Annotated in this window: 47 protein-coding genes (2 of these 47 only partly in view); 29 read left to right on the top strand and 18 right to left on the bottom strand. The window is 69.1% G+C overall.

All coding sequences use genetic code 11. The features are described 5' to 3' along the window. The 6 genes from AB4091_RS17495 to AB4091_RS17470 all read left to right on the top strand — a co-directional run. A protein-coding gene (locus tag AB4091_RS17495; protein WP_442293326.1) for an ABC transporter ATP-binding protein crosses the window boundary here: on the top strand, nt 1-1,454 show its 3' portion. It extends 442 nt beyond the left edge of the window; 1,454 of the gene's 1,896 nt are visible here — the last part of the coding sequence; its start codon lies beyond the left edge, outside the window; the stop codon is at nt 1,452-1,454. Then, nucleotides 1,451-3,493, top strand: a complete 2,043-nt coding sequence (locus AB4091_RS17490; RefSeq protein ID WP_442293324.1) for an ABC transporter ATP-binding protein — start codon at nt 1,451-1,453, stop codon at nt 3,491-3,493. The genes AB4091_RS17495 and AB4091_RS17490 overlap by 4 nt, the downstream gene beginning before the upstream one ends. 161 nt (nt 3,494-3,654) lie before the next feature. Continuing rightward, nucleotides 3,655-4,914, top strand: a complete 1,260-nt coding sequence (locus AB4091_RS17485; protein WP_442293322.1) for an NAD(P)/FAD-dependent oxidoreductase — start codon at nt 3,655-3,657, stop codon at nt 4,912-4,914. Nucleotides 4,915-5,153: 239 nt separating this feature from the next. Continuing rightward, nucleotides 5,154-6,329 (top strand): glycosyltransferase family 4 protein, encoded by a 1,176-nt coding sequence (locus tag AB4091_RS17480; protein ID WP_442293320.1) that lies wholly within the window; start codon nt 5,154-5,156, stop codon nt 6,327-6,329. 68 nt (nt 6,330-6,397) lie between these two features. Then, nucleotides 6,398-7,252, top strand: coding sequence for a bifunctional methylenetetrahydrofolate dehydrogenase/methenyltetrahydrofolate cyclohydrolase (locus tag AB4091_RS17475; protein WP_442293318.1), 855 nt, complete (start codon nt 6,398-6,400; stop codon nt 7,250-7,252). A 14-nt stretch (nt 7,253-7,266) separates the two neighbouring features. Continuing rightward, entirely contained in the window at nt 7,267-7,587 is a 321-nt protein-coding gene (locus AB4091_RS17470; protein WP_442293316.1) for a DUF3017 domain-containing protein, read from the top strand. A 171-nt stretch (nt 7,588-7,758) separates the two neighbouring features. On the opposite strand, the gene AB4091_RS17465 is transcribed toward AB4091_RS17470, so the two are convergent. From AB4091_RS17465 to AB4091_RS17450, 4 genes are all read right to left on the bottom strand, one after another. Next, entirely contained in the window at nt 7,759-8,748 is a 990-nt protein-coding gene (locus tag AB4091_RS17465; protein ID WP_442293314.1) for a malate dehydrogenase, read from the bottom strand. Between the two features lie 232 nt (nt 8,749-8,980). Further along, nucleotides 8,981-13,537 carry a beta strand repeat-containing protein gene (locus tag AB4091_RS17460; RefSeq protein WP_442293312.1) on the bottom strand — a complete coding sequence of 1,519 codons (4,557 nt, stop codon included), beginning with the start codon at nt 13,535-13,537 and terminating at the stop codon, nt 8,981-8,983. A 213-nt stretch (nt 13,538-13,750) separates the two neighbouring features. Then, entirely contained in the window at nt 13,751-14,599 is an 849-nt protein-coding gene (locus AB4091_RS17455; RefSeq protein WP_442293310.1) for a hypothetical protein, read from the bottom strand. Then, complete coding sequence (locus AB4091_RS17450; RefSeq protein WP_442293308.1) at nt 14,596-15,246, bottom strand: SatD family protein; 651 nt, start codon at nt 15,244-15,246, stop codon at nt 14,596-14,598. Before AB4091_RS17450 ends, AB4091_RS17455 begins: the two co-directional genes overlap by 4 nt. Before the next feature lie 116 nt (nt 15,247-15,362). Between AB4091_RS17450 and AB4091_RS17445 the strand changes: the two genes are divergently transcribed. After that, nucleotides 15,363-16,943 carry a DUF1800 domain-containing protein gene (locus AB4091_RS17445; RefSeq protein WP_442293306.1) on the top strand — a complete coding sequence of 527 codons (1,581 nt, stop codon included), beginning with the start codon at nt 15,363-15,365 and terminating at the stop codon, nt 16,941-16,943. 143 nt (nt 16,944-17,086) lie between these two features. Then, nucleotides 17,087-18,268 carry a DUF1501 domain-containing protein gene (locus tag AB4091_RS17440; RefSeq protein WP_442293304.1) on the top strand — a complete coding sequence of 394 codons (1,182 nt, stop codon included), beginning with the start codon at nt 17,087-17,089 and terminating at the stop codon, nt 18,266-18,268. An 8-nt stretch (nt 18,269-18,276) separates the two neighbouring features. Here AB4091_RS17440 and aqpZ read toward each other — a convergent pair whose 3' ends face one another. Then, nucleotides 18,277-19,089: an aquaporin Z gene (gene aqpZ / locus AB4091_RS17435; protein ID WP_442293302.1), complete on the bottom strand. Its 813-nt coding sequence runs from the start codon at nt 19,087-19,089 to the stop codon at nt 18,277-18,279. Nucleotides 19,090-19,356: 267 nt separating this feature from the next. Between aqpZ and AB4091_RS17430 the strand changes: the two genes are divergently transcribed. The 4 genes from AB4091_RS17430 (at nt 19,357) to AB4091_RS17415 (ending at nt 24,921) form a co-directional block, all read left to right on the top strand. Then, entirely contained in the window at nt 19,357-21,150 is a 1,794-nt protein-coding gene (locus AB4091_RS17430) for a polysaccharide biosynthesis protein (RefSeq protein WP_442293300.1), read from the top strand. A 308-nt stretch (nt 21,151-21,458) separates the two neighbouring features. Then, nucleotides 21,459-22,571, top strand: coding sequence for a glycosyltransferase (locus AB4091_RS17425; protein ID WP_442293298.1), 1,113 nt, complete (start codon nt 21,459-21,461; stop codon nt 22,569-22,571). A 71-nt stretch (nt 22,572-22,642) separates the two neighbouring features. Beyond that, nucleotides 22,643-23,758, top strand: coding sequence for an O-antigen ligase family protein (locus AB4091_RS17420; RefSeq protein ID WP_442293296.1), 1,116 nt, complete (start codon nt 22,643-22,645; stop codon nt 23,756-23,758). After that, nucleotides 23,755-24,921, top strand: coding sequence for a glycosyltransferase family 4 protein (locus AB4091_RS17415; protein ID WP_442293294.1), 1,167 nt, complete (start codon nt 23,755-23,757; stop codon nt 24,919-24,921). The genes AB4091_RS17420 and AB4091_RS17415 overlap by 4 nt, the downstream gene beginning before the upstream one ends. Here the strand turns inward: AB4091_RS17415 and AB4091_RS17410 are convergent. After that, nucleotides 24,888-25,580, bottom strand: coding sequence for a GNAT family N-acetyltransferase (locus AB4091_RS17410; RefSeq protein ID WP_442293292.1), 693 nt, complete (start codon nt 25,578-25,580; stop codon nt 24,888-24,890). The genes AB4091_RS17415 and AB4091_RS17410 overlap by 34 nt on opposite strands. Before the next feature lie 50 nt (nt 25,581-25,630). On the opposite strand from AB4091_RS17410, the gene AB4091_RS17405 reads away from it, so the two are divergent. From AB4091_RS17405 to AB4091_RS17390, 4 genes are all read left to right on the top strand, one after another. Next, nucleotides 25,631-26,800 (top strand): DegT/DnrJ/EryC1/StrS family aminotransferase, encoded by a 1,170-nt coding sequence (locus AB4091_RS17405; protein ID WP_442293290.1) that lies wholly within the window; start codon nt 25,631-25,633, stop codon nt 26,798-26,800. After that, nucleotides 26,797-27,399 carry a sugar transferase gene (locus tag AB4091_RS17400; RefSeq protein WP_442293288.1) on the top strand — a complete coding sequence of 201 codons (603 nt, stop codon included), beginning with the start codon at nt 26,797-26,799 and terminating at the stop codon, nt 27,397-27,399. Before AB4091_RS17405 ends, AB4091_RS17400 begins: the two co-directional genes overlap by 4 nt. Continuing rightward, nucleotides 27,392-28,471 (top strand): glycosyltransferase family 4 protein, encoded by a 1,080-nt coding sequence (locus tag AB4091_RS17395; RefSeq protein ID WP_442293286.1) that lies wholly within the window; start codon nt 27,392-27,394, stop codon nt 28,469-28,471. The genes AB4091_RS17400 and AB4091_RS17395 overlap by 8 nt, the downstream gene beginning before the upstream one ends. A 128-nt stretch (nt 28,472-28,599) precedes the next feature. Next, the gene (locus tag AB4091_RS17390) at nt 28,600-29,721 is read left to right on the top strand and encodes an acyltransferase family protein (RefSeq protein WP_442293284.1); all 1,122 of its coding nucleotides are present in this window, start codon (nt 28,600-28,602) and stop codon (nt 29,719-29,721) included. A 572-nt stretch (nt 29,722-30,293) separates the two neighbouring features. Here AB4091_RS17390 and AB4091_RS17385 read toward each other — a convergent pair. The 3 genes from AB4091_RS17385 to wecC all read right to left on the bottom strand — a co-directional run bounded on the left by AB4091_RS17385 (nt 30,294) and on the right by wecC (nt 33,334). Continuing rightward, nucleotides 30,294-30,470: a hypothetical protein gene (locus tag AB4091_RS17385; protein ID WP_442293282.1), complete on the bottom strand. Its 177-nt coding sequence runs from the start codon at nt 30,468-30,470 to the stop codon at nt 30,294-30,296. A gap of 178 nt (nt 30,471-30,648) precedes the next feature. Continuing rightward, complete coding sequence (locus AB4091_RS17380) at nt 30,649-32,082, bottom strand: lipopolysaccharide biosynthesis protein (RefSeq protein ID WP_442293280.1); 1,434 nt, start codon at nt 32,080-32,082, stop codon at nt 30,649-30,651. Between the two features lies 1 nt (nt 32,083). Next, complete coding sequence (wecC, locus tag AB4091_RS17375) at nt 32,084-33,334, bottom strand: UDP-N-acetyl-D-mannosamine dehydrogenase (protein WP_442293278.1); 1,251 nt, start codon at nt 33,332-33,334, stop codon at nt 32,084-32,086. A gap of 87 nt (nt 33,335-33,421) precedes the next feature. Here wecC and wecB point away from each other — a divergent pair, with 87 nt between their 5' ends. Then, complete coding sequence (gene wecB / locus AB4091_RS17370; RefSeq protein WP_442293276.1) at nt 33,422-34,561, top strand: non-hydrolyzing UDP-N-acetylglucosamine 2-epimerase; 1,140 nt, start codon at nt 33,422-33,424, stop codon at nt 34,559-34,561. Nucleotides 34,562-34,826: 265 nt separating this feature from the next. Here wecB and rfbD read toward each other — a convergent pair whose 3' ends face one another. Beyond that, complete coding sequence (gene rfbD, locus AB4091_RS17365) at nt 34,827-35,702, bottom strand: dTDP-4-dehydrorhamnose reductase (RefSeq protein ID WP_442293274.1); 876 nt, start codon at nt 35,700-35,702, stop codon at nt 34,827-34,829. After that, entirely contained in the window at nt 35,699-36,712 is a 1,014-nt protein-coding gene (gene rfbB / locus AB4091_RS17360) for a dTDP-glucose 4,6-dehydratase (protein ID WP_442293272.1), read from the bottom strand. The genes rfbD and rfbB overlap by 4 nt, the downstream gene beginning before the upstream one ends. A 75-nt stretch (nt 36,713-36,787) precedes the next feature. Here rfbB and AB4091_RS17355 point away from each other — a divergent pair, with 75 nt between their 5' ends. Both AB4091_RS17355 and AB4091_RS17350 read left to right on the top strand, forming a co-directional pair. Beyond that, a complete protein-coding gene (locus tag AB4091_RS17355; RefSeq protein WP_442293270.1) occupies nt 36,788-38,131 on the top strand; it encodes a UDP-glucose dehydrogenase family protein in 1,344 nt (447 codons plus the stop codon). A 167-nt stretch (nt 38,132-38,298) separates the two neighbouring features. Next, nucleotides 38,299-38,904 carry an arsenate reductase/protein-tyrosine-phosphatase family protein gene (locus AB4091_RS17350; protein WP_442293268.1) on the top strand — a complete coding sequence of 202 codons (606 nt, stop codon included), beginning with the start codon at nt 38,299-38,301 and terminating at the stop codon, nt 38,902-38,904. 98 nt (nt 38,905-39,002) lie between these two features. Here AB4091_RS17350 and AB4091_RS17345 read toward each other — a convergent pair whose 3' ends face one another. Continuing rightward, complete coding sequence (locus tag AB4091_RS17345) at nt 39,003-40,673, bottom strand: polysaccharide biosynthesis tyrosine autokinase (protein ID WP_442293266.1); 1,671 nt, start codon at nt 40,671-40,673, stop codon at nt 39,003-39,005. 82 nt (nt 40,674-40,755) lie between these two features. On the opposite strand from AB4091_RS17345, the gene AB4091_RS17340 reads away from it, so the two are divergent. From AB4091_RS17340 to AB4091_RS17325, 4 genes are read left to right on the top strand one after another with little or no spacing between them, the layout of a single operon-like run. Next, nucleotides 40,756-41,694 (top strand): hypothetical protein, encoded by a 939-nt coding sequence (locus AB4091_RS17340; RefSeq protein WP_442293264.1) that lies wholly within the window; start codon nt 40,756-40,758, stop codon nt 41,692-41,694. Between the two features lie 57 nt (nt 41,695-41,751). Beyond that, nucleotides 41,752-42,630: a glucose-1-phosphate thymidylyltransferase RfbA gene (gene rfbA, locus AB4091_RS17335; RefSeq protein WP_442293262.1), complete on the top strand. Its 879-nt coding sequence runs from the start codon at nt 41,752-41,754 to the stop codon at nt 42,628-42,630. After that, nucleotides 42,630-43,232, top strand: coding sequence for a dTDP-4-dehydrorhamnose 3,5-epimerase family protein (locus AB4091_RS17330; RefSeq protein WP_442293260.1), 603 nt, complete (start codon nt 42,630-42,632; stop codon nt 43,230-43,232). Before rfbA ends, AB4091_RS17330 begins: the two co-directional genes overlap by 1 nt. Then, on the top strand, nt 43,229-43,807 hold the full coding sequence (locus AB4091_RS17325) for an arsenate reductase/protein-tyrosine-phosphatase family protein (RefSeq protein WP_442293258.1): 579 nt from the start codon (nt 43,229-43,231) through the stop codon (nt 43,805-43,807). The genes AB4091_RS17330 and AB4091_RS17325 overlap by 4 nt, the downstream gene beginning before the upstream one ends. 45 nt (nt 43,808-43,852) lie before the next feature. On the opposite strand, the gene AB4091_RS17320 is transcribed toward AB4091_RS17325, so the two are convergent. After that, the gene (locus AB4091_RS17320; protein ID WP_442293256.1) at nt 43,853-44,959 is read right to left on the bottom strand and encodes an LCP family protein; all 1,107 of its coding nucleotides are present in this window, start codon (nt 44,957-44,959) and stop codon (nt 43,853-43,855) included. A 54-nt stretch (nt 44,960-45,013) separates the two neighbouring features. Here AB4091_RS17320 and AB4091_RS17315 point away from each other — a divergent pair, with 54 nt between their 5' ends. Further along, nucleotides 45,014-45,601, top strand: coding sequence for a hypothetical protein (locus AB4091_RS17315; RefSeq protein ID WP_442293254.1), 588 nt, complete (start codon nt 45,014-45,016; stop codon nt 45,599-45,601). A gap of 10 nt (nt 45,602-45,611) precedes the next feature. Here the strand turns inward: AB4091_RS17315 and AB4091_RS17310 are convergent, their stop codons facing one another. The 4 genes from AB4091_RS17310 to AB4091_RS17295 are packed head-to-tail and all read right to left on the bottom strand — an operon-like array spanning nt 45,612 to nt 50,773. Beyond that, nucleotides 45,612-46,577 (bottom strand): glycosyltransferase family 2 protein, encoded by a 966-nt coding sequence (locus AB4091_RS17310; protein WP_442293252.1) that lies wholly within the window; start codon nt 46,575-46,577, stop codon nt 45,612-45,614. Then, entirely contained in the window at nt 46,574-48,418 is a 1,845-nt protein-coding gene (locus AB4091_RS17305) for an ABC transporter ATP-binding protein (RefSeq protein WP_442293250.1), read from the bottom strand. Before AB4091_RS17305 ends, AB4091_RS17310 begins: the two co-directional genes overlap by 4 nt. A gap of 12 nt (nt 48,419-48,430) precedes the next feature. Then, on the bottom strand, nt 48,431-49,609 hold the full coding sequence (locus tag AB4091_RS17300) for an acyltransferase family protein (protein ID WP_442293248.1): 1,179 nt from the start codon (nt 49,607-49,609) through the stop codon (nt 48,431-48,433). Between the two features lie 54 nt (nt 49,610-49,663). Further along, nucleotides 49,664-50,773 carry a glycosyltransferase gene (locus AB4091_RS17295; RefSeq protein WP_442293246.1) on the bottom strand — a complete coding sequence of 370 codons (1,110 nt, stop codon included), beginning with the start codon at nt 50,771-50,773 and terminating at the stop codon, nt 49,664-49,666. A 40-nt stretch (nt 50,774-50,813) separates the two neighbouring features. Between AB4091_RS17295 and AB4091_RS17290 the strand changes: the two genes are divergently transcribed. From AB4091_RS17290 to AB4091_RS17275, 4 genes are all read left to right on the top strand, one after another. Then, nucleotides 50,814-51,914: a glycosyltransferase family 4 protein gene (locus tag AB4091_RS17290; protein ID WP_442293244.1), complete on the top strand. Its 1,101-nt coding sequence runs from the start codon at nt 50,814-50,816 to the stop codon at nt 51,912-51,914. An 86-nt stretch (nt 51,915-52,000) separates the two neighbouring features. Continuing rightward, nucleotides 52,001-52,975 (top strand): glycosyltransferase family 2 protein, encoded by a 975-nt coding sequence (locus tag AB4091_RS17285; RefSeq protein ID WP_442293242.1) that lies wholly within the window; start codon nt 52,001-52,003, stop codon nt 52,973-52,975. Between the two features lie 3 nt (nt 52,976-52,978). After that, nucleotides 52,979-53,929, top strand: a complete 951-nt coding sequence (locus tag AB4091_RS17280) for a hypothetical protein (RefSeq protein WP_442293240.1) — start codon at nt 52,979-52,981, stop codon at nt 53,927-53,929. Then, entirely contained in the window at nt 53,916-55,487 is a 1,572-nt protein-coding gene (locus tag AB4091_RS17275; RefSeq protein WP_442293238.1) for a lipopolysaccharide biosynthesis protein, read from the top strand. The genes AB4091_RS17280 and AB4091_RS17275 overlap by 14 nt, the downstream gene beginning before the upstream one ends. Here AB4091_RS17275 and AB4091_RS17270 read toward each other — a convergent pair. Further along, entirely contained in the window at nt 55,453-56,646 is a 1,194-nt protein-coding gene (locus tag AB4091_RS17270; protein WP_442293236.1) for a glycosyltransferase family 4 protein, read from the bottom strand. The two genes, AB4091_RS17275 and AB4091_RS17270, sit on opposite strands and share 35 nt — an antisense overlap. Nucleotides 56,647-56,751: 105 nt before the next feature. On the opposite strand from AB4091_RS17270, the gene AB4091_RS17265 reads away from it, so the two are divergent. Then, nucleotides 56,752-57,671: the 5' portion of a glycosyltransferase family 4 protein gene (locus tag AB4091_RS17265; protein ID WP_442293234.1), read on the top strand. It continues 142 nt past the right edge of the window; the window shows 920 of its 1,062 coding nt (coding positions 1-920); the start codon lies at nt 56,752-56,754; its stop codon lies off the right edge, out of view.

The following is a 57,671-nucleotide window of genomic DNA, read 5'->3' as shown; positions in this document are numbered from 1 at the left end:
GCGCGCTCATGGAGATCACGACGCGCGCGATCTCGCAGCTCGTCGCCTACCTCGTCGTGGCCGGCATCGTGCTCACCACGTCCGTACGCATGGGCGTCCTCGTGCTCGTGTCCGCGCCGTTGCTCGTCGTGCTCGGTATGCCGCTGCTGCGTCCCATGCAGCGCTGGCAGGGCGTCGAGCGCTCGCGCAACTCCGAGCTCACCTCGATGTCGACCGACATCGTCGGTGGCCTGCGCATCCTGCGCGGCATCGGCGGCGAGGACACCTTCGGCGGCAACTATGCCGGCCAGTCCCAGCGCGTCCGCCAGTCGGGTGTCTCGGCCGGTCGTTGGCTGGCCGCCGTCGAGTCCGTCGGCGTGCTCCTCTCGGGCGGCTTCGTCGTCGCCCTGATGTGGCTCGGCACCCGCGAGGTCGCCCAGGGCCGCCTCACCGTCGGCGAGCTCGTCAGCTTCCTCGGCTACGGCCTCTTCCTCATCCAGCCGATGCGCACCTTCGTCGAGTTCGCCCAGAAGTGGACCCGCTCGGTGGTGTCGGCGCGCAAGGCCGTCGCCGTGCTCGGGCAGCGTCCGCCGTGGGTGCACCCCGACGACCCGGCCCCGCTGCGCGCCGACGGCGACATCGTCGACGAGGCGTCCGGCCTGACGATCCGTCCGGGCGTCCTCACGATGGTGGTGTCGGCCGTGCCCGACGACTCGGCGGCGCTCGCCGACCGCCTCGGCCGCTACCTGCCCAGCGACGAGGGAGCCCTCGTCAGCGACGAGATCCCCGAGGAGCTCAAGGGCCGGGCAGCCCGGCGCGAGCGCTCGGCCCGCGCCGTGGCGCGCGAGGAGCAGGCGCGCCGCGACGAGGAGCGCGCGCGGCTGCCGTGGGGCGTCACCGTCGGCGGGGTCGACCTGTCGCAGGTCGCGCTCGACGACGTACGCCGCCACATCCTCGTGAGCGACACCTCGCCCCAGGTCTTCGCCGGCACGCTGCGATCCGCGGTCGACCCGCTCGACCGGCTCACCCTCGAGCAGGCCGAGCGAGCCTTGTACACCGCGGCCGCCGACGACGTCTACGACGCACTCCCGGGCGGCTGGCAGGGCGAGCTCGAGGAGCGCGGGCGCGGTCTGTCCGGCGGGCAGCGCCAGCGGCTCGTCCTCATGCGCGCCCTCGCCGCCGACCCCGACGTGCTCGTGCTCGTCGAGCCCACGTCTGCCGTCGACGCCCACACCGAGGCCCGCATCGCCGAGCGTCTCGGCGCCCACCGCGAGGGCCGCACCACCGTCGTCATGACCGCCTCGCCGCTGCTGCTCCACCACGCCGACGAGATCGTCCTGCTCGAGCAGGGCGTCGCCACCGCGCGCGGACGGCACGCCGACCTGCTCGCCGACTCACCGGCATACCGCTCCGTCGTCGTGCGCGGCGAGGGCGACGTGTCGGTGCTCGCCCACCACTCCGAGGAGTCCCGATGAGCCGCCCCGACGGCACGGCCACGAGCACGTATGCCGTGTCGACCGACCCGTCGCCCACGCACGTCTCGCTCCTGCCGCCCGAGCTCGCCGCCGAGTCGGCTCGCACGTGGCAGGGTGCCTCGCACGTGCCGGCGGTCCCCGACGAGCTGCGCCTGCCCGGCTCGGGGGAGCCAGGTGCGTCGGCCGCATCGGTTGGCGTCAGCGAGCGACTCGCTGCGCTCCGCCGCCGGCACCTGCTGCGAGAGCGGCGCGCCCAGGAGTTCGTCGCCGACACGATGAACGCCCGCAAGGGGCTGCCCATCGCCGACAACCGCAGCGTCGTGCGCTTCATCGGCCGGCTCCTCGGGCAGGAGAGGGTGCTCGTCATCGCCGTCGTCGTCGCCAACGCCCTGGCCGCCACGGCCGGGCTGCTCGTGCCACGCCTGCTCGGCGAGCTCGTCGACTCCACGGTCAACGACGTGCGCGCCGGACGGGTCGACTCCGCACTCGCCGGCGCGAACACCGCGGCGCTCGTCGTCGCGGGACTCGTCCTGGTGCAGGGGCTGTTCACCCTCGCGGCCAAGACGTCCTCGGCCGTGCTCGGCCAGAGCGTGCTCGCCGCCGCGCGCGAGTACGTCGTCCGCGCGATCCTGCGGCTGCCGCTCTCGCGGGTCGAGAGCGCGAGCTCGGGCGACCTCGTGACGCGCGTGACCCGCGACGTCGGCACCATGAGCGAGAGCGTGCGCTGGGCGCTGCCCGAGTCGATCGTCGCCACCATCACGGTCGTGCTGACGCTCGTCGCGATGGTGAGCAACTCGGTGGTGCTGTCGCTGCCGTCGATCATCCTCATGTCGCTGGCACTGATCCAGGTGCGCCGCTACCTGAGGCGCGCCTCGAAGGGCTACCTCACCGAGAGCGGCACCTACTCCCGCATCAACACGACGCTCACCGAGACCGTCGAGGGTGCCCGCACCGTCGAGGCCCTGGGCCTGGCCGGCCACCGGCTGCGCCGCGGCGACGACGACATCGAGGTGTCGGGCCAGGCCGAGCGCTACACGATGACGCTGCGCAACCTGCTCTTCGCGGTCATGGACGTCGCGTTCAGCCTGCCGCGCGTGCTCGTGCTCCTCTTCGGCGCCGTCGGCTACGCGCAGGGCTGGGCCACGCTCGGCCAGATCACGACGGCGATCCTCTACACCGAGGCCCTCTGGGGACCGTTCGACATGCTCGTGCACACGGTCGACCGCGTGCAGGTCGGTGTGGCCTCGACGACGCGTCTGCTCGGCATCGCCACGGTGCCGCCCGACCGCGAGGCCGGCGACGAGCAGCCTTCTGGGCCAGAGCTGGTCGGGTCCGACCTGCGCTACGCCTACCGCGCCGGCCACGACGTGCTGCACGGCATCGACCTGTCGCTCGCGACCGGCGAGCGTCTCGCGATCGTCGGGCCCAGCGGCTCGGGCAAGTCGACGTTGGGCCGCCTGCTCTCGGGCATCCACGGACCGCGCACGGGCTCGGTCAGGGTGGGCGGCGTCGAGCTGACGTCACTGCCGCTCGACCAGCTGCGCACCGAGGTCGCTCTCGTCACGCAGGAGCACCACGTCTTCATCGGGTCGGTCCGCGACAACGTCGTCCTGGCCCGCGAGGGCTCCTCCGACGACCAGGTGCGCGAGGCGCTGCGGGCCGTTGACGCCCTCGGCTGGGTCGAGCGTCTGCCCGAGGGACTCGACACCAAGCTCGGTTCAGGCCACCACGCACTGACGCCGGGCCGAGCCCAGCAGATCGCGCTGGCGCGCCTCATCCTCGCCGACCCGCACACGATCGTGCTCGACGAGGCGACCTCGCTCATCGACCCGCGCACGGCCCGTCATCTCGAGGGGTCGATGAACGCGCTGCTGACGGGTCGCACCGTCGTGGCGATCGCGCACCGGCTGCACACCGCTCACGACGCCGACCGCATCGCGGTCGTCATCGACGGGCGGGTGGCGGAGCTGGGCAGCCACGACGAGCTGGTCGCTCGCGACGGGGAGTACGCCGCCCTCTGGCGAGCCTGGACCTCCTGACCGACCCGCAAGACCTGAACGACACATCGAGTGCTCACTTTCCGACACGGTTGAGCGAAGGAAGTTGGGCACTCGACTTGGGGGGTCCGTCGGGAGGTGGGCACTCGAGTTGGTGGGGGCGTTTGCTTCCGGCGGGACGGTCGGCATGTGAAGGTGTGGACATGACGACTGACACGTCCGGAGAGCAGGAGCGCACCGCCTACGTCCTCGTCGGCGGCGGGCTGGCCGCGGCCAAGGCGATCGAGGGAATCCGCGAGAGCGACACGAAGGGCAGCATCGCCCTCGTCGCCGAGGAGGACCGGCTGCCCTACGAGCGGCCACCACTGTCGAAGGGGGTGCTCAAAGGCGACGACGAGCCCGACAGCGCCTTCACCCACGACAAGGACTGGTACGACGAGAACGGCGTCGAGCTGCGGCTCGGCAGTGCCGCGACGTCGCTCGACGCCGCGAACCACACGCTCACCCTCGGCGACGGCGGCACGCTGACCTACGACAAGCTGCTGCTCGCCACCGGCTCGTCGGCCCGCGCGCTCGACGTGCCCGGTGCCGACCTCGACGGCGTGCTCTACCTGCGCGAGATGCAGGAGTCGCAGGAGCTGAAGAAGCACCTGACCAAGGACGCCAAGGTCGTCATCGTCGGCGCCGGCTGGATCGGCCTCGAGGTCGCCGCCGCCGCGGCCGAGGCCGGCGCGAGCGTCACTGTCATCGAGCCGCAGGCGGCGCCGCTGCTCGGCGTCATGGGCGAGCAGATCGGCGGCTGGTTCGCCGACCTGCACCGCGGCCACGGCGTCGAGTTCCGCTTCGGCGAGGGCGTCGAGCGCATCGAGGGCGACGGCGCAGCGACGGGCGTCGTCACGAAGTCGGGCGACACCGTGCCGGCCGACGTGGTCGTCGTCGGGGTCGGCATCACTCCGAACACCGGGCTCGCCGACGGCGCCGGCATCAAGACCGACAACGGCATCGTCACCGATGCCGGGCTGCGCACCTCGGCCGACGGCGTCTGGGCGGCCGGCGACGTCGCGAACTGGCGCAGCACCACGCTCGACACGAACGTCCGCGTCGAGCACTGGGCCAACGCCCACGACGGTGGTCTCGCCGCCGGCCGGTCGATGGCCGGCCAGGACGTCACCTACGACCCCATCCCGTTCTTCTACTCCGACCAGTACGACATCGGCCTCGAGTACGCCGGCTACGTGCCGCGTGGCAGCAACGCCGAGGTGGTGCTCCGCGGCGACCCGAAGAGCAACGAGTTCATGGCCTTCTGGGTGCTGCCCGAGGGTGACGGAGTGCGGGTGCTCGCGGGCATGCACGTCAACGTCTGGGACACCATCGACGACGTCCAGCGCTTGGTGCGCGACAAGACGGTCGTCGACCGCGCCCGCCTCACCGACCCCGAGGTGCCGCTCAGCGACCTCACGTGACCTGACCACCCGACCACCCGACCACGTGACGGGCCCCCACCCCGGGTGGCCCGGTCGAGGTCGACAAGCAGGCTACGCCCGCCAAAGCGCGGGCGTGGCCTGCTTGTTCGTTCTGCACCCGCTGGGCCCCGTCGCCTCCTACTCTCGGAGCGTGGCCGAGCGCCACCGTTTCTCGGGGCCGGAGAGATGTAGGACGGAGTGCGATGGAGTACGCCAGGCAGGGGGTGCCCGCCGCACGCATGACGGTTCCCCTCGTGACGCCCATCGCGCAGCTCGCGTACGTCTTCTCCGAGTACTCCGCCGGCACGGGCAACGCCATGTCGACGAAGATCCACGCGCAGGCGCGAGCGCACGAGGCGATGGGCGGGCGCACCTACGTCGTCGTCAGCGACCGCCGCGAGCACGACTACGCCGAGGGCACGCTCGTGCGCTACGCGTCCGCCCGCCCGGCCACGCGTGAGTGGTTCACCGACCTCGAGCGCCGGGTCGACGCGGCCTGCGGTCTCGCCCTCGGCCACCGGCCCTTCGTCGCCCGCTTCCACCACGACGCCCTCGACGCCGTGCCGGCCGACGCGAAGGCGCTCGTGATCTACAACTACGCCGGCGCGGTCACCGACCGGCTCGCCCGCAGCTTCGACGGAAAGATCGTGCTGCACCTCGGCAACGACGTCTTCCGCTCGTGGCGGCCCGCGGAGGTCCGCCGCGTCATCGCCCGCACGCACGTCACCGTGGCGGTGAGCGACTACCTGGCGGGCACGGTCGTCGACCGGCTCGGGTTCCGCCCCGACAACCTCCACGTGCTGCGCAACGGCGTCGACACCTCGTGCTTCCGTCCCGCACCCCACCACGAGACCCGAGGAGGTATGCCGCCCACCATCCTCTTCGTGGGAAACGTCCTGCCGCACAAGGGCGCTCACAACCTCATCGCTGCGGCCCACGTGATGGCGCGCACCACGCGTGACTTCCGGGTGCGCATCGTCGGGTCGTCGGGTCTGCGCCCGGCAGCTGGGCTGTCCGACTACGAGCGCGAGCTGCGGCGTGCGGCCGCGCCGCTCGGCGAGCTCGTCGAGTTCACGCCGTTCGTCGACCGGCACGCGCTGCCGGCCGTCTTCGCCGACGCCGACGTCTTCGCGATGCCCGTCGACTGGCAGGAGCCGGCCGGGCAGGTCGTCACCGAGGCGATGGCGTCGGGACTGCCGGTCGTGTCGGCCCGCAGTGGCGGCATACCGGAGTACCTCGGTCCCGACGGTGTCTACGTCGACCCGCGCAACCCCGACCGGCTCGCCGAGGCGCTGCACGACCTCATCACCGACCCGCGTGAGCGGGTCCGGCGCGGCGAGGCCCTGCGCCGGCGCGCCGAGTCGATGACGTGGGAGCGCAACGTCCACGAGCTGATGCGGCTCATCGCCGACTGAGGGGCGGCCGACCCCGGCACGCGACCGCCCCGGGACCCGTCACGTGCCGGGGTGGCAGGATGTGCACCGTGACGGCACAGATCCTCGACGGCAAGGCCACCCTCAAGGCGATCAAGGTCGAGCTGACCCAGCGGGTCGCTCGGCTGCGCGAGCAGGGCATCGTCCCGGGGCTCGGCACCGTGCTGGTGGGCGACGACCCTGGCAGCCACTGGTACGTCAACGCCAAGCACAAGGACTGCGCCGAGATCGGCATCACCAGCATCCGCCGCGACCTGCCTGCCACCGCCACCCAGGCCGAGGTCGAGGCGGTGATCGACGAGCTCAACGCCGACCCCGAGTGCACCGGCTTCCTCGTGCAGCAGCCGACCGGCCTCGACGAGATGGCGCTGCTCTCGCGCGTCGACCCGACCAAGGACGTCGACGGCCTGCACCCGATGAACCTCGGCTGGCTCGCGCTCGGCAAGCCGGCGCCGCTGCCGTGCACGCCGATGGGCTGCATCGAGCTGCTCCGCCGTCACGACGTGCCGATCGCCGGCGCCAAGGTCGTCGTCATCGGCCGCGGCCTGACCGTGGGCCGCCCGCTCGGGCTGATCCTCACACGCAAGAGCGAGAACGCGACCGTGACGCTCTGCCACACCGGCACCAAGGACCTCGCCGCCGAGGTGCGCCAGGCCGACATCGTCATCGCCGCCGCCGGCGTGCCGAGCATCGTCACCAAGGAGATGGTCAAGCCCGGAGCGGCCGTGCTCGACGTCGGCGTCAGCCGGGTCGACGGCAAGATCGCCGGCGACGTCGCGCTCGACGTCGCCGAGGTCGCCGGCTGGGTCAGCCCCAACCCGGGCGGCGTCGGCCCGATGACGCGTGCCCTGCTGCTCACCAACATCGTCGAGGCTGCCGAGGCCTCGGTCGCCGCCGGCGTCTGAGGGCCTGACCGCCTGTGCAGTGGCGAGGGAGCGGGTTCGTCGTCCTCAGCTGGTGGTACCTCGTCGCGGGTCTCGCCGCGGCGGGGGTGCTCGTCATCTCGTTCCTCGACGTGCGGTGGGGCGGTCGCATCGTCGCGGCGGCGTTCTTCATCGGGGCGTTGATCCGTCTCGTCGCGCGGCCGTCGCGCAAGGCCGGCGGCCTCAACGTGCGCTCGCGCAGCCTCGACATCGCGATCCTCATCGCGCTCGGGGTCGGGGTGCTGATCGCCTCGGCGACGGTGAACCTCAAGGCAGACGTCCCCGCGCGCACGGCCGTCACCCGCACCGCCAACTGAGCCGGGCGGCATACGCCCCCGGGAGCGCTGCCCCACCCCGTCCCAATCGAAAGAACGCTCCGTCACGTGACGGAGCGTTCTTTCGATTGCGTATGCCGCGGGGCCGGGGAACGCGGAAGGGCGCCGGTCACCGCGTGGTGACCGACGCCCTTCGTCGTGTGCGGGGCTGGCTCAGATCAGGCCGAGACCCTTGACCGCGTCGCGCTCCTCGGCGAGCTCGGCGACCGAGGCGTCGATCTTGCCGCGGGAGAACTCGTCAATGTCGAGGCCCTGGACGATGCTCCAGGCGCCGTCCTTGATCGTGACGGGGAACGAGGAGATGAGACCCTCCTCGACGCCGTAGGAGCCGTCGGAGCGGACCGCCATCGAGACCCAGTCGCCGTCGGCGGTGCCCTCGACCCACGTGCGGGCGTGGTCGATGGTGGCCGACGCGGCGGAGGCGGCCGACGAGGCGCCACGGGCCTCGATGATCGCGGCGCCGCGCTTGGCGACGGTCGGGATGAAGGTGCCGGCGAGCCAGTCCTGGTCGCCCACGGCCTCGGCGGCGTTCTTGCCACCGACCTCGGCGTGGAAGAGGTCGGGGTACTGCGTCGCGGAGTGGTTGCCCCAGATCGTCATCTTCTTGATCTCGGTGACCGGCACGCCGAGCTTGGCGGCGAGCTGGCTGATCGCGCGGTTGTGGTCGAGGCGCGTCAGGGCCGAGAAGCGCTCGGTCGGGATGTCGGGGGCGTTGCTCATCGCGATGAGGGCGTTGGTGTTGGCCGGGTTGCCGGTGACCGTGATGCGGATGTCGTCGGCCGCGACCGAGTTGAGGGCCTTGCCCTGCGGGGCGAAGATGCCGCCGTTGGCCTCGAGCAGGTCGCCGCGCTCCATGCCGGGGCCGCGGGGGCGGGCGCCGACGAGCAGCGCGTGGTTGACGCCGTCGAAGACCTTCGAGGCGTCGTCGCCGATCTGGACGCCGGCGAGGGTCGGGAAGGCGCAGTCGTCGAGCTCCATGACGACGCCCTCGAGCGCCTTGAGCGCCGGGGTGATCTCGAGGAGGCGCAGCTCCACGGGGGTGTCGGGCCCGAGCAGGGCACCGCTCGCGATGCGGAACAGGAGGCTGTAGCCGATCTGGCCGGCTGCGCCGGTGACGGCGACCTTGACGGGGGTAGTGCTCACGGGATGGACCCTTCACATCGGTGTGGCGCTGGACGCTCCGACGCTACCAGCGTGCGTATGCCGTCCCGGCCCCGCCCGGGTGCGGGCTTGGTCACCCGTGGGCGGGGTGTCGGGAAGTGGGCACTCGACGAGGAGGGGGCGTCCGCTCGCGTGCTCACTTCCGTACGGCGCCGGACGTCACGGAGCGACGGTGCCGCCCCCAGCACCGCCGCTCCGCTTGCTGCTGCGGGGCTCAGACGATGGCGGCCGTAGCCGTCGACGTGCGAGCCACGCTGGTGTAGCCGGTCTTGCTGCCGGTCACCGTCACCGTGATGCGGGCGCCCCGGTTGGTGCTCGCGACCACGTACGTGGAGGCGGTGGCGCCGGTGATCGCCACGCCGTTGCGGCGCCACTGGTACTTCAGGGTGACGGGCGCCGGGCTCCACGTGCCGGCCGTCGCGGTGAGGCGGGAGCCGACCCGGGTGGTGCCGGTGATCTTCGGGACGGGCGACGCCGTGAGCGTGCCGGTGGCGACGGCCACGGTGGCGGCCGAGGTCTTCGCCACGGTCGTGAACGCGGTCTTGGCCCCGGTGACGGTGACGGTGATCCGCGCGGTGCGGTCGGCGGCGCCGAGCACGTAGGTGGACGCCACCGCGCCCGGGATGGCCACGCCGTTGCGGTTCCACTGGTACTTCAGCGTGACGGGCAGCGGACCCCACGTCCCGGCGGTGGCGGTGAGGCGGGAGCCGACCTTGGCCGTGCCGGTGATCGTCGGCACCGGCGTCGCGGACAGCACGCCCGTGGCTACGGCGGCCGTGGCGGCCGAGGTCTTCGTGACCGGCGTGTAGCCCGTCTTCGCGCCGGTCACGGCGACCGTGATCGTCGTGGCGCGGTCGGTCGCGGCGAGCAGGTAGGTCGCTGCCGTGGCACCGGTGATCGCCACGCCGTTGCGGCTCCACTGGTACTTCAGCGAGACCGGGAGCGGACCCCACGTGCCGGGCACCGCGGTGAGGGTCATGCCAACCCTGGCGGTGCCGCTGATCGCGACCGCGCTTGGCGCCGTGAGGATTCCGGGCGCGACGCCGGCCGTCGGGGCCGACCTCGTGGTCCGCGCGGCGTAGCCGGCGAGGGTGGCCGTCGTCTCGACCGTGACGGCCTTGCCCTGGTCGGCCGCGGCCGGTGTGTACGAGGCGGAGGTCGAGACGACCACCCCGCCGACGATCCAGCGGTGGTTCAGCGCAGTCGGGACCGGAGCCCAAGTGCCGTCCGTGACGGCGAGCGTCACCCCGACCCGGGCGGTTCCCGTGATGGTGGGCTGCGGTGCCGTCGTGAACAGGTGCAGCGACGAGAGCTCGACGTCGCGTCCCGTGAGGTGGGCGCCGTCGGCCAGCGTGACCGGGATCGGCGTCGATGCCACGCAGAGCGGGCCCCCGACGCGGGCGCCACCGCCGCCGTTGGTGAGGCACGCGTCCACCTCGATGCGGTAGTCACCAGCCGCCAGGCCGGAGACGACGTAGCTGCCGGTGCTGTCGCTGGATGCCGTCCCGGCGGCCTGCCCGTCGCTGGTGCGCACGATGCTGACAGTCGCACGCGCCACCGGGTTGGCCTGCGCCGTGATGGTGCCCGCGACCGAGGCGCTGCCGGTCGGCGGGGCTGCGAGCGTCGCGTTGACGCCGGTGACCGTCCGGCCCGCGACCACCGTCACGTTCGAGGGCGAGCCGCCGCCGCTCGACCACAGCTGCGTGGCGAGCCCGCTGCCGGAGAACCGCACCCGCACGACGCCGGGCAGCAGGCCGCCGAGCTCGTAGCCGTGGGTGCCGATGACGCTTGTGCTGCCCACGACGTGGTTGCCCGCGTCGAGCGCCTCGACCGTGATCTCGGTGCCCTGGGCCGCGGCCGGCGCCGTGACGGTGCCGGCGATGGTGCCGCCGAGGGGCACGGTGATCTGCCCGGCCGCCGTCGTCGTGCCGAGCGTGATGGCGTTGACGGTGCCGCTGCCCGCGGTCTGGCTGCCGCCGACCCACGTGCCGGCATACGGCATGACGGGCCCGAGGTGCAGGCGCACGTCGCCGGCGAGCAGCCCGCTGATGCGGAAGGTGCCGTCCGCGCCGGACAGGGTCGAGCTCGTGACGCCGGAGGCGTACATCGCGGTGACGTCGACGTTGGCCAGCGGCTTGCCGGCCTCGTTGACGAGCGACCCGGCGATGGAGCCGCCGACGACCGGCGCCACCGCGAGGGTGGTGGTCGGTGCCGTGACGGTCTGGGCCGGGAGGACGAGCTCCTGGGTGAAGTCGAGCAGGTGCACGGTCAGCGACCCGGCGGGCACGTCGAAGATGTCGAAGGTGCCGTCGGCGTTGACGCTGAACGTCGAGTAGGACTGCCCGGCAGCGTCCTCGAGGCTCACGCTGAGGTTGTTGAAGTCGGTCGTCGCCGCGCCCGGAGGCAGGGTGATGCGCCCCGACACGGTGCTCGTCGGCGCGGGGCCGGGCCCGACCGCGGGGAGGGCGATGTCGACGCCGGTGCGTGCCGTCGCCCCGGCGAGCGACACGAAGGTGGAGTCGGCCCACGTCGTCGTGTTGCCGAACCATCGGGTGGCGCCGGTGGAGCCGGTGGCCAGGACGGCGTACGTGCCCGTCGGCAGGCCGGCCACGGTGTAGCTGCCGGTGCCGCTCAGGGTGGCGCTGCCGAGCTGGGCGCCGGTGTTGATGTCGATGACGGAGACCTGCCCGGTGGAGGCACCCACCGACCCCTCGGTGACCCGCCCCGAGACGGAGGCCCCGGCCGCGAGCCTGATGGAGAGCCCGGTGACGGTGCCTCCCTTGGCGAGGTCGACCGGCGTTGCGGCGGCGCTGTCGACGGGCGAGCTGGTGGCCGTCCCGTAGTAGGTGACGAGCGTGCCGTCGGCCACGGCCGACAGCACGTAGCTGCCGGGGCCGAGCCCGCTGACGGCGAAGGTGCCGTCGGTGTTGATCGGGTAGACGTCCTTGAAGCCGCGGTCGGAGGCCGGCGACACCATGAGGTTGCCGCCGCCGGGCAGCGGGGTGCCGTCGGGCCTCAGCACGCGTCCGGAGATCGAGCCGCCGGGCACGAGGGCGAAGTTGGCGGTGTTCGCGACGCCGTCGAGAACGACGACGGGGGTGGCGCTCGCCTGGGAGGACGCGTTGTCGAACCACTGCGTGGCGAGCGGGGAGCCCGCGGCCGGCATCACGCGCACGCGGTAGCTGCCGGCCGGCAGGCCCTGGGCGTTGAAGTTGCCGCCGATGTCGGTGGTGGCGAACCCCGAGCCGGTGCCGTTGTCGGCAGGCGTCACGTCGACCGTCGCGTCGGGAACGGGTGCGCCGCTCTCGTCGGTGACGGTGCCGAAGATCGAGCCGGCCTGTGTCATCTGGACGTTGCGGCCCGTGACGGTCTCCGCGGCGTTGACGGGGACGGGCGTGCCCGCGTCGCGGGTGGGCACGCCGGAGGCCGAGGTGGACGACCACCACGTGGTCTGGAAGCCGAGGGACTGGCCGTCGAACGACAGGTCGTACGCGCCCGGCGCGAGTCCGCCGATGGTGAAGTTGCCGTCGATGTCGGTGGTGACCGACGACCACGTGTCGGTGCCGACGGGGGCGGCCGCCACCACGACGTCGGCGACGCCGAACACGCCGTCAGGTGTGGTGGCCCGCCCGGAGATGGAGCCGGCGAGCACGAGGGTCGCGTCCATCCCCGCGCGCGAGCTGCCGGCCGTCAGGACGGCGTATGCCGCACGCGACCGCTGCTGGGAGCCGTCCCACCACTGCTCGGTGTAGGCGCTCGCGACCGGCGGGAGCACGTGCACGGTGTAGACGTCGGCGGGCAGGCCCGCGAGCGTCCAGGCCCCGAGGGCGTCGGTGGTCGCGGTGAGGGTGCCGCCGGTGGAGATGGGGTCGGAGTCGGCGGCCACGGCCACGACGAGCGCGCCGGCCAGCGGCGTCGAGGTCGACCCGGCATACACGTGTCCGCTCATCGTGGCGGTCGTGTCGACTGCGGCTGCGAGGAGGCTGCGGGTGGCGGGAGCGCTGCCCGCCGGCAGCACCATCGCGCGGCCGGTGACGCTCGCGCCCTTGCCGACGGCGAAGAACGTGGGGGCGTCGGTGGCGGCCTTCATGCCGTAGGACCACGCGACGCGCCCGGCGCTGCGGAAGGTGAGCGTGTAGGTGCCCGCCGCGAGCCCGCGCACGGTGAAGGTGCCGTCGGCGGCGGTGGTGACGCTGCTGCCGGTGACGTCGCCACCGGCCTGCTCGCGCGGGGTGACGAGCACGTTGGGCAGGGGCTTGCCCGCCGCGTCGACGACGCGGCCGGAGACCGTCGCGCCCCGGGTCAGGGACGCGTCGAGGCCGTTGAGCGTGCTGCCCGCGCTCGCGCTGAGGATGCCGGCGCCGTCGCGGGTCGCTGCCGCCGACCACCACTGCGAGAGGTATGCCGTGTCGGTGGCGTCGAACTGGAGGTCGTAGCTGCCGGGGGGCAGGTCGCTCATCGTCCACGAGCCGGTGGAGCCGGTGGTCGCGGTCGTCACCGGCGTGAAGCCGGCGGAGCCGTGCGGGATCGCCTTGACGACGACGCCCGTGACGGGGCCGCTGCCGTCGGCGGCGGTGACCTGGCCCGAGGCGGTCGCGGGCCCGGCGGTCGCGGTCGGCTGGCTGGTGCCGGCGGCGGTCGCGGTGCCGGCCGCGAAGGCCGAGGCCGAGCCGGTCAGCCCCTGCCCGACGAGCAGTGCGACGACGGCGAGCAGAACAAGAATGCGGTGCCGGACCGGTGAGCGGTCAGACGGCAGCGCGCGCAGCGACATGGTCACTGGAATCCCCCCAGGCGTGACGTGGTTCCCCTGCATCGAAGGTAGCCAGCAGGTCACGTGCGCAAGGGCAGAACAGCAGATTCTCGGTAAACGACCCCGGCCGTATGCGGCCAAAGCGTGCGCACGCGTAAGGGGGCCGTCACAAACGTGTCAGGAACTCGTCACTCTCGCGGGCGGATCGTGCCCCCTCGGCGGGTGGCGGGCAGCTCAGACGGTGAGGGCGAGCGAGCCGAGGGCGATGAGCCAGCTGACGAAGCTGCCGACGAGGAAGTACTCGGTGACGTCGTCGATGCCGGCGGGGCCGCCGGGGTAGGAGCCGCCGCCCGGGTCGGCCGGGTTGCCGGACGAGGTGCGGGCGGCAGCCTGGATCTCGGGGAAGCGGAGCAGGCCCTTGGCGGCGATGACGAGACCGGCAGCGCCGAACTCACCCGCGAGGCCGAGGCCGAGGATGACGAAGCGCTCCATCGGGCCGAGCAGACGCCCGCCCTTGAGCCGGTCGGCCGGCTGGCCCGTGGTCGGGGGAGCGGGGCGCCCGGCCTGCGAGGCGGCCGCTGCGGCGGCAGCGTTGGCGTTGGTGACGTCGGAGGGGCGCAGGGCCCCGATGGCGAGCAGCACGAGCCGCACGATCGTGTTGGCGGTGGCGACGTTGAACAGCGCGAGTCCTGCGAGCAGCAGGACACGCCCGGGCGTGAGGGAGCCGTGGCCGGGCAGGTCTGCCCAGTGCAGCCACGTCGCGAGCGGACCGCCGGCCGGGCTCGCGCCGCCGGAGAAGGCGAGCAGCCCGACGACGATGCCGGCGAAGGTGGCGAGCCCCGCAAGGGCCCGCCGGCCGGTCATCTGAGTCTGCCGCGACAGTTCGGCCCAGCCGGCCCCGGCCGCCGCCGCGAGGGCCAGCGCGAGCCAGTCGGCCCACGTCCCCATGCCGGCGAGCAGGCCGATGGCCACGATGACGACCGGCGCGACGACGTGCGCGACGACACGCCCGGGGCGCCACGACGTCGACCGGATGACGTCGCCGACCCCGATGCCGACGAGGGCGATCGACAGCCAGGTCACGGCAGGCCGCCGAGCGTGATCATCGCCTCGAGCGCGACCCCGATGCCGTCGCGGCGCACCCGCTGCGACACGGCAGACGGGCTGATGCCGACGGCGGCGGCGAGGTCGTGCTGGGCCCGGCCGTGCATGAGTCCTCCGAGGATCTGGCGAGAGGTGGTCGACAGCGAGCCAACCATGAAGTCCAGACAATCCAGGGCAGCCTGCACGGCCGCAACCTGAGCGGGCGGTTCGTCGGGGGCCAGGTATGCCGTCCGCGACGTGCGCGTCTGCGCGCGCCCCGCCTTCTCCTCGGCCAGCACGATGGCATCGCGCGCGGCCCAGTAGGCCGGCCCGTCGTGAATGCCACGGACCGGGTCGAGCGTCGACACGGCTCCGCGCCCGACGCCGAAGCGCACATCAGCGGTGCCGTGCAGCTCGGCGCGGATGAGGAAGCTCGCCCGCAGGGCGTCGCCGAGCGTGGGGTAGACCCCCTGGAACTCGTCGCCTAGCGTGATGACGGCAGGGTCGTCGACGGGCACGTCGGCGTTGGCCTGCGCGAGCGCTGCCTCCACGGCGTCGTGCAGCCCCTGCCGGTCGCGGTGCGTGCGCGACTCCACGATGTCCCCGATCAGCGCCACGGGCACAGCTGGAGCCTTCAGTTCGGCCATATGAAGATCATATCTTCAAGCCGGACAGAAGTAGAGTGATACTTCACATGTAGAGAATATGACTGAAATGTCCGAAAACAGAGTCACCCGCCGATCTGATACGTACCGTTTTCGGCATGACCGCTAACCCTGCTGCTTCGCCCGGACGGCGCCGCGTGCTCACGGGCCTCGGCGGCGGCTCCGCCCTGGCGGTGACGCAGGCACTGGCCGGACCCGCGAAAGCCGCGACAGCCGCCCCGCAGGCAACATCCGCTGCGACTGCCGCGCTGGCCGCAGACACAACCACCTCCGACCCGGTGCTTCACCTGTTACGTCGCGCCACCTTTGGGCCGACCCCTGCGCTACTCGCTGAGGTTCGATCCACCGGCACTACCGCATGGCTCGACGCCCAGTTAGCGCCGTCCGCGGTGGCTGACGCGGCAATGGACGCGGTTGTCACGCGTTGGCCCCGTCTTAACTGGAAGACCTGGGAGGTTCGCGAGCGAGTCCCTGTCAGCAGTTCGGGTGACGTGATGTATGACCTGCTTGAGTCGCACATGTCTCGAGCAATCTTCTCCCGCCGTCAGCTATTCGAGACCGCAGTTGACTTCTGGACGAATCATCTCGTTGTCCCGGTGCCGAGTACAGAGGTGTGGGACAGCGCGCACCTCTTCCAGCGGGACGTGATCCGCAAGCACGCACTTGGCAAGTACTCCGACATGCTCAACGCTGCCGCCCGGCATCAGTCGATGCTCAAGGTGCTCGACAACTCCGACAGCCACAAGAAGGCCCCGAACGAGAACTACGGGCGCGAGCTGCTCGAGCTGCACACCGTCGGCGTCGGCAGTTACACGGAGGTTGACGTAAAACAGTCGGCGCTCGCCCTCACGGGGCTGGGTGTCGACTCAGAGTCTGGCCTCTACTCCTACAAGCCGCAGCGCCGGTTCGTCGGAGCAGTGAAGGTGATGGGCTGGACACACGCCAACACTTCTCCCGAGGGCGGTGACGCCGTCGCGACCTCCTACCTCAACTACCTCGCGACACATCCGGCCACGGCCAACCGGATCGCGACCAAGCTGGCCATACGCTACGTGTCGGACGCACCGCCGGCGACCCTCGTAACCAAATTGGCGCAGGCCTACTTGGTCAACGGGACCGCGATCGCCCCAGTCCTGCGAGTCCTCTTCCTGTCGCCGGAGTTCGCTGCCTCGATCGGTCAGAAGGTCAGGACGCCCTACGAGGATGCGCTCGCCAGCATCCGGATCATGGGGCTCACGCCGGAGCCCATGCCGGCACCTGGGAAGAGCGAGCTGCGTAACCTCCTGTGGCTGACTGGAACCTTCGGACAGGCGCCGATGGGCTGGCCGGCACCGAACGGCTACCCGGACGTGGCCGCAGCCTGGGGAGGTGCTTCCGGGATGGTCAATCGCTGGAACTTCCACCTCGGGCTCACCGGCAACTGGTCCTTGACCACGATGGCGCGTCCCGCGCTCGCCACCTGGGTGCCTTCGCCACTCCCGATGACCTATGCCGCCCTCGTCGATGCGCTGGCAGCGAAGCTGCTCATCACCCTGAGCGCCGCCCAGCGCGACGCCATCTGCCGTTTCGTCGATCACGCCCCCACTGATGCGCTTACGGCGGGGGCGGCCGCGGTGACCTGGAAACTGCCGTACGTCGTCGCGCTCATGCTCGACTCCCCGAACTTCGCGACCCGTTGAGGATCACCATGACCAGTTCGTTCAGCCCAGCCGCCGGGGCCGGCGTGCCGGAGTGCAGCTGCCCGCAAGGGCGGGCCGCAGCGTCGGTGGTGTCACGGCGCACCCTTCTTGCGGGGGCCGGGGCTCTCGGAGCACTTGGGGCCGTGGTCGGCGTCGCCGGCGAGAGCGCAGCCACTCAGCTCGCTTTCGCGGCCGACTCGTACACGGGTGACACACTCGTCGTCCTGAGCCTGCGAGGCGGCTTCGACGGCCTGTCAGCCGTCGCGCCGGTGGGCGATCCCTCGTACTTCGCCGCCAGGCCATCGATCGGCATCCCGGTGTCACGCGCCATCAGGCTGGATGCGATGTTCGGCCTTCATCCTGCGCTCGCTCCGCTCAAGGCGATCTGGGACGCAGGCGGCCTCGCCGCCGTGCATGCGGTCGGTCAGGTGAACCCTACGCGGTCGCACTTCGAGGCCATGACCACGATGGAGAACGCTGCACCCGGCTCCACAATCCGCACCGGCTGGCTCGATCGGATGATCGGCCTGACCGGGCCCGTGTCCACGTTCGGCTCAACAGCCGTAGGCGCCGCGTCGACGCCTCCCTCGATGATCGGTCCGAGCCCGGAAATCGCGGTCCAGAGCGTCGACGGGTTCGCGATCTCAGGTGCCGGGACGGCCACCGAGCAGGCGCGCTGGGCGACAGTCATCAATGCGCTTTATGCTGGTGCGCCGCCGGCCCTGGCTGCACCCGCTAAGGCTGCAGTGGAGGCTGTCTCGACGATGTCGAGCCTCAAGGCGGCGGGCTACGTGCCGGCCAATGGTGCGGTCTACCCCAAGGGAGCCGTCGGCGACTCGCTGCGTGACCTGGCGCGGCTCATCAAGGCCGGCGTCGGGCTCCGCGCGGCCACGATCGACGTCGGCAACTGGGATATGCACACGGGGCTCGGCTCGAGCGATTCCGGATGGATGTTCCGACAGCTGACCGAGCTCGGCCAGGCGCTGGCTGCCTTCAACCAAGATCTTGGTTCCAAGATGGCCGACGTCACCCTGGTGACGTTGAGCGAGTTCGGGCGCCGTGTCGCGGAGAACGCCTCCGGCGGCCTGGACCACGGGCACGGCAACGTCTCTCTTGTGATGGGTGGAGGAGTCCGCGGCGGCAAGGTCTACGGTCGCTGGCCGGGGCTGGCGGCAGCCAGCCTCGTGGACGGGGACCTGGCCGGCACGACCGACTATCGCACTCTCCTTGCTGAAGCTCTCGAGCAGCGCGCAAAGCTCTCGTCCGCAACTGTGTTTCCGGGTCTTGCAAGCGGCCGTCTCGGCATGTTTGCCCCCAAAGCCTGAGGGTCAGCTCAGTCGTCGAGGATGGGGCGCCCCTGGTCGTCGACGGCCGCGTTGGAGATGGTGTCGGTTGAGCCGCTGATGTCGAGGTTCTCCCGCCGCTCACCGGTGATCCAGGCATACGTTGTGCCCGCGATCAGGCCACCGATGATCGGGGCGACCCAGAAGGCCCATAGCTGTCCAACCGCGCCGTTGCCGTTGAAGAAGGCGACGGCAGTGGATCGGGCTGGGTTGATTGACGCATTGCTGATGGGAATGGCGACGAGGTGCGCCAACAGCAGCCCGAAGCCGATTGCGAGAGGGGCGAAGCCCTTGGGGGCGTCGTCCTTCGTCGCGCCCAGGATGATGTAGACGAAGAAGGCGGTCACGAGAGCCTCGACGACGAGCACGCCGCCCAGGCCGAACCCTCCGGGGGAGTGACTGCCGTAGCCATTGGCCGCGAGGTTGCCAGTGGTTGGCAGTCCCTTCGACGAGACAAGGCCGGCGAGGGCGCCGCCCGCGAGCAGGCCGCCGACCAGCTGGGCTCCGACGTAAGCCGGCACCTCACGCCACTCGAAGCGTTGAGCGATGGCGATGCCGATGGTCACGGCTGGGTTGAAGTGGGCCCCGGAGACGTGACCCACGGCGTAGGCCATGGTTGTAACGGCCAGGCCGAACGCGATGGCGACGCCGAGGTGGCCGATGCCGAGTTGCACAGGCTGGCCATCGAGGGCCTGCACGGCGAACTTCGCGTTGAAGATCGCGGAGCCGCAACCGATGAAGACGAGCCAGAAGGTCCCGAGGGCCTCGACTGCGAGTCGTGAGCTCATCTTGGGGGTGTACATCGGGCTCCTCACCAGGACATCGACCTCGAACCTCCCGGGGTTCCCCGGTGCTCGCAGCGTAGTGCTGAACCTAGCGCTGAGGGTGGCTGCGGCACGCGCGTCCAAGTTGTGCGGAAAGGGTGTCCGTTGCCCGGATGGTTGGCATTGACCGAGTCATATCGGTTGTACCCTTTGAGTCGTTACTCCCTCCACCGGCAACACCAGTCACATACGCAACCCCTGTTTCAGGAGCACACCTTGTCGCCGTCGGTGCAGCGCAGAGCCCTCATGATGCGCACCTTGTGGTGCGCGGTCGACGCCATTATCTGGGTGGCGGCCCTCTACTTGGCCGTCTGGCTTCGACTCGACTTCGCGCTGAGCCCTGAGTTCGCGAGTGGGACCGCCAAGTTCGCCCTCGCAGCCGCTCTAGGCCAAGCCATCGTTGGACACCTGCTCGGCCCCTACGCCGTGGGACACCTTCGCGGCTCCTTTGAAGAGGTCATCGACCTCGGGATCACGGTCTCGATCGTGACCGCTGGCTTGTTCGTCTGGGCCCTTGTCAGCAGCCCGACCATCGTGCCGCGCGGAGTGCCGCTGACAGCAGCCGCGGTGAGTTTGATCCTGATGTATGCCATCCGCTTCGTCGTGCGAACCGCCAGGGCCCACGGCGCTCAGGCTGGCGATGAGACTCGACGGGTCATCATCTTCGGCGCCGGGGAGGCTGGTCATCGGTTGCTTCGCGCCATGCTGCGTGACAGGGAAAGCGGCTTTCAGCCTGTCGCACTCCTGGACGACGATCGCGCCAAGGCGCGCCTGCGCATGGAAGGGATCAAGGTTCGCGGGACTCGAACGGACATCGCGGCGGTGGCCGAGAAGTTCCAGGCAGACATACTCGTGCTCGCGGTGCCGAACGCGGAGGCCGGCCTGTTGCGTGAGCTCGCCGCCAAGGCTGCGGACGCAGGCATCGATGTCTTGAGCCTCCCGCCGCTCAAGGACATCATGGGTGGGCGCCCCACGACCGCCGACCTCCGTGACCTAGATGTTGCCGACCTGTTGGGGCGCCGCCCCGTCAAGCTTGACACCACTGTCATTGCAGAGCAGATCTCGGGCCGCACAGTGCTTGTTACCGGGGCCGGGGGATCAATCGGCTCAGAACTGTGTCGCCAGATCGCTCGGTTCGGTCCGGCCAAGCTCTTCCTCCTTGACCGCGACGAGTCCGGCCTGCAAGCAACGCAGATGAGCCTGACCGGCCACGGTCTGCTCGACTCGGACGATCTGATCTTGGCCGACATCCGTGACCCGAAGGCGCTCCAAGAAGCCTTCGAGCGCGCCCGGCCAGAGGTCGTCTTTCACGCCGCCGCGCTCAAGCACCTCCCCCTGCTCGAGGCGCACCCGCTAGAGGCGTGGAAGAGCAACGTCATCGGCACTCTCAACGTCCTCACCGCCGCGGAAGCGGTTGGTGTCTCAACCTTCGTCAACATCTCTACCGACAAGGCGGCTAACCCGACCTGCGTGCTCGGCTACAGCAAGCGGCTAGCCGAGCGCCTCACCGCAGACTTCGCTCGCCGCGCCCGCGGCCGCTTTGTGTCGGTGCGCTTTGGAAACGTGCTCGGGTCTCGAGGCTCGGTCGTGCACGCGTTCACCGCACAGATCGAGATGGGCGGCCCGATCACGGTGACCCACCCGGACGTTCGCCGCTACTTCATGCTCATTCCCGAAGCCTGCCAGCTGGTCCTGGAAGCCGCATCCATCGGTGTAGACGGCGAGGTCATGGTGCTCGAGATGGGTGAGCAGGTCAAGATCCTCGAGGTGGCGCAGACGCTCATCCGCATGAGCGGCCGCAGGGACATCGACGTCGTCTTCACCGGGCTACGCCCGGGAGAGAAGCTCGGTGAAGAGCTCTTCTCCCCGAATGAAGAGAGGCGCAGCACTGATCACCCGCTTGTCGACAGTGTGACAGTGCCTCTCATCGATGTCGGCCTGGTACGTGATGCGCCCTTTGGCGGCGCTGAGGCCGCTGTTATCTGGATGAAGACCGAGGCTCTCGTGGCTCAGGACCGTAAGTTGGAGGCCGCATCTTGAGCAGGAACTATGTGTCAAGGGCTAAGGTCACCGAGGTCGAGGAGAAGTACGTCCTCGACGCTCAAAGACCAGGGTCGATCGCGCCGCTAGCCCTGTCCCAGACTAGCTGCCGCTATCAAGGACGCCGTTACCCCGGCCGCCACGCCTCAGGCCCTGAAGCCGGCGCCGCCCGTGACCTGCCGGCCCTCGTGCTTTGCAGCCGCGCGGAATGACCGGCAGTTGCCGACGATGCAGCCAGGGGTAGGCGCGCCCGTGGATAGAGTAGAGGTGGCCCCTTATGCGCGTCGGTCTAGTCGAGGGGCAAAAAAGTGACGCGGATTCTGTTGCTGTCTAACATCTTCCCGTCCGAAGCGAACCCCGCCGCAGGTACGTTCGTGAAGGCGCGGATTCGGGCACTCGAGGACCTCGGGGTGAGCGTTGACGCCGTAGGGGTGGGCGCCCGCGGTAGGCGCGTGGATGGGCGTAAAGCCGCGGAGTTCATCGACGCAACGGTGACTGCCTCGCATTTTCAGAGACTCGCGCTGAGGGGCAGGGCTGTCTCGCGAACATTGGAGCGCGAGACAGCGGTGGCTATCTCGTCCGCCTTGGACCTTACGCGCTATGACGGCGTGATGGCTCACGGCATGTTCTCGTTGGGCGCTGGTTCTGTCGCGGCCGTGCTCCTGGAGAAGCACGGCTTGCCGTTCACAGTCCACCTCCACGGGAGCGACATCAACACGGTGATGCCGAGGAACCCCGCCGCTACGGCGAGGGTGCTGGAGACCGCCACAGCTTCTCTCTTCGTTAGCAAGGCATTACTCGCACGAGCGAGAGAACTCGGCTACTCGGGCGGCAACAGCGTTGTGACCGGCAATGGCGTCGAGTTAGACACGTTTCGCCTGGCGTCGAAGCGTCCACGCATCGCCGGAGAACTCCACCTGATCTTCGTCGGAAATCTCCTGCCAGTGAAGGGGGCAGATCGTCTACCCGAGGTGTTTGAGGCAGTGCGTAAGCGGCACCCGTCAGTGAGCCTGACAGTGGTTGGTGACGGGCCCCTCCGCGGCGACCTAGAGCAGAGGTTGGCTGGTCGTCGAGTCACTTTCGTCGGAAGGGTCAGTCCAGAACGGGTTGCTACCCTCGTGGGGGAAGCGGATGTGACGGTTCTGCCGAGTCGCAGCGAGGGGTGGCCCACCGTTATTAACGAGAGTTACGCCGTTGGAACGCCTGTCGTGGGCGTGGACGTCGGTGGAGTCGCTGAGGCCCTGATCGACCCTCGCTGGGCGGTGACCCCCGGCAAGGCCGTGATCGAGAACTTGGCCCTCGTCGCCGAACTGGCGGCAGCTGAGGCCGTGCCCGAGGTTTTGCGACGCCGAGCCAGCGAGTTTGAGTGGTCGCGCATCGCCCGTGCTGAGTTGGATGCCTTGATGAAAGACCTGCCTTGAAGCCTACTGTCGCTGTGCAGGTCCCCGTAAAGACGAGGGGTGGCCCCAGCGCCCTGGTGTCGGTGCTTGCCGTGGCATTCGCGTTCTCGGTCCCGTTCGACCCGATTGCTCTGGTGGCTGGCAGGTCGCTGACGTTCCCAGTGGGTGTCCTGCTGATCGGCGTCGTCGGGCTGGATCTGGTGGGGGGCCGACGCGGCGGCCGGATGCCGCCTATGCTCCAGGGCCTCCTCGCGGCCTACCTGGCCTGGGTGGTCTTCACGAACTTTTGGTCTCTCGACCCGCAGGCGTCTGAGGCCACCACTATCCAGCTCTTCCTGAGGGTCGCGTTCCTCGCAGCGTTGTCGTACGCCTTGCCGGTCGTTCCGCGCCGCGTCGTCGTGGGTTACGTATTTGGGGCGGCAGTTCTGGGAGGCGCACTACTTCGCTTCGGCCAGGAGGAGCTCACGGGTCGTATCACCTTGATGGGTGCCGATGAAAACGCCCTGGGTCTTTCGCTGACCGTGGGCATCGGCCTGGCAGTTGCTCTCGTGGTCTCCTCCAAACGTTCCGCCATGGTCTTCTGGTTGGCGTTGGCTGCTGTCATGGCAGCGGGTGTGCTTGCCACCGGCTCGCGCACCGGATTCGTGGCGATGGGCATTGCAGCGATCGCGCCCGTCCTCTCGCGACTGACTGTCAGGCGTTTCGCCCAGGTGGTCGTGGTAGGCCTCATCGCTGTTCTCGCTTTCCAGGTCGCTTTGGCGCGGGGCTTGGTTTCCGACCGTGTTGCGTCGTTCCTCGAGACAGGAGAAGCCACGGGAGACACGCGAGCCTTCATCGTTTCGCAGTTCTTCGCCAACCCCGACTGGATGCTGGCGGGGGTTGGCCCGCAGGCCGACGCCGAGTTCCTTCGACGTGCAACAGGCGAGTTCGCCTACGTACACAACCTGCTGCTCGGTGCCTGGGTACAGTTGGGCATCGTAGGTGTGACGCTGCTCATTGTGATCCTGATCTACGCGGCCTTCTCTGGGTGGAAGTCCTCCAGGCGTGATTGGTTTCTGGCAGCAGCCCTCCCCATGACGATCTATGCAGCGACACTGCCTGGCCAAACCTCCAACGTGTATTGGTTCGTCATCGCCCTAGGCACCGCCGTCGCAGCCAGTGCACGCGCGCAATCCCCCGCAACTCAACACGGAAGTAGAGCGCTGTGACACGTCTGGCTGGAAAAAAGGTTCTGCATGTCCTGGGGGGGTCGGCCTACGGAGGCGGATCGAAGGTCATCCTGAACCTCGCTAGGGCGGCGCTGGCCGAGGGTGCGCAGGTCGATATCCTGACCACCAATGACCAGATGGCACGCGAGGCCCGAGCCGCGGGTGTCGGTGTCGTGCACGTCGATGTCATCCGACGGTCAATCCATCCTGTCAGGGACCTGCGGGGACTCCTCGGCCTGATAAGCCTGCTTCGCAGGCATAAGTACGACATGGTGCACACGCACACCAGCAAGGCAGGAATCATCGGCCGGGTCGCGGCGCGTGTCGCAGGTGTTCCGTTCATCCTCCACACGATGCACGGCTTGGCCTTCCATGAGCGCTCACCGAAGTGGCAAGTCCTGGCGGTGGGCGTTGCCGAGCGGTTCGGAGCCGCGTTCTGCGACTTGGTCGTGTCCGTCAGCCACAGCCACGGGGATCTAGCCTTACGGCTGCGTCTCGTCCCGGAGGGCAAGCTTGTCGTAATCCCCAACGGGATCCGTGAGGCGCTGCCCGTGCAACCGTCGGCAGTAAATTCCGTGCGGAAAGAACTGAGCGAGGGCGGCATGCGAACCATCCTGCTCTGTCATGGACGTCTGGCGACGCAGAAGGGCATCGAGTACCTGTTGGATGCCTTGGCACTTCTACAGAGCGAGGGTGCCCTGCCCCGCGACGTGCGACTCGCGGTAGCCGGCGAAGGTCCTTTGGGTCAGGACCTCAAGGTGCGGGCCGAACAACTTGGACTGTGCGACTCGGTTTGGTTCCTCGGCTTCCGCACCGACATTGACGCGCTGCTCGATGCCAGCGATGTGGTCGTCCTGCCGTCTCTACGGGAGGGCTTGTCCATCGCCCTGATGGAGGCGATGGCCAGAGGGTGTCTGGTGGCTGTCTCCGACATCCCCAACAACGCAGAGTTGATTAAGCACGGGCGCAACGGCTTGGTGTACGCAACGGCTGACGTACGGGCGCTCGCCCGAGCGCTCAAGCCGCTGATCGACGACCCCGCAGCCTTTGGGTCACTGGCGCGTCAGGCGAAAGCCGATGTGGAGTCCACCCACTCGCTACGAGCGATGCAGGAAGCATACGTTGACGTCTATGCTTCCGGGCTTGCCTTCCATGGACGTTGAAAGCAGGCCAGCACGCGCCCGTCGTGGCGCGCGTAGTTTCCTAGTTTGGTCCACCCGTTGTTGGCGTACCAGCGCATCACGGCGTCGTTGCCAACGGCGTCCGTCGTCAGGTAGGCGGCGTTAGCCTTTCCGGACTCGGCCACTTGGTCAAGCCACGCCAGCATCAAGCGGCGACCGGTTCCATTGCTCTGTGCTGCAGGTGCAACGCAGATCGAACTCAACAGGGCGTGGCCGTCGACCGGCCACGGAACGGGCGTTCCGTGTCGAAGACCATCGAGGATGCGGTGCACCGCCCTCGGGCGTCTGAGAAGCGCTGCACCCACGGCCACCGACAGGCGGACAGGATTCAGTTTGATCATCTCCCGGTAGAAGGAGTCGGGTGAGCTGGTCCCTGCCACGACACCAACCACGTCTCCACGTCCGCCGAGCGCCACCACACAGTGCGCCGCTGGAGACAGGACATGCGCGCGGTAGAACTCTCGCAGAACTCTCGCACCCAGTGAAGACAGGAAGAACCCGGGGAATGCCTCCAAGTGCACCCGCGCGGCTGCGTCCAGATGCTGAGTCGTGAGGGGGCCGAGGGCAGGGAGTTCGTCGTTTACGTCCGCCGTGAGGGGGCCCACTGCAGGGAGTTGGTCGATTTCCTCCGTGTTGTTCACGTTCGTTATGATACCGGTTCCGTCGAAGATCAAAATTGGAGGCATCCCCCATGAGCGCCCAGCGCCAAGCCTCGCTCCCTTTCGCGCTTCCGGACATCGGGGAGGATGAAATCGATGCCGTGGTGGCCGCCATGCGCACGGGCTGGGTAACGACGGGTCCTCGCGCTCGAGAGTTCGAGACGTCCTTCGCCGACATGATTGGTGGAGGTGTCGAGGCGGTTGCGGTGAACTCTGCAACTGCGGGCCTGCACCTCGCTTTGGAAGCCCTCGGAGTCGGGCCCGGCGACAAAGTGCTCGTTCCGGCATGGACGTTCACCGCCACGGCGGAGGTCGTCCGCTACGTGGGCGCCGAGGTGGAACTGGTTGACGTCGATCCTGCGACGCTCAACATCGACCTCGAGCACGCCTCCAGCCTTGTGGATGAGCGGACCAAGGTCCTGCTGCCCGTGCACTTCGCCGGACTTCCTGTTTCCGCAGCGGCCCTGGCAGGCTGGAAGCAACGGCACCCACATGTGAGGGTGGTCGAAGACGCGGCCCATGCGTTCCCCGCCGCCTCTGAGGGTGTCCCCGTGGGGGCCGGCGCCAGCGACGTCGTGGTCTTCAGCTTCTACGCAACCAAGACGATTGCCACGGGCGAGGGCGGGATGCTGGTGACCAGAGATCCCGAGGTTGCAAGGCGAGCGCGCGTGATGCGTCTGCACGGGATCGACCGCGACGCCTTCAACCGGTACCGGAGTGATCGCCCCGCCTGGCGATATGACGTCGTGGCACCGGGGTACAAGTACAACCTCACCGACACAGCCGCCGCCATGGGCCTGGTGCAACTGCGACGCGCGGAGGAGATGCGAGCTCGAAGGGAAGTGATCGCCCTCCGGTACTTGCGAGCCTTCTCTGACCTCCCGGTCGAGATGCCAGCAACCGGCGCGGACGACCTGGGCGGCTTGCATGCATGGCACCTGTTCGTTCTCCGACTTGAGGCGAGCCGAGACCGGGACAGGTTCATCAGCGCTCTCGCGGACTTGGGAATTGGCACGAGCGTGCACTTCATTCCGCTGCACATGCTGACTTACTGGCGGGGTGAACGTGGCCCATCATTGGACGAGCAGCTGCCGGTCGCCACGAGAGAGTTCAAGCGAGTGGTGAGTCTGCCGATCTACAGCCGGATGACGGACGGTGAACTCTCACGAGTCATGGATGCTGTGCGGCAGGTGCTCAGGTGAAGCGGGCCTTCGACGCCCTTAGCTCGGGCGTGGCCCTGATCGTACTGTCGCCGGTCTTGGCTCTTATCGCGGTAGTGCTGCGTGGGCGTCACGGAAATCCGATCCTCTTCAAGCAGGAGCGCGTCGGCCGCGGGGGAGAGGTATTCAAGGTTCATAAGTTTCGCACTATGGAACAGTTTCCGGGGATAGCGGTGACCGCCGGCGAGGACTCCCGGGTCCATTCCACGGGCCGGATTCTTCGGGCCACCAAGTTGGACGAGTTGCCCCAGTTTTGGGATGTCCTGCGAGGGAAGATGAGCGTAGTCGGTCCACGCCCGGAAGTGCCGCAGTTCGTCAGTCACTGGCCAGAAGATCAAAGAGACGTCATATTGACCGTGCGGCCTGGGATTACGGATCCCGCGAGCATCAAGTTCAGGCACGAGTCTCAGGTCTTAGCGAAGCACTCGGATCCACAACAGGCGTACATTGACATCATTCTCCCGGAGAAGTGCCGTCTGTACGTCGAATACGTCGAGCAGGCCTCGCTCCCCGCTGACCTCCTACTCATCTTGAAGACGTTCGCTGCCATCCTCAAGCCATCTAGGGGTGTCCATGCGTGATCTGCCAGGCGCAATCGACGCCAGCGTGGACCTTAAGGTCTCCTACCTCTGTCTCGAGCAATCTCGGGAGGGCAGCGCGGCGAACGCCCACATCGTCGGCTTTTTCAGCGAATGGCCGAGCTCGTCTGTTCGCGTCACAAGAGCCCGTCACGCGTCGTCGGACGCGTTATTCCTGAAGGTGTGTTCATTGTTGGCCGCCTTCGCGGCGTTCGCGCGAAGCCTGAGCGGAAGGAATATGGCGGGCGCACGTGCGCATCCTGCTGTACTTCCCGCGCTCCTCTTCGCAAAGTTGATGGGGAAGAAGACGTTCCTCTTCCTTCAAGGACGTCCCAGCGACTTACCTGCCGACTCATTCGCGTATCGGCTCGTCGGCCAATTGGGTGAGTTGAGTTTTCGCGGAGCCTTACGTGCGGCGGACGTCGTGTTCGCGACGTCCGATGGGCTCGCAGAATGGGCAAGGGCCGAGACATCCGCTCCCATTCACAGGGTCACCAATGGAGTGGACGTCGATCGCTTTCCCTGGCCCGTAGAGGACCGTCGAGGAGTGATCTTCGTTGGCACACCAGCTCCCTGGCAAGGACTGGACACGCTGATCGAAGCGACGCGGCTGCCTGAATGGCCGCAAGACGTTCCCCTCACCGTAATTGGCGTGACGCGTGAGGACTACCACGGTGAAGTTGGGAATCACGTCCGCTTCCGAGGTCGACTTTCCCCAGTCGAGGTCGCCCAGGAGCTGTCGGAGCACGCCATCGGTGTTTCGCCGAAACGACTCGACCAGGCAACCATGATGGGGGTCTCGCCGTTCAAGTTGGCTGAATATCATGGCGCCGGACTCGCTGTGCTCGCGAGTGACGTCCCAGGGCAGAGCGACATGCTCCGCAACAGCGACGGAGGCGAGTTGTTCCCCCCAGACGATCCTGGAGCATTGGCCTTGGTTGTAAATCGTCTGATGAAGGACGCCGAAGCCATCCAGACGCAACAGACCAACGCACGAGCCTACGCTGAGAACCATTTAACATGGGCTGTTCAGAGACGCGCTATCATGCGAGCTCTGCGAGCGCACCAGCGGTAAGGTGCCCTAATTTCCTGTTAGGCGGCCGTGGATAGGCCCGTAATTGCGATTCATACTCGTGGATCTTTAGGCAAGCGAGTCAAGTTCTGGACCATGACTAACTCTTGCACCCCAAGTCTACTGGAGGTATGACGGTGAGTGTTGCCGGTGACATCAAGGTGCGCACGAGGTTGGACGTGCTCGACTACCTGCGATTCCTTGCGGCAATTCTTGTAGTGGCATACCACTACTTCGCGTACGCCCCTATCAAAGGCCATGTCGATGTAGCGCTCACCCCCTTCGCGGAGGTGGCAAAGTACGGTTACCTTGGGGTCGACCTCTTCTTCCTAATCAGCGGGTTCGTGATTGCGGCCTCTGCCCGCAACCGCACGGCTGTCGACTTCGCCGTGGGTCGTGCGACTCGGCTCTACCCTGCCTTTTGGCCAGCGATGCTCCTTACGGCATTGGCGCTCGCCTTATGGGGAGATCGTGTCAACTTGGGGGTATCGCTGGGACAGGTCTTGGTCAATCTGACCATGGTTCCCGGGCTCTTCGGTGTCCCAGCCGTCGACGGGGTGTATTGGTCGCTCCTTTACGAACTTGAGTTTTATGGAATCGTGTTTCTCCTTCTCCTCAGGGGGCAGGGAAAGCGCATCGGTCAGTTGGCTCCCTTCTGGGCAGTCGCGATGTTAGCTGCGACTCTATTGGCTCCAGCGTTGTCTCGCTCCATCCCATTTGCTGGCGGCTACTTCGGTTACTTCGTCGTCGGCGCTCTTCTGGCTCAGGTGCGCCTAGACGGACGATTGACCCTCACCAGAATGGTCGGTCTGGGCGCTGGTGGCTATGTCGCGGTCAGCGGAGCGGCTGCGTACTCCAAAGCCGTCGCTGAATCCCTTCAGACCGACATCTCGATAGCAGTGGTGACGGTGGTGGTGCTGATTTGGATGTTTTTGGTCTCAGCGCTCGCCCTTCCGTCCGTCGGGTCGTGGCGTCTGCCATTCGCGGAACGGCTTGGCGGCCTGACTTATCCGCTGTACCTCACGCATGCGGTTCTTGGGTACGTGGCAATGTCCTTCGTCATCAACGAGGCGAACAAATGGTGGGTATATGCAGCCGTCGCTGCCGGGGCGCTAATGATTGCAACGGGCTTGCATCACATCGAACGGTTGGCATTGTGGCGGAGATTCTTCGGGGCCACGCTGGGTCGCGCCCTCCGACCTCTGCAAGGAACAGCTCAGCGCTCCGTCGAGCCCAGCCACGCTGATGCGTGAGGCACGACGTGCGCGCTACCGCTTTGTCGACTTTTCACAATCCAGGTTTATGCGGAGTCTGAATCCTCCTGTCTTAAGAGCGATCGGCCGATGTAGTTGGTGAGGCTGCGAAGCCGAGCGTGGGGCCGCGCAGGTACTCGAGGCGTCCGTTGATCGCCTCCGGGCCGTTGCTCGTGCCGGGCCGCTTGAATTAGGCCAGCACGGCCGCCTCGCGCTTGCTTAGGGTGTCGCCGAGGGGTGATGAGGTCGGTAAGCGCGGCTGGGCACCGGCGCTGAGCGAGGCGATGACTGCCAGCACAAAGCTCGTTGCCCCTCTTGGTCAGGTTCGCGGTAGGCGCCGATTGTCCGCTGGTAGATGCCCAGTCATCAACAGGTGGCCTCGACCTAGACGTGCTCCTCAATAGCAAACAGAGCCCCGCCAGTCAGCCGTCTGCTGGTCGGTGAGCGGCCGGCGCCGGTGTGCAGCGTCCGTCTTGCGGCGTTGTGTGGGTCGCGGAAGCGGCCGCGGTGGCCTTGGATGTTCTGCTGGAACCGGCGGCGACGCCGGCCCAGGTCGTCACCGGCCAAGCGCGCTACGTGAATCGGATCGTCACGGTTACGGCCTCGGTCAGCTCCTCGGTCGTGGCGGTCTTGACCATGGTGAACCCGTCCATCGCCACGACCTCCACGGCGTCGCGCCACGCATGCGGACGATCGCAAGCCAATGCTTGAACGCCGCCTCTAGAGAGGCCGGGGAAGATGTCCCACAACCGGGCAGGATCGCTCCCGCCACGGACCCCGGTCAGGTCGATGACGGAACTCCGTGAAGTGGGGTGCAGGCATGGGCCACTCCTTCCAGCAGCGATCTCTGTCGCCGCAGGTCGAGTGTCCCACCAGACCGTCAGCGCTCCCGAGCCACCTTGCCGCACACCTCTCGGTAGCTGAATGTCAGGAAGGTGGAAGTGCGTGCTTCTCTGTTTGGTGGCGTGCCTTCGATGGTAGCCATGCGCTGAAGACGTAAAGGGCGCTGAATACAGCGGCGTAACCAACAGCGGCGAACGGCGTCAACGCGGGGTCTGTTGCTGCCACCCCTACCAACAGGGCGGTCGCAACGAACGTGCGACCGGCGAGGAGCGTCCAAGCTTGCGAGTCCTTGCGCCAATTCACACCGAAGAGCGCGGTTGCCGTGGTCGCCGCACCGATCAGGTAACCCCAGGCAACTCCGCGTTCCCCCCACGCCGTCCCCAAGGGAATCCAGGCCAGTCCAGCAAGCCCCACACCTCCGATACTGATGCGCGTGGCCGAGGCGAGTGACTGAGTGGAAGTCGCCGACAACCGCGTGACACTGGGTACGGCGCAACTCGTCAACATCACTGCGATGAGCAGAACTCTGAGCACCGGCACGGAGCCTGCGAACTTCTCGCCCCACACGACCGTCGTGAACTGGTCGCCGAGGATGACGAGACTTCCAAACAGAGGGACTGCCAGGAGGTTAATGCCTCGCATGGCGCGGTCCGTAACCGCGGCAAGACGCGCACTGCTGCCTTGGGCGTGCTCAGCCGACATCGACGGCATCAACGCAGCACCCAAAGAGACGGCAAAGATGCTCGCTGGTGTTGCCACGGCCAGTGCCGCGCCATAAAGCCCGACACCCACAGGGCCACCCCAGTGGGCCGCGGCCACTACTGACAGTTGAAGGAAGCCGCTGCTCGCGATTGTTCCGATCGTCCCGATCGCAACGTAGGTCCGCACCTCGCGCCTCAGCACGTGCGACATAGCGGACCCGGTGATCGTGCGACGGAATCCACCGATGACGAAGACCGCGAATCCCAACGCCAGGCTGGCCGCGAACGCAAGCCCACTGCCGACGTTGAACGCGACGATCGCCGCAGGAATGAGGCAACTCGCTGCGAGAGCGATCTCTAACAATGTTGTCCGAGCAAAGCGGCGTTCTCCCATTAGGACGCCGCGGGTGAAGTGATAGAGACCGTACAGGAGACAGACTGCCGCCGTGATCACACCTCCCACCCACGTTCCGTCGCCAAGGACCTGCCAGGCGCCGGCGGCCACACCAGCCGCGACCAAGGAGGCACCGACGGCCATGCGCCGCAAGTGGCGGATTAAGGTGTCGGCACTGCCTTCGGGTGCGGCAGCGACGAACTTCGAACTGGCCACACCCAATGTGGTCGGCCATAGCAGGGCAGCGAATTGGGCGATGGCAATACAGAGCGTGAGCTGTCCGAAGTCTGCGGGACCGAGCGTCCGGCCCGCGGTCCAGTTCAGGAGGAAGCGGGTGAGCCCGTGGACAACCGTGCCGACTAAGACCAAGGACGTCCCTACCAGAACCTTCGAGCGCAGCCGAGGCATGAGGTCTGGCGCCACGTCAGTGCTGGTTCCAGAAGCCCCGGGTGTCGAAGACGATGCGGCCTTCGAGCGACTTGCGGTTGATCGACCGGAACGCCGAGTGGTCCACCAGCAGGACGACGATGTCAGCGGCCTCGATCGCGCTCTGTGCGTCGGAGAATGCGATGTCCTGTCCCTTGAGTCGGTCGGGGAGGGACTCGACGTGGGGCTCCACGGCGAGAAGTGTCGCGTCCGGCAATTCTCGACGGATGCCCTCGACCACCTCCATGGCGGGGCTTTCCCGGAGATCGTCGATGTTCGCCTTGAAGGCGAGACCTAGGCAAGCGACGACAGGGGAGTGGAGGCGTGCGGCGCGTTCCTTGACCTGATCGACAACGCGGCCGGGCTTGGAGTCGTTGACCTCGCGAGCCGTACGCATCAACCGTGCTTGTTCGGGCGCCGCAGCAACGATGAACCACGGATCCACCGCGATGCAGTGGCCACCGACGCCCGGGCCGGGGTTCAGGATGTTGACACGTGGGTGGCGGTTGGCGCTCCGGATGATCTCCCAGACATCGAGACCGAGCGAGTCGCACACGATGGAAAGTTCGTTGGCGAAGGCCAGGTTGACGTCGCGGAAGGCGTTCTCTGCCAACTTGGACATTTCCGCGCTTCCGGCGTCAGTGATGACGATCTCGCCTTGGCAGAAGACCCGGTAGATCTCGGCGGCCACCTGGCCGCACTCCGGGGTCAAGCCGCCAACCACGCGGTCATTTGTCACGAGCTCGATCATGACGCGTCCGGGCAGGACGCGCTCCGGACAGTGAGCCACGTGTACGTCGATCGCAGCTGCCCCCGAGCTCGGGAAGGCGAGATCAGGACGCAACTTGGCGAGCCAGTCGCCCATCTGACGTGTCGTACCAGGCGGGGACGTGGACTCCAGCACGACCACGTTGCCGCTCTGTAGTTGGGGGGCGATGGCCTCTGCAGCGGTCCGGATGTACGAAAGGTCCGCGGAGCGGTCGTCGAGGAACGGGGTAGGCACAGCCACCAGAAAGGCGTCAGCATGGGGAACCGTGGTGCTCGCGCTCAGCAGGCCCTTCGAGACGGCACCACTGACGGCGACGCCAAGATCTGGCTCCACGAAGGGAACCTCGCCCTTGTTGACTGCCTCGACAGTGCGCTCATTTACGTCAACTCCATGTACACGCACGCCGCGTGTGGCCAGTGCCGCGGCCGTCGGGAGTCCGATGTAACCGAGGCCGATGACTGCGATGACGCCATGGTCCATCAGGGTGGTCTCCTAAAGCCGGCAGGTTGACGCCCGATAGTATCCCGATCGACTCATACCCCTGCAGACAGGTCCAGGTGCCGACAAATGACCACCGCTCTTGTGGTGTACGGAACTCGACCGGAGGCGATCAAGATGGCTCCGATGATCGACAGCCTCAGAGGCGTGGGGATCAATCCTGTCGTGGCCGTGACTGGGCAGCATCGAGAAATGCTGGACCAAGTGAATAACTTGTTCGGGATCGTGCCCGACTTCGACCTTGATCTGAGCAAGCCGCGCCAGACGCTCGCCCACATAGCGAGCTCAGCACTCACTGCTCTCAACAGCGTGATGGCTGAGGTCGTACCCGATGTCGTGGTGGTCCAAGGTGACACGTCAACCACATTTGTCGGTGCGCTTGCTGCCTTCTATCACCAGGTGCCTGTCGCGCACGTAGAGGCCGGGCTGCGCACGTGGAAGCGCTACTCCCCGTTCCCGGAGGAGGGCAACCGCCGAATGACGACTCAACTTGCGAGCCTCCACCTAGCGCCGACCGCAATGAACCGTCGCAACCTTGAAATGGAAGGTATCGATCCCCAGTCCATCAGCGTCACGGGCAACACAGTGATCGACGCCTTGCTAGAGGTGTCGCAGCGGGACGTATCGTTCGCCGACCCGGCGCTCGAGGCGGCCACCACCTCGGGGCGCCGAACAGTTCTGGTCACCACTCACCGCCGAGAGTCGTGGGGCGACCAGATGCAGGAGTCCATGGCGGCGGTGCGCCGCCTCGCGGACGCCTACAGGGACGTCCAGTTCGTCCTGCCCATGCACCTCAACCCGGTGGTCCGCGACATCGTCCAGCCGGCTTTGGGGGATGCCGAGAACGTACTTCTGACAGAGCCCCTCGAGTACGCCCACTTCGCGCGACTCCTCGGGTTGTCACATCTGGTCCTCACCGACTCCGGGGGGGTTCAGGAGGAGGCGCCCGGTCTCGGCAAGCCCGTTCTGGTTCTACGGGACGACACGGAGCGTCCCGAGGCGATCGACGCTGGAACGGTGAAGCTCGTCGGCACGGACGGCGAGCGCATCTTCGCGGAGGCGGCCCGTCTGCTCGACGACTCGGCTGCCTACGCCGCGATGGCGAACGCGGTCAACCCGTACGGCGACGGCAAGGCAGGTCCGCGATCCGCTGCCGCGATCGCCCAAATGATCGGTGTAGGGACTGCGTTGCCCGAGTTCGCTCCCTGACCCGGACCGCCAAGTGCCTGCGGGCGCCTAGCCCGCCGCCCTTCATGGTTTCACCAACGCTAAGGGGCACGGTTGAGCGACACCACTGCGGAGACGTTCGTCCTCAGTTGTCCCGAACCGCAGCGAAGCGAGGTCGAGGACCCTGCTCCACGCTGGGCGCTTTCCTGCGTTGGCCACCGACCCTGACGTGCTTGGCACCCGACACGGACGCAGAGGTCCACGCGATCATCGAACAGGTCCAGGCCGACCTCAAAGGGACTTCACTTCAGCGCTGTGGGGGCCGGGTCACCGACGTCAGGTACGGCCGGATGCCGTCCCGCCAGTCGGCTATCGGCGCGACCGGGATCGAAGTAAGCGAGCTGTGGGAGAGCACGCTGTAGGCGGGGCGTGGCGCCGGGCGCGTGTGAGCGCCGGTTGTCGTCGGAAGCACCCGCTCAGGGTCTAGCCCGGACTCCTCGAAGATGGCGCGGGCGAAGCGGAACCAGGTCGTCTCACCGGACGACGTGCCGTGGTATGTGCCAATTGGCGCCTCCGCCGCCACAAGGCGCAGCAGCAGTTCGGCGAGGTCGACCGTCGAGGTGGGCTGCCCGCGCTGGTCGTCGACGACGCTGAGGGTCTCGCGTTCGCCTGCGAGACGGAGCATCGTCGAGACGAAGTTGGGGCCTCCGGCTCCATAGAGCCATGCGGTGCGTACCACCCACGAATCAGCGCAGAGTGCTCGAACCGCCCACTCCCCGGCAGCCTTCGTGCGGCCATAGGCGGAGCGTGGAGCTATGGGGTGATCCACGCCATAGGGCTCCCTGGCGACTCCGTCGAAGACGTAGTCGGTCGAGATGTGCATGAGTCGCGCCCCTGCCCACGAGCTAGCCCGTGCCACATTGGCGGCCCCGACGGCGTTGACGGCGAATGCGGCCGCCTCGTCTGACTCTGCCGCGTCGACGGCCGTGTAGGCGGCCGTGTTGACGACGAGGTCGTGCCCCTCGACCGCGGCAACGCACTGCGCCGCGTCGGTGACGTCGAGGTCGCGACGACCCAACGCGGTGACGACCCAGCCAGCCGCCCGCAGGGCGGGCACGAGGTCATGAGCGAGCATCCCGCCGGCCCCGGTCACGAGTGCGCGCCCGGCGCCGGTGTCGGTCATCGGCCCAGGCGTGCGTAGGTGCGCTCGGCATCGACTTTCGCGGACGACCACCAGTCCTCGTTCTCGCGATACCAGTCCACGGTGGCCGCAAGCCCAGCACGCAGGTCGCTGTATCGAGGCTGCCAGTCGGTCTCGGCCCGCAGCTTGGTGGAGTCGATGGCGTAACGGAGGTCATGGCCGGGGCGGTCGTTGACGTGGTCAAACCAGTCGGCCGGCTTGCCCATGATCTCGAGCAGCATGCGCACGATGTCGAGGTTGTTGCGCTCACCGTCGGCGCCAATGAGGTAGGTCTCGCCGAGACGACCCTGCTCGAGAATGGCGATCACGGCGTCGTTGTGGTCGTCGACGTGGATCCAGTCGCGCACGTTGAGTCCAGATCCGTAGAGCTTGGGCCTGATGCCCTGGAGGATGTTGGTGATCTGACGGGGGATGAACTTCTCGACGTGCTGGCGAGGGCCGTAGTTGTTCGAGCAGTTGCTCACGGTGGCCTGGATTCCGAACGACCGAATCCACGCACGGACGAGCAGATCGGCTCCCGCCTTCGTGGCCGAGTAGGGGCTCGAGGGGTTGACCGGGGTGGCCTCGGTGAAGCGCTCGGGGTCGTCGAGCTCGAGGTCGCCGTACACCTCGTCTGTCGAGATGTGGTGCAAGCGCCTCTCGTGACGGCGGACCGCCTCGAGCAGCGTGAAGGTGCCGACGACGTTGCTCTCGACGAAGGGCCACGGGCTGTCGAGGCTGTTGTCGTTGTGCGACTCAGCCGCGAAGTGGACGACGACGTCGTGGTCAGCCACGAGCCGGTCGACGAGGCCCGCATCGGCGACCGAGCCCTCGACGAGCTGCACGGAGCCGTCGCCGCCCAGATCGGCGAGCACGGGCGCCAGGGAGTGCCGGTTGGCGGCGTACGTCATCGAGTCGAGCGCGGTCAGCGTCCACGCCGCCCGCGTCTCGCGCGTGCGCAGGATGAAGTTCGAACCGATGAAGCCGGCTCCGCCGGTGACAAGGACGCGCATGAGGCCGAGGGTAACGAAGTGTGCGTGGCCTCGCCGCTGACGGCTGCGCCCGTGACGCTCGATATGCTGCCGGGCGTGAAGATCTCAGTCATCGGGTGTGGGTATCTGGGAGCGGTGCACGCCGCCTGCATGGCTGACTTCGGTCACGAGGTGGTCGGTGTCGACGTCGACCCGGAGAAGGTGAGCAAGCTCGCCGCGGGTATTCCGTCGTTCCACGAGCCCGGGCTCGAGCCGCTGCTGCGCAAAGGCGTCGACGGCGGCGACCTGACCTTTACCACCGACAAGTCCGCGCTCTCCCAGGCGCGGGTGCACTTCATCGCCGTCGGCACGCCACAGCGCGGGGGCAGCTATGCGGCTGACCTCAGCTATGTCTGGAGCGCGGTCGACGACATCCTCACGCACGCCCGGCCCCAGCCCGACGGGCCGCTCGTTATCGTCGGCAAGTCGACGGTGCCGGTCGGCACGGCGCAGGCCATCGCCGAGCGGATCGCAGAGGCCGGCCTGGACGCGGTCGTCGTCTGGAACCCCGAGTTCCTGCGCGAAGGCTTGGCGGTCCAGGACACCCTCACGCCGGACCGGGTGGTCTACGGCCTTCCGGACGACCATGCGGCGGGCGACACCGCACGCTCTGCGCTGGACGAGGTCTATGCGCCGATCCTCGAGGCCGGCATCCCGAGGCTGCTTGTCAACTACCCCACGGCCGAGCTCGTCAAGGTTGCCGCGAACTCGTTCCTAGCGACCAAGATCTCGTTCATCAACTCCATGGCCGAGCTGTGCGACGCCACAGGCGCCGACGTGTCCCGCCTGGCCGAGGCCATCGGTCACGACGACCGCATCGGGCCGAAGTTCCTCCAGGCCGGCATCGGCTTCGGCGGTGGCTGCCTGCCCAAGGACATCCGCGCCTTCATGGCTCGCGCGGGTGAGCTTGGGGTCGACCAGTCGCTGACCTTCCTGCGCGAGGTCGACTCCATCAACATGCGGCGCCGCGACCATGCCGTCGAGCTGGCCAGCACCATGGCCGGGGGACGCTTGGTCGGCGTCAAGGTGGCCGTCCTCGGGCTCACCTTCAAGCCCGACAGCGACGACGTGCGAGACTCGCCGGCCCTCGACATTGCCGGCCGGCTATGGGGACGCGGGGCTAACGTCGTGGCCACCGACCCCGCCGGCGCCGAGGCCGTGCGCGCGCTGCGCCCTGACCTGCAGATCGTCGACACCGCAGATGAGGCCCTAGACGGCGCGGACCTCGTCATGTTGCTGACGGCGTGGAAGGAATACGTCGCGATCGACCCGGCCCACGCGAAGTCGCTCGTAGCCACACCGCGCGTCATCGACGGGCGCAACGTGCTGGACCCGCAGCGGTGGACTGATTCGGGCTGGGAGTACCGAGGTATGGGGCGTCGGTCAGGCCCGTCAGCGTGACGTGACCCGTACCGCCCCGTGGTGAACCAACGGCGGGGCGGTGCGGTCGGCGAACTTTACGTTCGCTTTAAGATTTCTTACTCAAATCGTGGATTTGCAAGAACTTCACAAGTCGGGCACCTACGATCAACCGGTACGTCGCAAGACCGCTGATCAGGGGGAAGTGGATGCTCGGGGACGCCTCTCGCAACCGGGGAATTTTGTTCGTCTGCACCGGCAACATCTGCCGGTCGCCCTATGCCGAACGCAGGTTGAGGCAACTGCTCCCTGCCGCCGGGGTGGAGATCGTCAGCGCAGGCACGGGAGCTCTTGTCGGCTCGGACTTCGAGACCGAGACACGAGACTCATTGCGCCAACAGGGAGCCGACGTGACCGGCTTCGCGGCACGGAGTGTCACCCGCGAGATCCTCGGATCGGCGGAGCTGGTGCTGACCATGACGCGCACCCACCGGGGCCAGGTCTCACGACTGAACCCCGCCGTGATGCGCAGGGCGTTCGCCCTCGGCGACTTCGCCGACCTGTGCAGTGCCTCTGGCACGTGGCGCCCTATCAACCCGGCTCAGCCGTGGCTGCCCCAGGTGGCGGCGGAGGCGGCCGCGGCGCGAGGAACCGTGGCCCCCCGCGACCTCGATCTCATCGACGTCGTAGACCCCTACGGCCGTTCGGCACGTACCCACGCAGAGGCCTTCGACCGCATCGAGGACTGCCTCGGCACGATTGTGCAGGCTCTCGGGGCCGTAGCGGGGTCGGCGAGGGCGAGCCACAGCCGCTGACGGCCAAGGCCGCACCGGACCCACGAATACGAAGAGGACGCCTGCGATGCAGGCGTCCTCTTCGTGTCAGCTCGACTGCCTGACCGAAGGCAGGGGGCTCAGCGGTAGGTGGCGATGTCGGCGGGGTCGTTGGGAACCGGTCCGTTCGGGCGCTCGTCCGCGGCCGACGGGTGCGCCATGGGGCCAGGACCGTAGTCACCGAGCCGTGCTATCGGTGCTGTTGGATGGCCGCCTTCCGGCGCGGCTGTCGGGCGAGCCGCAGCGGCCTTGGGGCGCGGAACGACCAGCGCAGCCTCGTCGTCGGCGGCAACGGGCCGACGCAGCCGGCGGGGACCCTTGTCCTTGGCGCGTTGGCGCTCGCTCTCGGGGCGATAGTCGTACTCGTAGGTGCCGTAGCCGCTCCCGAAGTCCTTGACCTTGACGCGGTTGAGGATGAGGCCGAGCACCGAGCCGTTGACGGCCTCGAGTGACTCGAGGGCACGACGCACATGCTCACGCTGGGCCACCCCGGCTCCGACGACCACCAGGGCGCCGTCCACGATCGTGCTGAGCACGGCCGCGTCGGTCACAGGAAGGAGCGGGGGAGCATCGATGAGCACGTAGTCGTAGCGCTCGCTGAGGTCGGTGACGAGCTGCTCCATGTTCGCGGAGCCGAGCAGCTCGCTCGGGTTCGGTGGGATGGGGCCGGCTCCGAGCAGGCGAAGACCCGTGCGGCCGAAAGGCTGAAGCACGTCCTCCACATCGACCCGCCCCACGAGCACGTCGGTCAGCCCGACGGAGCCCTCGAAGCCGAGGTAGTCGAGCAGGCGCGGGCGGCGCAGGTCGCCCTCGATGACGACGACCTTGAGCCCGGTGTCGGCGAGGCTCAGCGCCAAGTTCGCGGTGGTCGTCGACTTGCCCTCACCCGGTAGCGAGGAGGTGATGACGATCGACTTCGGCGGATTGGCCACGTCGATGAACTGCAGGTTGGTGCGCAGCGAGCGGAAGGCCTCGGCGCGCTGCGATCGGGGGTCGACCTGGACGATGAGCGGGTGGGTGGCTGCGTCAGCGTCGAAGGCGATTCCACCGAGGATGGTGCGGTCGGTCACTGTCTCGAGGTCACGCTGCGACTTGACCGACTTGTCGAGCACGTCGCGAAGCAACGCGACACCGAAGCCGAGGAGCAAGCCCAGGACGAGGCCGAGTGCGAGGTTGCGCGTGGGCTTCGGGCTCACGGGGGTCGTCTCGAGCGTGGCAGGTCGCGTGACCGAAAGAGTCACAGGGGACTGCCTATTGGACTTCGACTCGATGCTGTCCACGTATCGCGGGAACACCTCGCTGATGGCTGTGGCGAGCTGCTGAGCCCGCTGGGGGCTCGACTCCGTCACCGTGACGTCGATGAGGCTAGTGTCCGGCGGGATCGTGGAGGTCACGCGCGCGGCGAGCTCGTCGGTGGTGCCGCCGATTTTGACGGCATCTATGACCGGCTGGAGCACCGCCGGGTCCTCGAGAATCTGCGCATAGGTCTTGACTCGGGCCTGCGTGAAGGTGTTGCCCTGAGCGAGCGCAACGGTGGTGTCGTCGCTCGTCGTGTTCACGAAGAAGCGAGTCGACGACCCGTACGCGCGGGGCGTCAGCGCCGTGTAGGCGGCTGTGAGACCGAGGGTCACGAGCGTGACAGCGGCGATGATCATCCATCGCTTCCTGATCACGTTGAGGTAGTCCTGCAGTTCCACGGTCCCCGTCTTTCCGTTGTGAAGAGGGCCGCTCTTAGCATGGACATCGGACATTTCGACACGGCCCCTCCCGCGCATCCTATGCCGAGCCACCCAGTTGCGCCGCATTCGTCCAACCTGTCCGTAGAGTGGCGGCGTGATTCGGTGGTTGACGGACAAGTCCGTGGGGCGACTGGCCTTGGCAGGCCTGCTCGCCCTGCTCGTCGTCGACGCCCTGCTGGTGGTGCTCGCCTTCCGCCCCGACAAGGCGGGGGCCGTCGCACCGACCAGCGCGGCGGCCACCTCGATCGGCACGCAGGCGCCCACGTCCGAGCCGACCAAGAAGCTGACGGTCCAGCCTGTCCGCGAGGTCATCGTGGCGGCGAGCGCGACCCGGGCGTGGCGGGCCGTGCTCGGAACCTGCGCCGACGGCGGCGCCTCGATCCAGATGACCGACGACGGCGGCAAGACGTGGACCAAACGGACCGCCCCCACCGGCGCCCTCGGCCGCGTGCAGCCCGTCGGCGACGCAGGCCGCGGCTTCGTCATCGCCGCCCGCACCGGCTGCGCCGTGGGGGAGTACCCCACGGACGACGAGGGCAAGACGTGGCGCGGGCCTCGGGCGGTCGAGGGCGGCTGGTCCCGCACGCCCGGTGGCGCCTCGCCCCAGACCGTCATCACGCCCCAGCGCACCGACGCCCGACCGTGCGGCACCGCCGCGGTCGCCGACGTCGCGCGCGCCAGTGCCTCGAGCGCCTACGCGCTCTGTGCCGGCGGCCAGCTGATGCGCTCGACCAACGGCGGCGCGGGCTGGAGCCAGGCGGCTGCCGTCGAGGGTGCCGTCGCGCTCAGCGTGCGCTCCGAGAAGGCCGGCCCGACGGCCTACGTCGCCCGGGTCACCTCCGAGTGCTCGGGCGTTGAGGTCGCCCGCGTGTCGGGCCGCTCTGCCTCGAAGGTCGCCTGCGTCGAGACCGACGCCGACACCGCCGGCGGACGCGTGTCGGTCAGCGTCGTCGAGTCCGCGGGCTGGCTATCGGTGGCCGGAACGACGTGGCGCGCCGGCGCTGACCTCGCAAAGTGGGGCAAGGCCGTCTGAACCGGTTCAGGCGGAGTCCGCACGAGCCGCCGACATCACCGCCTAGGCTGACCCACCATGAAGGGGATCATCCTGGCCGGAGGAAGCGGCACGCGCCTGCACCCGATCACGCGCGGCATCAGCAAGCAGCTGATGCCCGTCTACGACAAGCCGATGGTCTACTACCCGCTGGCGACGCTGATGATGGCCGGCATCCGTGAGGTGCTCGTCATCACCACCCCCGACGACGCCGACGCCTTCCGCAGGCTGCTCGGTGACGGATCCCAGTGGGGCATGTCGATCACGTATGCCGTCCAGCCGAGTCCCGACGGCCTCGCCCAGGCGTTCATCCTCGGAGCCGACTTCATCGGCGGCGACAGCGTCGCCCTCGTGCTCGGCGACAACATCTTCTTCGGGCCGGGGCTCGGGCTCGCACTGAAGAACAACACCGACGTCGTGGGCGGCCACGTCTTCGCCTACCGGGTCGCCGACGCCCGCGCGTACGGCGTCGTGGAGTTCGACAAGGACGGCACGGTGCGGTCGATCGAGGAGAAGCCGGCCCGGCCCAAGTCGAACTATGCGGTGCCCGGCCTCTACTTCTACGACAACGACGTCGTCGACATCGCCCGCAACCTCGTGCCCAGCGAGCGGGGCGAGCTGGAGATCACCTCCGTCAACGACGCCTACCTCCGCCGCGGCGACCTCACCGTCACGCCCCTCCCGCGCGGCACCGCCTGGTTCGACACCGGCACCTTCTCCGGACTGATGGAGGCCAGCCAGTACGTCCACGTCGTCGAGGAGCGGCAGGGCCTCAAGATCGGCTGCGTCGAGGAGGTCGCCTGGCGCAACGGGTGGCTCGACGACGCCGGCCTGACCCGACACGCCGACGAGCAGGCCAAGAGCGGCTACGGCCTCTACCTGCACACCCTGCTCGCCGAGGCCCGGGAGCGGGCCTGATGGAGATCCGGCCGCTGGCCGTCGAGGGCGCCTTCGAGATCACCCCTCGGCAGTTCCCCGACGACCGTGGCGTCTTCCTCGAGTCATTTCGCTCCGACCGCCTCGCGGAGGCGGTCGGGCGACCCATCGACGTGCTCCAGGCGAACGTGTCGGTCTCGTCTCGCGGCGTGCTGCGCGGCATCCACTTCGTCGACGTGCCCGTGGGGCAGTCGAAGTTCATCACCGTGCTGGCCGGCTCGCTCATCGACTTCGTCGTCGACCTGAGGGTGGGCTCGCCGACGTTCGGACAGTGGGACTCGGTGCTGCTCGACGCGGTCGACCACCGCGCCGTCTACCTCTTCGAGGGCCTGGGCCACGCCTTCTGCGCGCTCGAGGACGGCACGACGACCCACTACATGTGCTCGAGCACCTACAACCCCGGCGCCGAGCACGGCATCGACCCGCTCGACCCCGAGATCGGGCTGACGATGCCCGCGGGCATCGAGCCGCTGCTGTCGCCGAAGGACGAGGCCGCGCCATCGCTGTCCGAGGCCGCCGCGGCCGGCCTGTTGCCGACCTATGCGGAGTGCGTCGCCTACACCAGCTCGCTGGTCCGCACGTGACGTCGGTCGGGCGCATCCTCGTCATCTGCACCGGCAACGTGTGCCGCTCGCCCTACCTCGAGCGACGCCTGCGCCAGCTCCTCGCCGGCACCGATGCCGTCGTCGAGAGCGCGGGCACGCGTGCCCTCGTCGGGGCCGACATCGAGTCGGGGTCGTCGGCCGCGCTCGCGGCCATCGGCGCCGACACAGCCGGCTTCGCCTCCCGCCAGCTCGTGCCGGCGCTGCTCGACGAGGCCGACATCGTCGTCACCGCGACCCAGCAGCACCGCGGCGACGCCGTCGCGCTGCACCCGCGCGCGCTGCGCAAGACCTTTACCCTGGGCGAGCTCGCCGACCTCGTGCGCGACGCCGACCTCGCCGCCGAGGCCCGGAACGCCCCCGCAGGTGTGCCGTGGGCCGCGGTCGTCGCCGACGTCGCCCGCGGACGCCGAGGGCTCAACCCGGCGCGGACGGCCGACGAATCGGACATCTACGACCCCTACGGGCGCGGACCTGAGGCATATGACCGGATGTCGCACGAAATCGAGTCGCAGATCGACGTCGTCGCCGACGCGCTGCGACCGCCCTCGATCTGACTCGACCTCGGACAGCCTCTTCCCACAAGGCGATTCGCCCTTGGCCTACTTGTAGGAGTCCAACGCGTTGTCGCGGATGGCCTTGCCGAGCTCGTCCATCTTCACCTCGTCGACGATGTCGATCGACGCGCCTGCCGGGCTCGTGCCGAAGCCGGTGAACGGCGCCGTGATGAAGCGGATGTCGCTGCCGCGCAGGCCCCGCATAGCGAAGGCCTCGGAGCGCATCGTGCCGACGTCGAGCTTCTGGTCGACCGTGAGGTTGCTCGTCGCCGCGTCGGCGAAGTCCTTGAGCCGGATCGGGTTGGTCAGCACGTCCTTGCTCAGCGTCTTGAGCATCAGGCCCTTGATGAACGCGAGCTGGCGCTGGCCACGGGATATGTCGCCCTCGCTCAGCTGCTTGCGCTGGCGCACGAAGACGAGCGCGGTGTCGCCGTCCATGTGCATGACGCCCTTCTTGAACACCTTGCCGTCGCCGGTGGACGCCTCCTCGACGTTGACGTCGACGCCGCCCACCGCGTCGGTCATCGCCTTGAAGCCCTCGAAGCCGAGCATCGCCACGTGGTCGATGCGGATGCCGAGCATGTTCTGCATGGTGGTCACGAGCAGCGGCGACCCGCCGAACGCGTACGCGGCGTTCAGCTTGTTCTTGCCCTTGCCGGGGATCGAGACGTAGAGGTCGCGCGGGAAGTGGATGAGCGTGACCTTCGAGTGGTCGTCGGGCACGTGGACCAGCACCATGACGTCGGAGCGGGCGCCCTCGCGCCCGGGCCCGGCGTCGTTGCCGATGATGAGGTAGTTGGTGCCGTTGCCCGCCGGCTGCGTGACGACGTCGCCGTTCTTGTCGGTCGGCAGGGCCCCGCTGCCGGCGGAGTCGGGCAGCAGCAGCTCCTGCTTCACGTTGTTCGTGACGATGTGGTTGAGCCACGCCAGGTAGCCGCCGACGGCGAGCACCGGCACGAGCAGCAGCACGAGCGCGACGACGAGCACCCTGCGGTTGCGGCGTTTTTCGCGGCGATTGGGCCGGCCGTCCGAGCCGCCGTCGCCGCCACCACCGTCGTCGCCGCCTCCGCCGTCACCGCCGCCCGAGCCGTCGCTGGCGCCGACCTGGTCTCGTTCGAACAGGTCGGTGTCTCGTTCGCGGGTGCCGTCCATTGCCGCCAGTGTAGGTGTCAAGGCGTGCTCCCACTGCCGCTTACACTGACGGCCGTGACTGGAGGACGAAGACGACGGATCCACTCGGACGTTCCCCTCGTCATCGGCGGCGCAGTGCTCTTCGTGGCGTGGGTGTGGGTCCTCATGCGGGCGACCGAGCCGCTCGTCACGGTCTTCGCCTTCGCCTCCGACGGCCGCCCGAAGCTGTATGCCGGCCTCCTCGCCGTGCTCGCCGGCCTCCCGGGGCTTTTCCTCACCCTGCCGCGCGCGCTGACCCCGCCCGCCCCGATGGTCGTGCCCGCGGTTCGCAGCCGCAGCCAGGCCTCGGCGCGCCGCACCTCGTTCCTGCGCACCGACATGATCGGCCTGGCGGTGTTCCTGCTCGCCCAGGTGCCGCTGCCTGCGCCGTGGGGACCGGTCGGCAAGGCCGCCACGATCGCCAACATCACGAAGTCGCCCGAGATCGTCGAGTTGAGCGCCCGGTTCGCGAACTACTCGCTCGGCGTCTTCGCCGTGGGCATCGTCGCGGCGGTGATCGCGAAGGTGTACTCGCACGCGGCCGCTCTGCGGGTCCTGGCGATCATCCTCGCGGTCGGTGCGCCGGTCGCGGCGTGGGTGCTCGTCGTCAACGCGATCAGGTAGGCGCGCGGGATCAGCGTGTCGTCACGGCTTCCTGGGCATAGAGGGGGACATCAGATCCCCAGGAGCTCCAGCTGAAGACGTCGACGGGCTCCAGGTCGCCCTCGGGGAGCCACTGCACCCGTTCACCGGCGTCGCCAGCGAGCAGATCCGACCAGACCTGTCGGAGGTCCTCGTCCGAGAGCGACCCGAGATCACGCCAGTGCAGTCCGGACGAGCCCGGGATGTCGCTCAGCGACGCGGCACCGGCGCGCAGCTTGCTCGCCATCTGGGCGAGGCTGCGGTAGGGCAGGTGTGCGATGCCGAGGCCGTCCACCGGACGTCCCGGGCGGTCGACCTCGTGGTTGCCCATGGCCACCGCCATGAAGGGGTGAGGGCGGAAGGCGACCTTCTTCCACCACGAGGCCTGGCGCCCCATCACCCAGCCCGCGTCGTCCCCCACCCGGGCCCCTGTGCCGAGCGGTGCCACGTTGAAGATGGACGCTCGCACGATGCTGGCGGGGCTCTGCCGCAGGAACGCGCCGACCGTCTGCGACTTCGCGAACCACAGCTCGTCGGCGTCGAAGGGGATGACCCAGGCGGCTCCCGCCCGGCGGGCCCAGTGCGACAGCCGGGTCATCTTCTGCCCCTGGAAGAAGGCGGGCTCGCGGTCGTCAGCGAGGAAGACCGGCGCCGACGACGCGAGGTCCTCGATGATGACGCGCGTGTCGTCCGTGGAACCGTTGTCGGCGACGAGGATCCCGTCGACCTCCTGCTCGAGCAGGTGCCGCAGCGTCGTGGCGATGATGTCGGCCTCGTTCTTGACCATGGTCACCGCCCACACGCTCCCGGTGCCGTTCAGCCCTGAGCTGCGTCCGCGCGGCGGCAACGCGGGGAGCACCAGCCCCTCGGCGACCCGGGTGCGCACGACCCGCTCATCCGGGCGCCACCACTGCTCGGTGCGTCGCTTCACCGCACCGAGCTGCTGCTTCGCGCTCATCGCAGGTCCTGCGCGGACGATGCGAGCCGGCCGTTGCGGGCGCCTTCGCCGGCCGGCCGGTCGAGCGAGCCCAGCTCGACGAGACGCGCGAACTCCGCGTTGGCCAGCCGGACCTCCTCGAAGCTGCCCGTTGCCTCGACCCGCCCGTCCTTCAGGTAGACGATCTGGTCGGCGTCGCGCACCGTGGACAGGCGGTGCGCGACGATCACGACGGTGATCTCGCCGTGCAACCTCTGGATCGTCTCGCTGATCCGGTGCTCGGTCTCGTTGTCGAGAGCCGAGGTCGCCTCGTCCAGGACGAGGAGCAACGGGGCCCGGTAGAGCGCGCGGGCGATGCCGACCCGTTGCCTCTGTCCGCCGGAGAGGCGGGTGCCGCGCTCGCCGAGCTGCGTGTCGAGCCCGTGGGGGAGCTCCTTGACGAGCTCTTCCAGCTGAGCCTGCCGGATGGCCGACCACAGCCGGTCCTCGTCGATGTCGTCACGCGCCTGGTCGAAAGCGATGTTGTCGGCGAGGGACATGTCGAGCATGAAGACGTCCTGGGGGACGTATCCCACGTTTCGCTGCCAGAGCGGCTTCGCTCCGGCGATGTCGTGCCCGTCGACGAGGATGCGGCCCGAGACGGGGTCGTGGAGGCCGAGCACGACGTCGACCAAGGTCGTCTTGCCGGCGCCGCTGCCGCCGACGACGGCCAGCGAGGAGCCACGGGGCACGACGAGGTCGACCCCCTTCAGCACGTCGGCAGCGCCGTCGGGGTAGCGGAAGGAGACGCTCTCCAGCACCAGCGCCTGCGTGAAGGGCATCGGCGGGCCGTCGACCCTGGGGGAGCGCTGGCGTGCTCGCTCGGCCAGCACCTCCTGGTGCACGAGGTCCAGGGCCGCGGTCCCGACCCGGATGTTCGTGATGCTGCCGAGCAGGCCCGTGACGGACGGGAGCACGCGGAAACCTGCCGCGACGAACAGCGCGAGCAGCCCCACGGCGCTGCCCCTGCCGGCGCTGCCCGAGGTCCCGGCGAGGAGCATGATGATGCCGACGGCGAGGATGAAGAGGATCTCCAGCAGGTACTTCGGCAGGCTGCCGAGGAAGTTGGCAACCCGCCCGGCGTCGGACGCCTCCATGGACACGTCTCGGTAGGCCGTGACGAAGTGTCTCTGCGTGCCACGGATGTGCAGCTCCTTGATCCCGCCCAGGGCAGCGAGAGAGGTGCGCCAGGCGCCGAAGTTCGCCTCGTTCATCCGGTGGCCGGCACGCAGCGCGCGCGGCTTGACCATGCGGTTGTAGAGCAGCGCCGCAGCCCCGAAGTACGCCACGACGGCCACGGTGGGCAGCGGGGCGACGACGAGCAGACCGACCACGATGGCAAGAATGGCGATCCCGCCGGACATGACGCCCATGAGGCCGCCGACCGTGAAGTTGAAGACCTGGCTGACCGAGTCGTTCATCGTGCGCAAGAGCTCTGCGGTGCTGCGCCGCGACACGGTCGTGTAGGGCGTCGTCAGGAAGTGCTCGAGAAGGCGTGAGGAGACCTTGACCCGCTCACGGAAGTTGAACCCGATGACCCACCACGTGAACGCGAGCGACCCCACGTCCTTGAGGACGAAGAGCACCACCACCGCAACGGTCAGGATGACCGTCAGCGTGCCGCGGTCGAGCTCATCGAGCAGCCTCGCGACGAACCCGACGGCGCCCGCGTCGGTCGGGGCACCCGTGGCGAGGTCGACGAGGGGAAGCACGAGGGCCACCGCCAGCATGTCGAGGGTCGCGATGACGACCTGGCCGATCGTGGCCAGCAGCAGCTTCTGCTTGGTCCTTCGGTCGAAGACGTCGTTGAGCTTGCTGAACATCGCGCGCACGGCTCAGCCCCCCGACCGCACGACGCTGCGCATGCTGCCACGCACGAGGAACGGCTTCTCGATGAAGTGGTAGAAGACGGACGCGACGAGCACCGTCGTCGTGCCCGCGACCACGAGGGCCAGGACGGTCGTCGGTCCGACACCCCACTGGTCCGGCCGAGCGACGCCCGCCGTCAGGAGCAGGACGGGCTGGTGCAGCAGGTAGAAGCTGTAGGAGATGACGCCCAGCCCGGTCAGCCAGCGCAGCGGACCCGACTCGAACACGCGGTCGGGAACGCGCGCCAGCAACACGAGCAGGCACACCGCCACGACCCCGAAACCCACGGCGCTCAAGGGGCCCCAGCCGGCGGCATACCCAGTCAGGCCCGCGGCCGCCGCGACGGGCAGCGCGACCCACGCGCGCACGGCATGGGCGGGGCGCGGTGCCCGGACGAGGGTCGCGGCCCACATGCCGAGCGCGAACTGGAACCAGCGCGCCGGGAAGAGCTTGTCGGTGGAGGGGAGCAGGCCTGCGGGATGGGTCTGCCCGGCCCACCACAGCCCGAACGCCGCCCACACGAGGGCGACTCCGAGAGTCGTGACCATGACGCCCCGCATGTCCCACCGCCGGCGCACGAGGAGCAGCAGCGGAAACCCGAGGTAGAGGGTCGCCTCCAGCGAGATCGACCACAGCGAGCCGTTCACCGCCCCGAGCGTGTCGCCGAAGAGGGGGAAGGTGAGGGTCAGGTGCGTCACCGCGTCGACGGCCGTCAGGTCGTGCGCGACGAGCCGCTCGCGCAGGGCCGGCACGAGCTCCAGGCCCATGACGAGCAGGACGGCGGCGTAGTAGGCCGGCAGCAGCCGGTAGGCGCGGCGTCGGAAGAAGCGACGGGGATCGAGCTCACGCACCCGTCCCTCGCGGATCAGCGGCAGGGTGAGGCAGAAGCCCGAGAGCACGATGAAGATGTCGACGCCCGCACCACCGAAGCCCATGACGCGCACGAGCAGCCCGTCGCCCGAGAGCTTCGGCGGTCGCACGTTGTCGAGCCAGTAGCCGTGCACGTGGAGCAGGAACACCCAGAGGGCGGCGAGACCACGCAGCGTGTCGACGTACGCGAGCCGGCGGGTGGCGACAGGGGCGACCGGCGCCGCCGGTGCTGCCACGGTCGTCCGCGCCGGAGTCGGCGCGCTCGTGCCATCCATTGATCCCCCTCCGCTGGGCAGGATGGACCACGCCCCCGTGTCCAGCCCCCGGCGTCATCGTATGAGGCGTTCGACCTCTTTGTGCATGCGTTCGCGAAAACGTTGCTCCGAGAAGTGGGTCGCGTGTGCCCGGATGGCGTCGGCGTCCCAGCGTCGTTCGCGGTTAGCGAGGACCGCATCGCGGACCGCCTCGACGGTCGGCACCTCGAAGAAGGTGCCGTTGACGCCCTCGTCGATCGTGTCGAGGTAGCCGCCGCCGTGCAGGGCCAGGGTCGGCACCCCGAAGGCCGCTGCCTCGAGCGGCGTGAGGCCGAAGTCCTCGAGGCTCGGCGCGAGCAGGGTGCGCGCGTGGGCGTAGGTCCACCGCAGCTCCGCGTCGGTGAGGTCGCTGAGGATCCGCACGTTGTCGGGAGCTGCGGCCCGCAGCTGCGCCGCCAGCGGCCCCGAGCCGACCACGACGAGGCGTTCGTCGAGGCCACGCACCGCGTCGATCGCGACGTCGACGTTCTTGTAGGGGAGTAGGCGCGACACGACGAGCAGGAAGCCGTCGTCGGCCCAGTCGGCGAGCCGGTCCACGGGCGCCTGCGGGTCGTGGGCGTCGATGCCGTAGGGCGGCGGCACCACCTCGGCGCCGATCCCGTATGCCGCCGTGATGCGTTCGCCGACCACCGTCGAGTTCGCCAGGTAGCGGTCCGCCGACGCGGCCGCCCGCCGGTCCCACCTGCGCAGCCAGCCACTGAGCAGGGTGAGGCCCTGGCCCTGGAGCGACCGGTTCGCGGGCCCACCGAGGTAGGCCTCGGTCTGGTAGAGCCACCGGGCCGGCGCGTGGCAGTAGACGAGCTTGCGGCCGGTCGCCGGCACCCCGTGCGCCCAGCCGGAGCTCGACGCGACGACGACGTCGGCGTCGACGGGAAGGCGCGAGACGGCATACGGCAGCAGGGGCAGCGCGGCACGGTGCCTGCGGCGCAAGGGAAGCAGCCGGTCGATGGGGGAGACGACGACGTCGGCATCCCGGAACTCGGGGTACGTGCCGTCGGGGTCGTAGAGCGTCGTGTGGATCTGCGCGTCGGGGAACGCGCGGTGCAGCGCGAGGACGACCCGCTCGGCGCCGCCGCGCTGGGTCAGGTAGTCGTGCGCGATCGCGACGCGCGGTCGATCGGTCATGGTCTCCGATCCGGTGAGGACGGACGCTACATTCGGGCAGGTGCCGAGCCTCAGTCTGAGCCACCGCAGCGCCGTGCTGGCGGTGAACGGCAGATTCCTCTCCCAGGCCACGACCGGCACCCAGCGCTACGCCCTCGAGCTGGTGACGCGTCTCGCGGCTCGGCACGGACAGCGCGTGGTCGTCCACGTGCCCAAGGGAACTCACGTGCCCGACGAGATCTCGGGTGCGGCGCAGGTGCGCGAGTCGCGCGCAACCGGTCAGGTCTTCGAGCAGGTCGTGCTGCCCTGGCTCGCGCGCCGCGACCTGCTGCTCAGCCTCGGCGGACCGGCCCCGGTGCTCGCGCGTCGCCAGGTCGCGACGCTGCACGACGCCTCGGTCTTCCGCCACCCGGAGACCTACAGCCGCGGCTTCCGCACCTGGTATCGCGCGCTGTACCGCGTGCTGGCGCGGCGGGCCGTGCGGGTGCTGACCGTGTCGATGTTCAGTGCTGGTGAGCTGGAGTCCGTGCTCGGTCTGGCGCCGGAGCGCGTCAGCGTGGTGCCGAACGGCAGCGACCACGTCGACCGCTTCACGCCCTCTGTGCCGGACCTCGGGGGCATCGAGGCGCACCTGACGGACGGGACGCCGTGGGTGCTCTGCGTCGGCACCTTCGCTCGTCACAAGAACCTGGTGCCTGCGCTCGATGCGCTGGAGGAGGCGGGGATCCGCTCGGTCGTCGTGGGGGCGAGGGGTGGCAACCGCGTCTTCGCCGACGCGGGTCCTGCGCGCTGGAGCCACGCGACCTTCGCGGGTCGCCTGTCCGACGACGAGCTGGCGTGGCTCTACGGCGCGGCGACCGCGCTCGTGTTCCCTTCTCTCTACGAGGGTTTCGGCATCCCGGTGGTCGAGGCGCAGCGGCTCGGGTGCCCCGTCGTCGCGCTGCGTGCCGGGCCGACGGCGGAGGTGGCCGGCGAGGGTGCGGTGCTGTGCGACACCTCCGAGCCGCAGCAGCTGGTCGAGGCCGTGCGCGCGATCGCCTCCGACGCGGCTCGTCGCTCTGAGCTCGTCGAGGCCGGGCAGCGCAACGCCGCGCGCTACACGTGGGCGGGGTCGACCGACCTGCTCGAGCAGGCGCTCGCCGAGGCCGGCTGGCACCCCTGACCCCGGGCGGACGCCGCCTGTCAACGGGACGAACGGGATTCTCCGGTCCCGCCCCGCGACGTCGATCCGGTTGCGATACTCAGCCCATGCCTGAGGCCCCGTCCCTGTCGGTCGACGTCGTCGTCGCGACCTTCAACCGCCCGGACAACGTGCGAATCTGCTTGCAGCACCTCGCTCTCCAGACGCACACGCCCGACGAGATCGTCGTCGTCGACTCGTCACCACACCGCCTGACGGCGGCCGTCGTCGCCGACTTCCCGGGCGTGCGCTACATCCGCAACGACGCCGGCCCCGGCACCCTCGCCACCTCACGTGCTATCGGCGTGGCCGAGACACGGTCCGACATCGTGGCGTTCATCGACGACGACGCCTACGCCGAGCCCGACTGGCTCGAGAACATCCTGGCCCGCTACGCCGACCCGTCGGTCGGGGCCGTCGGCGGCCGGGCCAGCAACGGCCGGCCCGGCGAGGAGCACGAGGGGCACGACGCCGTCGGCCGGCTGCTGCCCGACGGGACGCTGACCGGCAACTTCGCCGCCGACACCGGCCGCGACCTCGACGTCGACCACGTGCTCGGCGCCAACATGTCGGTGCGCCGGTCGGCCCTCGAGGGGATCGGCGGCATCGTCGACCTCTTCCCCGGCACCTGCCTGCGCGAGGAGAGCGACATCATGCTCCGGCTCGGCCGGGCCGGTCATCGCGTCGTCTACACGCCGTCGGCCCTCGTCGAGCACGTGGCGGCGCCCTACACCCGGGGTCGCCGCTTCGACGTTCGCTACACCTTCTACGGCAACCGCAACCACATCGTGCTGCTGTCGCACGCCTTCGGCATGGACGCGCCGATCCTGCGCCGCTACTACGGGACGGCGCTGCGGCAGGTGGGCGACATCCTCGTCGACGGCGCTAAGGCCGTCGTCGCCACCGGTCGCAGCCCGCGTCAGCGCGTGCGCAGCGTCGGAGGCAGGGCGCTCCACGCGTCCGCCGCGTTCGGGGGGCTCGCCGTCGGCACCACTGCCGCCATCCGCACCCGACTCGGCGACCGGCGACCGACACGGCCCTGACCCGTGCCAGCCGCGTACGTCGTCCTCAGCCACACGCAGCCCGACCAGGTCGCCCGGCTCGCCCGAGCCATCCTCACCTCCAGCCCCGAGGCGTCGGTGTTCGTCACCCACGACGACCGGCACCACCCGGCTCCCGTCGTCGACGACGAACGGGTCCACGTGCACACCCACGGACGGGCCACCGACTGGGGTTCGTGGGAGCTCGTCGAGGTGACCCTCGAGGCGATGCGCACCGCTCGCGACACGGTCGACCCCGATCTCGTCGTGCTGGTGTCGGGCCAGTGCTACCCGGTCAAACCTCTGGAGACGTGGGAGGACGACCTGCTCGCCCGCGGGGGCTGGCAGGGCACGGCCAGACCTCTGCACTACGCCCCGGCCTGGGGCAGCCGGCACGGCACCGGCGACGACGAGCTCACGCGCTACACCTACCGCTGGTTCGCGAGCCGGTGGCTGACCCGGTCGCTGCGTCGCGGGGGCGGCTCGGCCCGCGCCGCCAGGGCGCTCGCGCACCGGGTGGAACCGCTCCTGGCCCTGCGCCTCGTCGACCGGGGTCGCGGCGTGCACGTGGGAGTCAGGCGGCGTGTGCCGGCACCAGCCGTCCGCTTCCAGCTCGGGTCCCAGTGGCTGGCCGTCGACCGGGACCACCTCGAGCTCGTGCTGCGCGCCCTCGGGCCCGGCACCGCGCTGCGGCAGCTCTACGAGCGGTCCGTCATCCCCGACGAGTCGGCCCTGCAGACCGTCCTGTCGGCCGCCACGCCGCCGGTGGCCTCGATCCCCGTGTCGTACTCCGTCTGGGAGCCCGGGGCGGACTCGACGCGCACCTTCACGCTGGACGACCTCGACGAGATCCGGGCATCCGGCTCACCGTTCTGTCGTAAGGTCCACTCGGGGCGCAGCGCGACCTTGATGGACGCGCTCGACCGGGGGAACGGGGTGGGTCGTGAAGGGGAGTGAGCAGCCGACCGGGGCGCTGAGCCGCGGGGGACTGCAGGACAGTGCGGTGCGCGGGGCGGTGTGGACCGTCGTGCACACCTTCATCGCCATCCCCGTCGCGTTCCTCGTCAACCTCCTCATGGCGCGCGTGCTGGGGGCCGCCGACTACGGCCGGCTCGCCTTCCTCACCGCCCTCATGGAGGTCGTGGCTCGCGTCCTCACAGCCGGGTTCGGTTCTGCCGTGGTGCAGTTCGGGGCCAAGGCCCACGCCGCCGGACGCACCGACGCCGTGTCGAGGCTGCTGTCGCAGTCGCAGGGCTTCCGCCTGCTCGTCGTGGCCCCGGTGCTCTCGGTCGTCGTGCTGCTCTTCGCGGACGTCCCGGTGGGGGCGCTCGTCATCGCCGTCGTCTTCGGCATCGTCTTCCCGGCGGCTCTCGACGGCGCCGTCGCGTGCCTCGCCATCGAGAACAAGACCGCAGACGGGGCCAAGATCGCACTCGTCACGTCCCTGGCGACCCAGGCCGCGGTGGTCGCCGTCGTGCTCCTGGCCCGCACCCCCGACGCGGTCTGGACGACGCGTCTGATCGTCACCGGGGTGGCCGTCGCCCTCTGCCTGATCCCGATCTCGGCGTCCTACCGGCGGGCGGTGCTGCGGCCCGCGCTGCCGAGGGGGATGCCGACCGGGTTCTGGCGCTACGCGCTGCCGGTGGGAGTGGCCGGCGTCATCGGTGGGCTCGTCATGTCGCGCAGCGAGATCTTCCTGATGAACTGGCTGACGACGCCGGCTGCGGTCGGAGTCTTCGCCCTCGCCTTCGGGCTCGCCGGGCACGTCTTCGCACCGGCGCAGGCCTTCGTGGGACCGCTCGTTCCCGCCATCTCCGGCCTGCTCGAGGTCGACGCACCGGCCGTGCGTCCCGCCTTCCGGCGCGTGATGCGTTCGGGCGCGACGGTCGTCGGCGTCGTCGAGGCGGTCGCCGTCGTGCCGCTCGCCGTGCTCGTGCCGGTGCTCTACGGCCAGGAGTTCGCCGAGGCCGGACCGGTCGTCGTCGCGCTCGGCGTCGCAGCCGGCTTCGTGACCGTCGGCGGCCCGGTCGTGGCGTTCGTCTCGGCCCGGCTCTCGGCCGGAGAGATGCTCAAGGCCACCTCGGTGGCGCTCGTCGTCGACGTCGTCCTCGCCGTGGCGCTCATCCCTCCCTTGGGCATCTGGGGTGCCGTCATCGCGAACATCGGCGGGTCCATGACCAGCCTGCTCCTGCTCGCACGTTCCGAGCTGCGGGGACTCGACATCACCGTGCGCCTCGCGCTGCGCGACGCCCTTCCGTGCTTCGTCGGCGCGGCGCTCGCCGGGCTGCTGCTCCTCGCCACCGACGTCCTGCAGGGCAACCCGTGGCTCGAGGCGGTGGGCGCCGCGGTGGCCGGCGGGGTGCTCTACGTGGTCGTGCTCCGGGTGACACGGTCGGGCCTGACCCCAGCGGACTCCGATGCCGTCACGCGGGGGATCCCCGCCCCGGCCCGTCGTCTCGGCGCGCCACTGCTCGGCCTGCTCACGGCCGGTCTGGAGGACCGCTCGCCGCTGTAGCGGTGGCCCGCTCGTGCAGGGTCACGTAGGCCCGAGCGACGGCCTCCCAGGTGAAGCGCGTGGCGGACTCGGCTCCGGCAGCCCCGAGTGCGGCACCGGTGGACGGGTCCCGCACCAGACCCTCGAGCGCGTGCGCGAGGGCCGCGGTGTTGACCGGGTCGACGAGGATGCCGTCCACGCCGTCGGTCACGAACGAGGCCGGACCACCCAACGACGTTGCCACCAAAGGCGTTCCCGCGCGCCACGCCTCGAGGGCGACGATGCCGAAGGCCTCCTTGCGGCTCGGCATGACCACCACGTCGGCACGCGTCATCCACCCGTGGACGCCCGCCTCGTCCAGCGGCCCGACGAGCCGCAGGCGGTCGCCGAGTCCCAGCCGTTCGCCGAGAGCGAGGAGCGCGTCGCGCTGGGAGCCGACGCCGCCGATCACAAGGCTCGGTGAGAGGCCACCGTCCAAGGCAGCCACCCCCTCGAGGAGGAGGTCGAAGCCCTTGGTCGTCTCGAGCCGCCCGACCGCGAAGACCACGGGTCCGTCGGGCAGGTCGACGCCCTCGGCGGCCGGCCCCTCTGCGGGAGTGGCGGGCGCCGGACCGACGCCGTTCGGGACGACCACGCCCCCACTGAGACCGAAGCGCTCGCGCAGGTCGTCGAGCACCTGCTGCGAGCAGCCGGTCGTGACCGCCGCTGACGCGATGGTGCGGCGCAGCGCCTCCCGCATGAGGGCGGAGGTGCCGAAGGCGTCGTGGTCGTCCATGAACGTCTCGCCGTGGGCGGAGAGCACGAGAGGGGTGCCGGTGCGCCTGGCCAGCGCGGCGGCATACGGCCCGTTGGGTCCGAAGCACTGCACGTGCAGCACCTCGGGTCGGAAGGCGCGGAAGGCGGCCCGCCACGACAGCCACGCGCGGGGCGCGGCGGTGGCGAAGCTCGCGAGCGCACGGGCCGAGCGCGCCGGCATCGGGGTGGGCAGGTGGCGCACGACCGTGCCGTCGAGCTCGGTGACGCCGGGCCGGTCACCCGGCTCGTCACCGCGGTCGACGGTCCAGACCTCGACCTCGGTGCCGAGGGTGCGCAGCTCGCGCGCGACGTGCCGCACGTGCGACTCCACCCCGCCGAGGTGCGGGTGGTACGACGACGTGACGAGCGCGACGCGACGACCCACCGCGACTCCTCCCCGTCGTCTTCGCGTGGTCCGGCCGCACGCGTGCGGTCTCAATCTACGATGCGAGGGCAGCCCCGTCCCGAACTCCGACAGCAAGGACCACGCGTGCCCCGGCTCTCGATCGTGACGACGGCCACCGCTGTGCCCATGGGCGCGCAGGCCTACGAACGACACGTCATCTCCCGGGCCCCGGCGGCGCTCGCGGGCCTGTCCGGACCCGGCGAGCAGTGGGACGTGCGGCACGTCGCGACGCGGTCGCTGCGCTCGTCGCTGCCGGGCAGCCTTCGCCTGCCGATGGGTTGGCTCGCCGGGGCGTCACCGCGGGCGCGCGCCGCGGCGGGACGACTCGCGTACGCCGGGGGCGGGCTGGTGCATCGGATGGGCCTCGAGCTGCCGCCCGCCCCGCACGAGGTGGTCACGCTCCACGACGTCGTGGCCTGGCGCTACGCCGACGAGTCCGCGCCGGTCAGGGCGGCCGCCGAGGAGCTGAGGCGCGCGGCTGCAGTGGTCTGCGTGTCCGCCTTCACAGCGGCAGAGGCCGTCGACCTGCTCGGGCTGGCCGACCCCGTCGTCGTGCCCAACGGCGTCGAGGCGCGCTACCTCGGCGCCCCGCCGCTCCCCGCCGACGCGCTGGCCCGCCTCGACGTCACCGGGCCCTACGTCCTCACGGCCGGCGGCGCCTCCGAGCGCAAGAACCTCGCAGCCCTGGCCGAGGCATGGCCGACGGTGCACGCCGCCCGACCCGACGTGACGCTCGTGCTGGCCGGTCCACCGCACCCACGGCGCACCGAGCTCTTCGCGACGTTGCCCGGGGTGCGTCTCGTCGGCAGGGTCGCCGACGAGCTGCTGCCCGGGCTGTATGCCGCAGCCTCGGCCGTCGTCGTCCCCTCGCTCGTGGAGGGTTTCGGGCTGCCGGCCCTCGAGGGCATGGCCGCCGGAGTGCCCGTCGTCGCGTCCGACCGCTCCTCGCTGCCCGAGGTCGTCGGCAACGGCGGGCTGCTCGTCGAACCCACCGGGCCGGCGCT

This window comes from Terrabacter sp. 2RAF25 (assembly GCF_052115265.1).
Lineage (GTDB): Bacteria > Actinomycetota > Actinomycetes > Actinomycetales > Dermatophilaceae > Terrabacter.
Note: the sequence above shows the minus strand (reverse complement) of the source record. Positions and strands in the feature narration are given on the sequence as shown.

Excerpts from the sequence above, each read along its gene's own strand:
- AB4091_RS17395 (WP_442293286.1), top strand. The coding sequence starts at position 27,392 with ATGCGTGATCTGCCAGGCGCAATCGACGCCAGCGTGGACCTTAAGGTC.
- AB4091_RS17310 (WP_442293252.1), bottom strand. The coding sequence starts at position 46,577 with ATGAGCGCGAAGCAGCAGCTCGGTGCGGTGAAGCGACGCACCGAGCAG.
- wecC (WP_442293278.1), bottom strand. The coding sequence starts at position 33,334 with ATGGACCATGGCGTCATCGCAGTCATCGGCCTCGGTTACATCGGACTC.
- AB4091_RS17330 (WP_442293260.1), top strand. The coding sequence starts at position 42,630 with ATGGAGATCCGGCCGCTGGCCGTCGAGGGCGCCTTCGAGATCACCCCT.
- AB4091_RS17405 (WP_442293290.1), top strand. The coding sequence starts at position 25,631 with ATGAGCGCCCAGCGCCAAGCCTCGCTCCCTTTCGCGCTTCCGGACATC.
- AB4091_RS17320 (WP_442293256.1), bottom strand. The coding sequence starts at position 44,959 with ATGGACGGCACCCGCGAACGAGACACCGACCTGTTCGAACGAGACCAG.
- AB4091_RS17285 (WP_442293242.1), top strand. The coding sequence starts at position 52,001 with ATGCCTGAGGCCCCGTCCCTGTCGGTCGACGTCGTCGTCGCGACCTTC.
- AB4091_RS17345 (WP_442293266.1), bottom strand. The coding sequence starts at position 40,673 with ATGTCCGATGTCCATGCTAAGAGCGGCCCTCTTCACAACGGAAAGACG.
- wecB (WP_442293276.1), top strand. The coding sequence starts at position 33,422 with ATGACCACCGCTCTTGTGGTGTACGGAACTCGACCGGAGGCGATCAAG.
- rfbD (WP_442293274.1), bottom strand. The coding sequence starts at position 35,702 with ATGACCGACACCGGCGCCGGGCGCGCACTCGTGACCGGGGCCGGCGGG.
- rfbA (WP_442293262.1), top strand. The coding sequence starts at position 41,752 with ATGAAGGGGATCATCCTGGCCGGAGGAAGCGGCACGCGCCTGCACCCG.
- AB4091_RS17490 (WP_442293324.1), top strand. The coding sequence starts at position 1,451 with ATGAGCCGCCCCGACGGCACGGCCACGAGCACGTATGCCGTGTCGACC.
- AB4091_RS17300 (WP_442293248.1), bottom strand. The coding sequence starts at position 49,609 with ATGGATGGCACGAGCGCGCCGACTCCGGCGCGGACGACCGTGGCAGCA.
- AB4091_RS17480 (WP_442293320.1), top strand. The coding sequence starts at position 5,154 with ATGACGGTTCCCCTCGTGACGCCCATCGCGCAGCTCGCGTACGTCTTC.
- aqpZ (WP_442293302.1), bottom strand. The coding sequence starts at position 19,089 with ATGTACACCCCCAAGATGAGCTCACGACTCGCAGTCGAGGCCCTCGGG.
- AB4091_RS17305 (WP_442293250.1), bottom strand. The coding sequence starts at position 48,418 with ATGTTCAGCAAGCTCAACGACGTCTTCGACCGAAGGACCAAGCAGAAG.
- rfbB (WP_442293272.1), bottom strand. The coding sequence starts at position 36,712 with ATGCGCGTCCTTGTCACCGGCGGAGCCGGCTTCATCGGTTCGAACTTC.
- AB4091_RS17450 (WP_442293308.1), bottom strand. The coding sequence starts at position 15,246 with ATGGCCGAACTGAAGGCTCCAGCTGTGCCCGTGGCGCTGATCGGGGAC.
- AB4091_RS17430 (WP_442293300.1), top strand. The coding sequence starts at position 19,357 with ATGATGCGCACCTTGTGGTGCGCGGTCGACGCCATTATCTGGGTGGCG.
- AB4091_RS17390 (WP_442293284.1), top strand. The coding sequence starts at position 28,600 with ATGACGGTGAGTGTTGCCGGTGACATCAAGGTGCGCACGAGGTTGGAC.
- AB4091_RS17460 (WP_442293312.1), bottom strand. The coding sequence starts at position 13,537 with ATGTCGCTGCGCGCGCTGCCGTCTGACCGCTCACCGGTCCGGCACCGC.
- AB4091_RS17295 (WP_442293246.1), bottom strand. The coding sequence starts at position 50,773 with ATGACCGATCGACCGCGCGTCGCGATCGCGCACGACTACCTGACCCAG.
- AB4091_RS17445 (WP_442293306.1), top strand. The coding sequence starts at position 15,363 with ATGACCGCTAACCCTGCTGCTTCGCCCGGACGGCGCCGCGTGCTCACG.
- AB4091_RS17485 (WP_442293322.1), top strand. The coding sequence starts at position 3,655 with ATGACGACTGACACGTCCGGAGAGCAGGAGCGCACCGCCTACGTCCTC.
- AB4091_RS17350 (WP_442293268.1), top strand. The coding sequence starts at position 38,299 with ATGCTCGGGGACGCCTCTCGCAACCGGGGAATTTTGTTCGTCTGCACC.